Annotated in this window: 44 protein-coding genes and 6 pseudogenes (1 of these 50 running past the window's edge); 22 read left to right on the top strand and 28 right to left on the bottom strand. The window is 70.5% G+C overall.

The features are described 5' to 3' along the window. Positions 1-732, top strand: partial view of an MFS transporter gene (locus ABZ374_RS27035; protein ID WP_360315434.1) — the 3' portion only. The gene continues 540 nt to the left of window position 1, outside the view; the window shows 732 of its 1,272 coding nt (coding positions 541-1,272); its start codon lies beyond the left edge, outside the window; it ends in the stop codon at positions 730-732. A gap of 327 nt (positions 733-1,059) precedes the next feature. Here the strand turns inward: ABZ374_RS27035 and ABZ374_RS27030 are convergent, their stop codons facing one another. From ABZ374_RS27030 to paaI, 4 genes are read right to left on the bottom strand one after another with little or no spacing between them, the layout of a single operon-like run. After that, a complete protein-coding gene (locus tag ABZ374_RS27030) occupies positions 1,060-1,200 on the bottom strand; it encodes a hypothetical protein (RefSeq protein ID WP_360315432.1) in 141 nt (46 codons plus the stop codon). A gap of 55 nt (positions 1,201-1,255) precedes the next feature. Then, a complete protein-coding gene (locus ABZ374_RS27025) occupies positions 1,256-1,888 on the bottom strand; it encodes a TetR/AcrR family transcriptional regulator (RefSeq protein ID WP_360315430.1) in 633 nt (210 codons plus the stop codon). A gap of 25 nt (positions 1,889-1,913) precedes the next feature. Next, a complete protein-coding gene (gene paaK / locus ABZ374_RS27020; protein ID WP_360315428.1) occupies positions 1,914-3,251 on the bottom strand; it encodes a phenylacetate--CoA ligase PaaK in 1,338 nt (445 codons plus the stop codon). After that, the gene (gene paaI / locus ABZ374_RS27015; RefSeq protein WP_360315426.1) at positions 3,248-3,661 is read right to left on the bottom strand and encodes a hydroxyphenylacetyl-CoA thioesterase PaaI; all 414 of its coding nucleotides are present in this window, start codon (positions 3,659-3,661) and stop codon (positions 3,248-3,250) included. Before paaI ends, paaK begins: the two co-directional genes overlap by 4 nt. A 99-nt stretch (positions 3,662-3,760) precedes the next feature. Here paaI and ABZ374_RS27010 point away from each other — a divergent pair, with 99 nt between their 5' ends. Continuing rightward, entirely contained in the window at positions 3,761-4,000 is a 240-nt protein-coding gene (locus ABZ374_RS27010) for a helix-hairpin-helix domain-containing protein (RefSeq protein ID WP_360315424.1), read from the top strand. Positions 4,001-4,274: 274 nt separating this feature from the next. On the opposite strand, the gene ABZ374_RS27005 is transcribed toward ABZ374_RS27010, so the two are convergent. Beyond that, positions 4,275-4,979, bottom strand: a complete 705-nt coding sequence (locus ABZ374_RS27005; protein WP_360315422.1) for a TetR/AcrR family transcriptional regulator — start codon at positions 4,977-4,979, stop codon at positions 4,275-4,277. 96 nt (positions 4,980-5,075) lie between these two features. On the opposite strand from ABZ374_RS27005, the gene ABZ374_RS27000 reads away from it, so the two are divergent. Both ABZ374_RS27000 and ABZ374_RS26995 read left to right on the top strand, forming a co-directional pair. Continuing rightward, complete coding sequence (locus ABZ374_RS27000) at positions 5,076-6,821, top strand: CocE/NonD family hydrolase (RefSeq protein WP_360315420.1); 1,746 nt, start codon at positions 5,076-5,078, stop codon at positions 6,819-6,821. Further along, on the top strand, positions 6,818-8,179 hold the full coding sequence (locus ABZ374_RS26995) for an MFS transporter (protein WP_360315418.1): 1,362 nt from the start codon (positions 6,818-6,820) through the stop codon (positions 8,177-8,179). The genes ABZ374_RS27000 and ABZ374_RS26995 overlap by 4 nt, the downstream gene beginning before the upstream one ends. A 121-nt stretch (positions 8,180-8,300) precedes the next feature. On the opposite strand, the pseudogene ABZ374_RS26990 reads toward ABZ374_RS26995, so the two are convergent. Both ABZ374_RS26990 and ABZ374_RS26985 read right to left on the bottom strand, forming a co-directional pair. After that, positions 8,301-8,420 (bottom strand): annotated as a pseudogene (locus ABZ374_RS26990) (IS110 family transposase); the annotation flags it as partial. A 586-nt stretch (positions 8,421-9,006) separates the two neighbouring features. Beyond that, positions 9,007-10,617 carry a hypothetical protein gene (locus ABZ374_RS26985; protein ID WP_360315416.1) on the bottom strand — a complete coding sequence of 537 codons (1,611 nt, stop codon included), beginning with the start codon at positions 10,615-10,617 and terminating at the stop codon, positions 9,007-9,009. A gap of 340 nt (positions 10,618-10,957) precedes the next feature. Between ABZ374_RS26985 and ABZ374_RS26980 the strand changes: the two genes are divergently transcribed. The 4 genes from ABZ374_RS26980 to ABZ374_RS26965 all read left to right on the top strand — a co-directional run bounded on the left by ABZ374_RS26980 (position 10,958) and on the right by ABZ374_RS26965 (position 16,181). Next, positions 10,958-11,461 carry a hypothetical protein gene (locus ABZ374_RS26980; protein ID WP_360315414.1) on the top strand — a complete coding sequence of 168 codons (504 nt, stop codon included), beginning with the start codon at positions 10,958-10,960 and terminating at the stop codon, positions 11,459-11,461. A 792-nt stretch (positions 11,462-12,253) separates the two neighbouring features. After that, entirely contained in the window at positions 12,254-13,456 is a 1,203-nt protein-coding gene (locus tag ABZ374_RS26975) for an FAD/NAD(P)-binding oxidoreductase (RefSeq protein ID WP_360315456.1), read from the top strand. 107 nt (positions 13,457-13,563) lie between these two features. Then, positions 13,564-14,961, top strand: coding sequence for an MBL fold metallo-hydrolase (locus ABZ374_RS26970; RefSeq protein ID WP_360315412.1), 1,398 nt, complete (start codon positions 13,564-13,566; stop codon positions 14,959-14,961). A gap of 407 nt (positions 14,962-15,368) precedes the next feature. After that, complete coding sequence (locus ABZ374_RS26965; RefSeq protein ID WP_360315410.1) at positions 15,369-16,181, top strand: GntR family transcriptional regulator; 813 nt, start codon at positions 15,369-15,371, stop codon at positions 16,179-16,181. A gap of 473 nt (positions 16,182-16,654) precedes the next feature. Here the strand turns inward: ABZ374_RS26965 and ABZ374_RS26960 are convergent, their stop codons facing one another. The 8 genes and pseudogenes from ABZ374_RS26960 to ABZ374_RS26925 all read right to left on the bottom strand — a co-directional run bounded on the left by ABZ374_RS26960 (position 16,655) and on the right by ABZ374_RS26925 (position 23,669). Further along, positions 16,655-17,770, bottom strand: a complete 1,116-nt coding sequence (locus ABZ374_RS26960; RefSeq protein ID WP_360315408.1) for an SGNH/GDSL hydrolase family protein — start codon at positions 17,768-17,770, stop codon at positions 16,655-16,657. Positions 17,771-18,732: 962 nt separating this feature from the next. Then, positions 18,733-21,045: an FtsX-like permease family protein gene (locus tag ABZ374_RS26955; protein ID WP_360315406.1), complete on the bottom strand. Its 2,313-nt coding sequence runs from the start codon at positions 21,043-21,045 to the stop codon at positions 18,733-18,735. After that, positions 21,042-21,745 (bottom strand): annotated as a pseudogene (locus ABZ374_RS26950) (ABC transporter ATP-binding protein). The gene ABZ374_RS26955 and the pseudogene ABZ374_RS26950 overlap by 4 nt, the downstream one beginning before the upstream one ends. Beyond that, positions 21,742-21,891, bottom strand: coding sequence for a hypothetical protein (locus ABZ374_RS26945; protein WP_360315404.1), 150 nt, complete (start codon positions 21,889-21,891; stop codon positions 21,742-21,744). Before ABZ374_RS26945 ends, ABZ374_RS26950 begins: the two are co-directional and overlap by 4 nt. A 192-nt stretch (positions 21,892-22,083) precedes the next feature. Continuing rightward, a pseudogene (locus tag ABZ374_RS26940) lies at positions 22,084-22,143 on the bottom strand (hypothetical protein); the annotation flags it as partial. A gap of 268 nt (positions 22,144-22,411) precedes the next feature. Continuing rightward, positions 22,412-22,707: pseudogene (locus ABZ374_RS26935) on the bottom strand (leucine zipper domain-containing protein); the annotation flags it as partial. Between the two features lie 137 nt (positions 22,708-22,844). Next, a complete protein-coding gene (locus ABZ374_RS26930) occupies positions 22,845-23,411 on the bottom strand; it encodes a dihydrofolate reductase family protein (protein WP_360315402.1) in 567 nt (188 codons plus the stop codon). Between the two features lie 129 nt (positions 23,412-23,540). After that, positions 23,541-23,669 carry a hypothetical protein gene (locus ABZ374_RS26925; protein WP_360315400.1) on the bottom strand — a complete coding sequence of 43 codons (129 nt, stop codon included), beginning with the start codon at positions 23,667-23,669 and terminating at the stop codon, positions 23,541-23,543. 629 nt (positions 23,670-24,298) lie between these two features. Here ABZ374_RS26925 and ABZ374_RS26920 point away from each other — a divergent pair. Then, positions 24,299-28,588, top strand: coding sequence for a bifunctional nitrate reductase/sulfite reductase flavoprotein subunit alpha (locus ABZ374_RS26920; RefSeq protein ID WP_360315398.1), 4,290 nt, complete (start codon positions 24,299-24,301; stop codon positions 28,586-28,588). An 844-nt stretch (positions 28,589-29,432) separates the two neighbouring features. On the opposite strand, the gene ABZ374_RS26915 is transcribed toward ABZ374_RS26920, so the two are convergent. The 4 genes from ABZ374_RS26915 to ABZ374_RS26900 all read right to left on the bottom strand — a co-directional run bounded on the left by ABZ374_RS26915 (position 29,433) and on the right by ABZ374_RS26900 (position 32,311). Then, positions 29,433-29,858, bottom strand: coding sequence for an OsmC family protein (locus tag ABZ374_RS26915; protein ID WP_360315396.1), 426 nt, complete (start codon positions 29,856-29,858; stop codon positions 29,433-29,435). A gap of 259 nt (positions 29,859-30,117) precedes the next feature. After that, entirely contained in the window at positions 30,118-30,615 is a 498-nt protein-coding gene (locus tag ABZ374_RS26910; protein ID WP_360315394.1) for a hypothetical protein, read from the bottom strand. Positions 30,616-30,821: 206 nt separating this feature from the next. Beyond that, positions 30,822-31,754: a hypothetical protein gene (locus tag ABZ374_RS26905; protein WP_360315392.1), complete on the bottom strand. Its 933-nt coding sequence runs from the start codon at positions 31,752-31,754 to the stop codon at positions 30,822-30,824. A 113-nt stretch (positions 31,755-31,867) separates the two neighbouring features. After that, positions 31,868-32,311 carry a pyridoxamine 5'-phosphate oxidase family protein gene (locus tag ABZ374_RS26900; protein ID WP_360315390.1) on the bottom strand — a complete coding sequence of 148 codons (444 nt, stop codon included), beginning with the start codon at positions 32,309-32,311 and terminating at the stop codon, positions 31,868-31,870. A gap of 626 nt (positions 32,312-32,937) precedes the next feature. Here ABZ374_RS26900 and ABZ374_RS26895 point away from each other — a divergent pair. Next, entirely contained in the window at positions 32,938-33,279 is a 342-nt protein-coding gene (locus tag ABZ374_RS26895; protein ID WP_360315388.1) for a hypothetical protein, read from the top strand. A gap of 92 nt (positions 33,280-33,371) precedes the next feature. On the opposite strand, the gene ABZ374_RS26890 is transcribed toward ABZ374_RS26895, so the two are convergent. After that, positions 33,372-34,127 (bottom strand): nucleotidyltransferase domain-containing protein, encoded by a 756-nt coding sequence (locus ABZ374_RS26890; protein WP_360315454.1) that lies wholly within the window; start codon positions 34,125-34,127, stop codon positions 33,372-33,374. 565 nt (positions 34,128-34,692) lie between these two features. On the opposite strand from ABZ374_RS26890, the gene ABZ374_RS26885 reads away from it, so the two are divergent. The 3 genes from ABZ374_RS26885 (at position 34,693) to ABZ374_RS26875 (ending at position 37,326) form a co-directional block, all read left to right on the top strand. Beyond that, complete coding sequence (locus ABZ374_RS26885; RefSeq protein ID WP_360315386.1) at positions 34,693-35,049, top strand: metalloregulator ArsR/SmtB family transcription factor; 357 nt, start codon at positions 34,693-34,695, stop codon at positions 35,047-35,049. A 428-nt stretch (positions 35,050-35,477) separates the two neighbouring features. Next, entirely contained in the window at positions 35,478-35,834 is a 357-nt protein-coding gene (locus ABZ374_RS26880; RefSeq protein WP_360315384.1) for a metalloregulator ArsR/SmtB family transcription factor, read from the top strand. A gap of 112 nt (positions 35,835-35,946) precedes the next feature. Continuing rightward, positions 35,947-37,326, top strand: a complete 1,380-nt coding sequence (locus ABZ374_RS26875) for an MFS transporter (RefSeq protein WP_360315382.1) — start codon at positions 35,947-35,949, stop codon at positions 37,324-37,326. A 376-nt stretch (positions 37,327-37,702) separates the two neighbouring features. Here ABZ374_RS26875 and ABZ374_RS26870 read toward each other — a convergent pair whose 3' ends face one another. Then, entirely contained in the window at positions 37,703-38,245 is a 543-nt protein-coding gene (locus ABZ374_RS26870; protein ID WP_360315380.1) for a hypothetical protein, read from the bottom strand. A gap of 799 nt (positions 38,246-39,044) precedes the next feature. Between ABZ374_RS26870 and ABZ374_RS26865 the strand changes: the two are divergent. The 3 genes and pseudogenes from ABZ374_RS26865 to ABZ374_RS26855 form a co-directional block, all read left to right on the top strand. Continuing rightward, positions 39,045-39,219: pseudogene (locus ABZ374_RS26865) on the top strand (transposase); the annotation flags it as partial. 331 nt (positions 39,220-39,550) lie between these two features. Further along, positions 39,551-39,676 carry a hypothetical protein gene (locus tag ABZ374_RS26860; protein WP_360315378.1) on the top strand — a complete coding sequence of 42 codons (126 nt, stop codon included), beginning with the start codon at positions 39,551-39,553 and terminating at the stop codon, positions 39,674-39,676. Next, positions 39,673-40,836, top strand: coding sequence for a methyltransferase domain-containing protein (locus tag ABZ374_RS26855; protein ID WP_360315376.1), 1,164 nt, complete (start codon positions 39,673-39,675; stop codon positions 40,834-40,836). The genes ABZ374_RS26860 and ABZ374_RS26855 overlap by 4 nt, the downstream gene beginning before the upstream one ends. A 319-nt stretch (positions 40,837-41,155) precedes the next feature. Here ABZ374_RS26855 and ABZ374_RS26850 read toward each other — a convergent pair whose 3' ends face one another. Next, positions 41,156-41,806, bottom strand: coding sequence for a hypothetical protein (locus ABZ374_RS26850; protein WP_360315374.1), 651 nt, complete (start codon positions 41,804-41,806; stop codon positions 41,156-41,158). A gap of 627 nt (positions 41,807-42,433) precedes the next feature. Here ABZ374_RS26850 and ABZ374_RS26845 point away from each other — a divergent pair. The 4 genes and pseudogenes from ABZ374_RS26845 (at position 42,434) to ABZ374_RS26830 (ending at position 47,277) form a co-directional block, all read left to right on the top strand. Next, positions 42,434-45,484 (top strand): annotated as a pseudogene (locus ABZ374_RS26845) (Tn3 family transposase). 94 nt (positions 45,485-45,578) lie between these two features. Next, complete coding sequence (locus ABZ374_RS26840) at positions 45,579-46,343, top strand: hypothetical protein (protein WP_360315372.1); 765 nt, start codon at positions 45,579-45,581, stop codon at positions 46,341-46,343. Between the two features lie 163 nt (positions 46,344-46,506). Beyond that, a complete protein-coding gene (locus tag ABZ374_RS26835) occupies positions 46,507-47,010 on the top strand; it encodes a hypothetical protein (protein WP_360315370.1) in 504 nt (167 codons plus the stop codon). A 69-nt stretch (positions 47,011-47,079) separates the two neighbouring features. Continuing rightward, positions 47,080-47,277, top strand: a complete 198-nt coding sequence (locus ABZ374_RS26830) for a hypothetical protein (RefSeq protein ID WP_360315368.1) — start codon at positions 47,080-47,082, stop codon at positions 47,275-47,277. Here ABZ374_RS26830 and ABZ374_RS26825 read toward each other — a convergent pair. The 6 genes from ABZ374_RS26825 to ABZ374_RS26800 all read right to left on the bottom strand — a co-directional run bounded on the left by ABZ374_RS26825 (position 47,230) and on the right by ABZ374_RS26800 (position 53,659). Next, positions 47,230-47,736, bottom strand: a complete 507-nt coding sequence (locus ABZ374_RS26825) for an SUKH-4 family immunity protein (protein ID WP_360315366.1) — start codon at positions 47,734-47,736, stop codon at positions 47,230-47,232. The genes ABZ374_RS26830 and ABZ374_RS26825 overlap by 48 nt on opposite strands. A gap of 142 nt (positions 47,737-47,878) precedes the next feature. Then, positions 47,879-48,853: a tyrosine-type recombinase/integrase gene (locus tag ABZ374_RS26820; RefSeq protein ID WP_360315364.1), complete on the bottom strand. Its 975-nt coding sequence runs from the start codon at positions 48,851-48,853 to the stop codon at positions 47,879-47,881. A 782-nt stretch (positions 48,854-49,635) separates the two neighbouring features. Continuing rightward, positions 49,636-50,280, bottom strand: coding sequence for an RDD family protein (locus tag ABZ374_RS26815; protein WP_360315362.1), 645 nt, complete (start codon positions 50,278-50,280; stop codon positions 49,636-49,638). Positions 50,281-51,293: 1,013 nt separating this feature from the next. Beyond that, positions 51,294-52,082: an aminotransferase class IV family protein gene (locus tag ABZ374_RS26810; protein ID WP_360315360.1), complete on the bottom strand. Its 789-nt coding sequence runs from the start codon at positions 52,080-52,082 to the stop codon at positions 51,294-51,296. 119 nt (positions 52,083-52,201) lie between these two features. Next, entirely contained in the window at positions 52,202-52,744 is a 543-nt protein-coding gene (locus tag ABZ374_RS26805; RefSeq protein WP_360315358.1) for a heme-binding protein, read from the bottom strand. A 684-nt stretch (positions 52,745-53,428) separates the two neighbouring features. Beyond that, positions 53,429-53,659 carry a hypothetical protein gene (locus ABZ374_RS26800; protein WP_360315356.1) on the bottom strand — a complete coding sequence of 77 codons (231 nt, stop codon included), beginning with the start codon at positions 53,657-53,659 and terminating at the stop codon, positions 53,429-53,431. An 816-nt stretch (positions 53,660-54,475) separates the two neighbouring features. Here ABZ374_RS26800 and ABZ374_RS26795 point away from each other — a divergent pair. Continuing rightward, positions 54,476-54,964, top strand: coding sequence for an SHOCT domain-containing protein (locus tag ABZ374_RS26795; protein ID WP_360315354.1), 489 nt, complete (start codon positions 54,476-54,478; stop codon positions 54,962-54,964). A 460-nt stretch (positions 54,965-55,424) separates the two neighbouring features. Continuing rightward, positions 55,425-57,317 (top strand): serine/threonine-protein kinase, encoded by a 1,893-nt coding sequence (locus ABZ374_RS26790; protein WP_360315352.1) that lies wholly within the window; start codon positions 55,425-55,427, stop codon positions 57,315-57,317. The last annotated feature ends 354 nt before the right edge of the window (positions 57,318-57,671 follow it).

The raw sequence follows: 57,671 nt of genomic DNA, 5'->3' as shown, positions 1-57,671 counted from the left end.
GCCCTGCTCGTCGGCGCCGCCCTGACGGTGCTCGTCGCCGTTCCCCCCGACCGCGTCATCGGCCCGGAGACGGCCGAGAAGGACAGCGGGGAAAACGCCGCGGAGGTCTACGGCGCGGTCACCCGGATCCTGCGCGACCGCAGACTGGCACTGCTCATCCTCGGCGGCAGCCTGCTCAGCATCACCTTCACCTGGTGGGAAGCCGACGGCCTGGTACTCCTGAACGGACTCCACCCCCTGGGTACCACCGCCTACGCGGCCCTGTTCGCCATCGACGCCCTCGCCATCATCGTGTTCCAACTCCCCGTCACCCGCTGGACCCGCCGACACGACACCGGTCGCCTGCTCTTCCTCGGCGCCGCGCTCCAAGGCGCGGGCCTCGCGGGATTCGCCGCCGCCGGACTCGGCTACCCCGCCCTCGTCGTGGCCGTCCTCGTCACCTCCCTCGGCATGATGATCACCGGCCCCGTCACCTCGGCCTTCATCACTCGCCACGCCCCACCGGGACGCAGCGCCACCTACCAGGCCGCCCTGTCCACCACACAGGACATCGGCACCGCGATCGGTCCCACCTCCGGACTCGCCCTCGGCCGCATCGCCACACCCGCCCTGGTATGGATCTCGGCGCTCCCCCTGGGCCTCATCGCCGGCATCGCCACCGCACGGGCCGCCCGCCCGCCGTCACGACCGGACCCCGGTGCCGCGACGGTCGGCAGCGCACATCCGTTGTGAAAGGGACCATCAAGGACCCGGTGTACACCCTGGGCAAAGGGAGTCATCCGATGCCCGACATCGCGATCACGACATCCGGGTCGACTGCGGTGGAGGCCGTTTCGGGGAACGTCCGGGCCGGCTGACGGGCCGGGCGTCGACCGTATGTCGACGGCTGCGGTGGCCGAACTCGCGGGGAAGGGAGCCGAGTTGGCCGGGGCCGGGCGATCTGTGCCGGCTCGGTTCCTCGGCGTGGTCCGGGAGTTGCCTGCACCGATCCGCTGTGCGGGTCGCCCGGTCCGCGACGTCTCTCGGATTCCCGCCGGACCCGGCCACGTTCGACCGGGCTCAATCGTCCGAGTCGGGGTCCCACCCGCAGTCCACGAGCAGTTCCCGGACCCGCCGCACCGCCGGGTCGGTCGACTCCAAGTCGCCGGCAATACCGTATGCGTCGTGGTGGGCCTCCAGGAAGATGGTGAACGCGAACATCACATCCCCGGGCTCCGCACCGACATTCCCTCGTCGGTGGGATGCGGGTGCCGGGTCAGCCTTCGTCGGCGACCTTCGCGGGGGCGCGCAGGCCGTCGAAGAGGATGGTGGCCAGCGCGTCGGATACCGTCCCCACCGGGAGGGCACCGCTCGGGCGGTACCACTCGATGAGCGAATTGACCGTGCCGAACAGCAGCTTGCTGATCAGGCCCGGATCGATGTCGTCCCGCACCCCGCCCTCGGCGGCGGCCTCGGCCACCAGGTCGGCCACCCGGTGGTCGAAATCGCGTCGCCGAGCCAAGGCCCGTTGCTCCACCTCGCTGTTGCCGCGCACCCGGAGCAACAACGTCACGTAGGGCAGTTGTTCGGCGAGGACCTCGACGCTGCGCCGGACGGTTCGTTCCAGTCGCGTCGTGGCGCCGGTCGACTTCTCGCGCTCCTCGTCCAGCACGGCGAACAGGGCGTCCAAGGCCCGGTCGACGGCGAGTTCGAGGAGTTCCTCCTTGCCGGCGACGTGGTGGTAGATGGCGGATTTGGTGATGCCCAGACGCCGGGCCAACTCCTCCATGCCGGTGCCGTCGTAGCCGCGTTCGTTGAACGCCGTCACCGCGATCGCCAGGAGGGATTCGCGGTCGTAGCCTGGCCGGCCCCGGCGTCCGCCGGTGCCCGAGGGGAGAGTGGTGCTCATACAGGCATTGTGGCAAACACGCCGGTCACGGCTCGCGCAGGTCACGGACGCGGCGCAACTTGCCCATCGAGCGCTCCAGGGTGTCCACGTCCACCACGTCCACCTCCACGCTCACGCCGATGCCGTCCTTGACCGCCTTGGCGATGGCCGCCGCGGCCGGTGCCCGGGTCGCCGGATCGCTGCCCACCCGGGTCTCGGCGCGTATCAGCATGTGGTCCATGCGGCCTCGGCGGGCGAGTTCCACCTGGAAGTGCGGGGACACGTCGGGCGTGCGCAGCACGATCTCCTCGATCTGGCTGGGAAAGACGTTGACCCCGCGCAGGATGATCATGTCGTCGCAGCGCGCGGTGATCTTGTCGATCCGGCGAAACGCCGGGCGGGCGGTGCCGGGCAGCAGCCGGGTCAGATCGCGGGTGCGGTAGCGGACGACCGGCATGGCCTCCTTGGTGAGGGAGGTGAAGACCAACTCGCCATGTTCGCCCGCGCCGGCCGGCGCGTCGGTGAGCGGGTCGACGATCTCGGGATAGAAGTGGTCCTCCCACACGTGCAGACCGTCCTTGGTCTCCACGCACTCCTGCGCGACGCCGGGTCCGATCACCTCGGACAGCCCGTAGATGTCGACGGCGTGGATGCCCGCCCGCTCCTCGATCTCGCGGCGCATCTCCTCGGTCCACGGCTCCGCGCCGAAGATGCCGATCCGCAGGGACGAGCCGCGCGGGTCGACGCCCTGCCGCTCGAACTCGTCGAGCAGGGCCAGCATGTAGCTGGGGGTGACCATGATGATCTCGGGCTCGAAGTCCCGGATGAGCTGCACCTGACGCGCCGTCATGCCGCCGGAGGCGGGGATCACCGTACACCCGGCGCGCTCGGCGCCGTAGTGGGCGCCGAGTCCGCCGGTGAAGAGCCCGTACCCGAACGCGTTGTGCACCCGGTGTCCGGGCCGGCCGCCCGCGGCCCGGATCGAGCGGGCGACCACGTCGGCCCAGGTGTCCAGGTCGCCGTCGGTGTAGCCGACCACGATCGGCTTGCCGGTGGTGCCGCTCGACGCGTGGATCCGGCGGACGTCCGCGCGCGGGACGGCGAACATCCCGAAGGGGTAGGTGTCGCGTAGATCCGCCTTGGTGGTGAAGGGGAACAGCGCCAGGTCGTCGAGGGTGCGACAGTCCGCCGGTCGGACCCCGGCGGCGTCGAACTTGCGCCGGTACAGCTCGACGTTGTCGTACGCGTGCCGGAGGGTGGCCTGCAACCGTCCGAGTTGGAGGTCGCGCAGCTCGCTGCGGTCCATCCGCTCGCCTGCGTCGAGGAGTTCCCGCGGCGGGGCGTCGCCCAGTCGTGGCGGGGACGCGGTGGTGCGCTCGCTCATGCGGACTTCTCCATGCCTCGGATGCCGCGACTGCGACCGCGAAACTCCGCGACCACCTGTTCGTCGCGAGTGACGGTCACGTCGTAGATGCCGCTTCGGCCGAACCGGCCGACCTCGTGCGCCTTGGCCACCAGCGTGTCGCCCTCGTACGCGGGGGCGACGAAATCGACCGTGGCGCCGGCTCCCACGGTGGTCGGACCGTGGCTGTTGCAGGCGCACGCGAAGGCGGTGTCGGCCAGCAGGAAGATGTAACCGCCGTGGGCGAGGCCGTGGCCGTTCACCATCGAGGCGGTCACCACCATGCTCAGGTGGGCGGCGCCCTCGCCGGCCTCGTGCAGTTCGATCCCCAGGCCCTGGGACGCCCCGTCCGCGGCGAACATCCGCTGCGCGGGATCCTGGACAGATGTCATGTGTGCTTCGCCGTCCCTATAACTGACCGAACATTCGGTTACGTTAGTGGCGGCTCCAGTAATCCAGGACTTGCAACCTTGTGTCAAGGGGTGCGGCGCATGTCCGAACGGAACGCACGGGCAGATCGGGAACGCATCGGACTCGTCACGTACGGGCGGCTCGTGGACCGGGATCCGGTCGAGGTGCACGAGCGCATGTCGGCCGCCTACGGCGAACGGCGCGGCCCATGCCTGCTCGACACGATCGGGTCCGCCGCGGGCCGGGCCGAAGGACGGGCCGGCCGGCCGCGGTGGCACTACAGCCCTGAGCGCAAGCGGCTGTTGATCGAGTGGAAGTAATCACTCGATCAACGCGGTTCCCCGGTTCGACAGCGGCCTCGATCCCGACACGGTCGCGACGACCATCCGCACCGTCGCGATCAACGCGCCGCTCATCCCGCCGGACCCGAACCGACCCGACGGGCCACCGGCCGTACTCGTTCGTCGCCGCCCTGACCCCGGACCGAACCTCGTGGACCGCCGTCCTGGACGCGGTCGACCCGGAGCACACGCTTCGCCTGTTACGAGAGCACCCCGAACCGGCGCGACATCCAAGCCCGGAGCCACACACGACTCACGGGACGGAACGCTCTGTCAGAAGCCGTGTGACGATGTCGTCGAGGATGGCAAGCACGTCGCGCAGGGGGTACGTGTCGTCGGCGAGCGCATGGTGGAGTTCGATGCCGTCGACGGCCGCGTAGACGAACTCGCCGATGGTGCGCAGGCGTTCGGGATCCAGCAGCGGGCGTTCGTCGGACGCGGCGTCGGCGTTGATGGTGTCGGCGAACGCGCGGACCGTCCAGGCGTTCAGTTTGGCGAGCCGGGCGCGCAATGCGTCGTCCCGCAGGCCGAGTGCGGCGATGGCGAAGTACGCGCGGGTCGCGTCGCCGTCCTGGCACATGCGTCCGACGCCCTCGAGGTACACCTGCCAGCGCTCTTGCCCGGGTGGCAGCTCGCGGGCCTTGTCGGCGAAGTCGACCGCCTGGTCCTGGTAGAGGCGGTCCATCAGGGCTTCGATGAGCCCGTGCCGGGTGCCGAAGTGGTACGAGACGGTGGTCACGTCGACGTGGGCTTCGCGAGCGACGGCGACCAGGGTCAGCCCGGCCGTCCCGGCGCGGAGCAGGACGCGGTGTGCCGCATCGAGGATCGCGGCGGTCGTCCGTGGAGAGTCCGCAGGGCGACGGTCCAGCGGGGTGCCTTCCCCGGGGTTGCGGCGGACGACTTCGCGCGGCCGACCGCGTCCGCGGCGAGGCTGGGGTGCGCCGGGTGATGTGTCCATGCCACTCCGTTGAGATGCCGGCGAATTCTTCCCATGGTCGCGCGTTCTGCGGCGACTAGCGTCACCCGCCTGTCACGTCGCGAAGGGGAGACATCGATGAAGCATCTCATTGCGGACGCAAAGTGGGGAATGACCCGGGCGTGTCTGGTCGGCGCGAAGCATCTCGCCCTGCCGTTCAAGGAACTGCCCTCGGCATCGCCGGAACGTTTCCCCAAGGTGCGGACGGTGCGGGGCGCGATGGTGTCGATGCGCGACGGCGTGCGCCTGCTGACGGACGTCCACCTGCCGGCCGACCGCACCGCGCGCCCGTCCGGACCGCACCCGGCGATGCTGATCCGGATGCCGTACGGGATCCGCGAGGCGTACGCGTACATGCCCGCCGTCGGCCGTTTCTGGGCCCGGCGCGGCTACGCGGCGGTGGTGCAGGACGTCCGCGGCCGGTTCGGTTCGGAGGGCGAGTGGCGTCCGCTGGTGCACGAGGTGGACGACGGCTACGACACGATCGACTGGGTGGCCGACCAACCCTGGTGTGACGGCCGGGTGGCGATGACCGGCGAGTCCTACTACGCGTTCACCCAGTGGGCCGCCGCGGCGTCCGGCCATCCCGCGCTGGCCTGCATCTCGCCGGGCGACATGGGCCTGGACATGCACACGCTGCTGTTCGAAGGCGGCGCGCTGTGCCTCGGCAGCACCGCGATGTGGGCGTGCGACCAGGCAGGGCGCGGGTTCCTCAACTGGCATCGCCTCGATACCCGGCAACTGCCGGTACGGGACATGGCGGACGCGGCCGGACTGCCCGGCGGGCTCTACCGCGAGTTCGCCGACCGCCCCCAACGCACGGGTCCCGACGACCACTTCTGGAACGCGCACGACTTCCGGCACCTGCTCGACCGCGTCGAGGTGCCGACGATGGTGTGGAGCGGCTGGTACGACAACCTGCTGCCCGGCACGCTCCAGTGCTGGACGGAGCTCGAGGAGCGCCGCCCGGACCTGGCGCACCTGAGGCGCCTGGTGATCGGCCCGACCGACCACGAGACAAGCTGCGACTTCGACGGCAGGGTGGGCCGCATTCCGATCCCGGCCGGTCCCCGCTCCTGGGACCGGGTGCTGGCGTTCACCGACGAGGTCCTCGCCCGGACCGGCGGGTCGACGACGGTACCCGTCAAGCTCGACGGACCCCGGGTACGGGCGTACGTCACCGGAGCCGACCGCTGGCACACCGCCGACGCATGGCCGCCCCGCGACACCGCCGAACTCCGCCTCTACCTGCGGGGAAACCGCGAACTCACCACCGACGAACCCGAGTTCAGCGAGCACGCCGCACGGTTCGGTTACCATCCGGCCGACCCGGCGGCGCCGTGGGAAGGCAAGGACCTGTGGGGGATGACCAAGGCGCTGAGGGACCGCCGCGATCTCCACACGCGCCCCGACGTGTTGGTCTACCGCAGCGAACCGCTGACGGACGACATGGTCGTCGTCGGCCCGATCACGGCCACGATCCACGCCTCCACGACCGCCGATGACGCGGACGTCACCGTCGCGTTGGTCGACATCGCCCCGGACGGTTCCGCCCAACTCGTCCAGGAGGGCATCCGGCGCCTGACGCACCGCGATCCCGCCAATGCGCCGACGCCGGTGGAACCGGGTCGCGTGTATGCCGCGTATGTCGGCCTGGCGGCCACCGGTCATCGCTTCCGCGCGGGTCATCGGATCGGCGCCGAGATATCCGGCAGCGCCTTCGACCGCTGGGACCGCAACACCCGTGCGGGCACGACGACGATTCATCACGACGCGGCCGCCGCGTCCCACCTGGACCTGCGGGTTGCCGGAGGCACGTCATGACGCGCCCCGCATCCGCCGCGGCCCTGCCGAGACGCGTGCGGTGGGGGTACGGAGGCGGCGAGTGGGCCAACGCCGTTATGTGGACGGCGTTTTCCACCCTGTTCCTCTACTACATGACCGACGTCGTCGGCGCGTCCGCCGCGCTCGGCGGAACGGTGGTGGCGCTGGGCACGGTGTGGAACGCGGTCCTCCAGCCGTACATCGGCCGGCGCTCGGACCGCCTGCGCTCGCGCCACGGACGCAGACTCCCCTTCCTGACGGCCGCGGCGATTCCGTACGCGGTGACGTCCTGGCTGCTGTTCACCGACTTCGGCCTGACGGGCATCGCCCGTGCGGCCTACTACACCGCGGTCGCACTGGCCTGGTTCACCAGCCTGACCGTCTTCTACGTGCCCTACGGAGCACTCGGCGCCGAGCTGAGCACCGACCCGACCGAGCGCACCGCCCTGTCGAGCGTACGCACCGCCTTCTCACAACTCGGCGCACTCGTCGGCGCAGTCACCCCCCTCGCGCTCCACGGGGTACTCGGCGACGCCCTGGGTGGCAGCGACAGGGCCGGCTGGTCGGCCGCCGCCGCGGTATGCGCCCTGTTGGCCACCGGCGGACTGCTGGTGACCCGGGCGACGGCGCGCGGCCGCGAACCGGCGGCGGAACCCGCGACCGTCCGACCACGAGAGGGCCTGGCGATGGTCCGCGAGTCCCGTATCGTGCGACTGGCGCTGGGCATGCTCGCGTTCGGTTGGGCGCCCTTGAGTGTCACCGGTGCGGTCGCGGTGTATTACGGCGTCCATGTCATGGGCTACAGCGAGGACACCGCGTCCCTGGTGATGCTGACCTGGTTCGCGGCCGGACTCGCGTGGCTGCCGCTGGTGCGCCGAATGACCGACCGGATCGGCAAGCCCCGCACATACCTGCTGTTCACCGGCTGCTGGGCCGTGGTGCAGTGCCTGTTCGTTTTCCCGGGCCGGGGCGACGACGTCCTGTTCTGGACGCTCATCCTGCTCAGCTCGGCCGGCAGTATGGCAGTCGCCGTCACCGGCTGGGCCATCCTCCCCGACATCGCCGACACCGAATCGGCCCGCACCGGAGAACGCCGCGAAGGCACCCTCTACGGCCTGGCGGCCTTCGCCCAAACCGCACTCGCCGCGGTCGTCGTCTGGCTCGCCGCCCTCGCCCTGTCCTTCGCCGGGTACGACGGCGGCGACCACCCGGATGCCCGGGCACGCCACGCGATCACCGTGCTGATGTCGCTGGGAACCGCCGTGTGGATGCTCCCGGGCATGTGGTGCGGCCGGCAGATCCACCACATGGTCCGCGCGCCCCAACCACGGGTACAGCAGGGCACGGCACGTCGGTAGGCACCGCGTGGACCGGCATCACAACGGCAACACCGACCGACGCGCACACGGCACGGACCGGACCCACCGGATCGGCGGCAGCACGACGGGCCCTCACCTGTCCGGGGCCACGGTGCCCACAGCGGATGCTCACCAACGCCGAGGTGTGGACGAGGCGTTGCAGCATGCGGTGGTAGCGGGTCGGCCGACGCAGGTTGCCGCCGACCTTGCCCGAGTCGTGGGGCGCGGGAGCGGAGCCTGCCCGGGTCGCCCTCGTCGTCGGTCCGGGATCTGCCACCACCCGCGAAGGGGCACCTCGGAGCCGTCGTGTCGTGCGATGAACCGGTCGGATTCCGGGGCAACCACGACCGGCCGGCGGTGTGTTTCGGCTGCTCGGGAACAGGGGCGCTCGCGCGTCCGGGTACCGACGAGCCGTTGATCCCGCCGATGCGCCGGCCGCCCTAGTCCGCGCCCCGGTTCCGGACCCGGGGTGCCGGGCGCCGGGAAGGCGGCGTAATACCGCGCCGGTAAAGCCCGCCCGCCGAATTCCTCGCCCCGAAGAATGTCGACGCATTCCCCGCCGTCCCCGAGCGGTCGCGATACCGGGCGGTCGCGAAAGGGGCGCGACGGCCCCACGCCGTGGCTCCGGGCGGCCGATCACGATCCCGCGCCGCGCACGAAATCGCCCGGTGGCGGGGGCGCCGGCCGGAGCGGCCGAGTCGTCCCACACCACCGGGCGGGTAATGCGGCACCGCCTCGAAGCGTCGACACCCGCACATCCCGACGCGTCGACTCGGTGTCGACCATCTCAAGCCCGGTTGACGCGAGCCTGGTTGACTCCCGTTCGGCTAACTCAGGCTCAGCGTGAGCGTCCCCGAGTAGGTCCCCGGGCGTACGAACGCCGGGGTCGTCAACGTCAGGGCGGCGTCCGCCGAAACGCTGCCGCCCGTGGCTCGACCCTCGACCGGCGTCTGCGTGCACAACTGGGCCTGGGTCGTCCCGAGCGGCCCCGCAGTGCCGGGGGTGACCGTTCCGGGCGCGCCGTCGGCCGCCGCGCACGCGGGGGTCCAGGTCACGCTCCCGGCCGGGAGCCTGTCGGTGCCGTTCTCGGCCGTCATCTCCGACATCGTGCCGGTGAGCGACCACCCGAGGTCGGTCCCTCGGGCATCGACCACGGTGACCCGGTTGAGCGCCGCGTTCAGGCGCAGCGGTTTGCCGTCGATCGTCGCGCTGCCGAAGTCGATCCGGCCGCCGGCCTGGGACATCGTCAGGCCGCCGGGCTTGATTTGCCCACTGACCGACTGGGTCAGCCCAGCCGGGCCCTCGCCCACCGTGTACGGCGTCCGCATGCCGATCGCGGGGTTGCCGAACTCGTACGCCGCGACCGCGGCGGTGGCCGCGGCGGTCACCGTGAACGTCGCGGTGAACGAGCCGTTCGCGTCCGCGGTGGTGGTTATGGCGTCCTCGGTCGGCGCCCCGGGCCCGTCCTGGGGTTGGACGGTGATCTGGGCGTTCGGCGAGAACGCGGTGCCGGTGACGGTCACCCGGGTGCCGACCGGACCGGTGTTCGGGCTCAGCACCAGCCCCCGCCCGCCGACCGGTACGGACACGACGGTCAACGGCGCCTCCAGGGCCACCGATCCCGACGTGACCTTCAGGAGCGCCGTCGTACTGGGAACCGCGCCGGCGACGTGCACCCACCCCGACAGCACACCGTCGACGACCTTGACGTCGCTCGCGGCGATGGTCGAGTAGCCGTTGTCGCAGAATCCGCCGAACTCGGGGAAGCACATGGTCAACCCCACCGGACCGGCCGGCCAGTGTGCGCCGGACAGTGTGACCCGGGAGTTCGAGTCGACGGTGCTCGGCGTCGCGGTCAGCGTGGGCGCCTGACTGCCCTGCTCGACCGTGTACGACGCGAGCACGCCGTTACCGGAGATCGGCACGCACGTCGCCGTCGCGAGCAGGTTTCCGCCGACGATGGTCTGCACCACGATCGACTTCAGGGTGAGGTCCACCGTGGACCCGGCCGGCGCGCCGACGATCGTCGTGGGCACGGTGAACGGGGGCGGCACGATGGGCGTGTTCACCTCGATCGGCGTCTCGAACGAGGGTGGCGCCACCGAGAGATCCCCGGTCGTACCGCCGGACATGGCGAACGTGTAGACGGACTTGATCGTCGCGAGCGGAATCGGGATCGGGCTGGTCGCCGGACTCCCACCCGCCACGACGTGCATCGAGGTGGCACCGTCGCCATGCGTCGGGTCCAGGGTCACCTCGAACCGCTGCTGCCCCTCGGGGGCACCGACCGGCGTGGTACACCGCATGACCGGGGTCACGGTGCCCGCGCCCGCCGACGGCGCGAGGGCGACCAGGCCGCCGCCGAGGGCCAGGGCGCTCGCCGCCACCGAGGCGGCCCAGCGATGGCGGGTCAATCGTCGGGATAACCGTTTTGACACGTTGCTCCTTCGTGTGGACGGCCGGTGCGGACGGCCTGTTCGGAGCCCGTCGGAAACGAAAGGCGTAGCGAACTATTCGCACATTTGGATCATCGGTAGTCAAGAGCGAGACGCGATCCGATTCAGTCGACACGTGTCACCATGATCGAGAAATACCCGGGAAACCGAATATTCTTTGCCGAGGTGACTGGTGGTGAATTGCGATCATGAATTGTCCATCGCGGATTTCGCCGTCGGGGTATTGCGTTCCGATCCTGCTTGACGAAATCCGAGACTTCGGATTCACTCCAAATGCGCCGACAGGAACTTTCCGCAGTATCTGTCGAAAGGGGCACCTTCCATGTCACGATCCAAAGCCCTCGCGGCCTGCGCCGCCGTCTTCGCCGGTGCCATGGCCGCGACCGTCGCCCTCAGCGGCACGGCCACGGCCGGCGGTCCGTCCACCGCGAAGTACGACTGTCTGACCTCGATCGGGGTCAGCTACACCGGCAAGACCGCGACGTTCACCACCAACGCGTCGCACCAGCTCTCGGCCACCATCGCGCTCGCGCCGCTGATCACCATCAACAACGGCGATCTCACGATCACCGCCAACCTCGGGGGTCCGAGCGGCACGGTCACCTTCAGCGGTACCGCCGGCACGTCCGGTCCCTTCGGTCCGGTCAACCTGGGTCCGCTGAACAAGACGGCGGGCGCGATATCCGCCGGTCAGGCCATGACCGTGATCCAGTCGGCCAGTCCGCCCAGCGCCACGAACTGGTCGGTCAAGCTGCACCACAATCCCAACAACGTCGACATCTGGTGTGTCGGCAAGAGCGCGTTCAGCCCGGCTTTGACCTACTGATCCACCAGCCCCGCCCTCGGCGCGGCGGGGGATCGACAGCAGGGGGTTCGACGCCGCTTCGATCGTCACGTTGGGCCGGTTGAGCCCGGGTGCCGTCGAACCCCCGTGCGTACGAGCGCGCGACGTCCCGACTCCCGCCCGTCGGCGGCGCTCACGATCACCCGCCGTCGACTCTCACCCGTACACCGTTGTCGACGGTACGGTCACGGCTGCCGTACACCGGGCCGCTCGGTCCCCGGGCGGAGGCTGCCGTCAAACCCGCCCGCCCCGGCGGGATCCGCGAACAGACCACCCGCGAACGCCGGCGCCGGGTGCACGGCTGCTCGGCGAAGGCGCCGGCCTCCTCGAATGCGCCCGGCGACCGGACGTGTCCCGTGCGGGCGGGCAGGGCCGAGTGCACGGGGCGGCCGCCCCGCAGGCGCAGGTCCGGGACGAACGGGCCCTTCCCGGAGTCCGGTTCGTGGTGTGGGCGCGGTGACGTGCTCGAATGGCGCGCGTTCGAGGGGCGATTGCCGGTGGCCGGTTCGCCGGACGGGAGCCGAGCACCATGGCCGAGGCGCGGTGGCCGAGGCGTTGCCGCCGGCGCGAGTCTTGCGAAGCGCACGCACGTGGGGCCGCGTTGCCGGGCGTCCCGGCCGGGTTGCGTTCCGCCGGATCAGGCGCCGACCCGTCGGACCGACTCGGATGCTCCGACCCGACCGGATAGAAATGTACGCACATTTTCTTGCGCAAGACCGTAGGTCTTGTCCATATTAAATGTCTGCACATTTGATCCCTGTCCTGGAGGTCGTGATGGTGTCGGCGCAACGTCATCGGACAGTGATCATCGGGGGAGGGAGCGCCGGCATCACCGTGGCGGCACGGCTGCGCCGCTCCGGCGAGCGCGATGTCGCGATCATCGATCCGGCCACCCGGCACTACTACCAACCCTTATGGACCCTGGTGGGCGGCGGACTTGCGACGATCGGGGAGAGTGCCCGCCCGCAGGCGTCCGTGGTGCCTCGAGGAGTGCGGTCGATCCGTCGGAGCGCGGTCCACATCGATCCGGACGCGCGGGAAGTGACCCTGGACGACGGGGAAATCATCGGCTACCGGTGCCTCGTGGTGTGTCCCGGGATCCAACTCGACTGGTCGAGAATCCCCGGACTGGAGGCCACGCTCGGCGTCGAGGGCGTCTCCAGCAACTATCTGCCCGAAACGGCACCGGCGACATGGCGCTTCATCCGGGACACCCGGTCGGGAACCGCCGTGTTCGGCATGCCGTCGGGGCCCATCAAGTGCGGCGGCGCGCCCCAGAAAATCGCCTACCTGGCCGCCGACCATTGGCGCCGCGAAGGCGTCCTGGGCGACATCGACGTGCACCTGGTGCTCCCGACACCCACCATGTTCGCGGTCCCGGAGTTCTCGCGTGTCCTGGATCGGGTCGTTCGGCGATACGGCATCACCGTGCACTTCGACAGCGAGGTGAGCGAGGTCCGTTCCGAGTCCAAGGAAGTCGTGGTCACCCACAACGGCACCCGGGCATCCACCACGCTGCCCTACACCATGGCGCACCTGGTACCTCCCCAGAGCGCGCCCGACTGGATCAAGCAGGGTCCCCTGGCCGACCCCGAGAATCCCGCGGGCTACGTCCTCGTCGACCAGTGGACCATGCAACACCCGTGCTACCCCGACGTCTTCGCACTGGGCGACGTCGGCTCGTCACCGAATTCCAAGACCGGCGCCGCCGTGCGCAAACAGGCCCCGGTCGTCGTGCGAAACCTCATCGCGCGCCTGAACGGTCTCGCGTCACCGGCCCGCTACGACGGATACGCGTCCTGCCCGCTGACGACGGCGCGAGGCAAGATGCTCCTCGCCGAGTTCGACTACTCGATGAAGCCCGCCCCTTCGATCCCGTTGATCGACACGACCAGGGAACGCACCGACATGTGGTACCTCAAGCGCTACGGACTGCCGTTCCTGTACTGGAACCTGATGCTTCGCGGGCGTGCCTAGCCACATCACGACCGCCACTTCGAGGCCGCCGCCGAGCCGCGCCCGCGCCCGCGCCCGCCGCACCGCACCCGAAGAAGCCACCCATCCGACCCGGCCGGAGCTCCTCAATGGAACGCGTCGATACGCTCGTTTTCAAGCAGTACTACCTGGATTGCCTTTCCCACGCCTCGTATCTCGTCGGCGACAGCGGATCGGGACGCGCGGTCGTGGTCGATCCCCGACGCGACGTGGGCGAGTACATCGCCGACGCCGCACGACTGAACCTGAACATCGAGCGGGTCGTCGAAACCCACGTGCACGCCGACTTCCTGTCCGGACACCTCGAACTCGCCGCCCGGACCCAGGCGCGGATCTCCTACGGCTCCGCAGTCGTGGTCGACTTCGCCGTCGATCCGCTGCCCGACGGCGGGAAACTCCCGCTCGGTGATGTCGAACTCGAGATCCTGCACACTCCCGGGCACACCCCCGAGTCGATCTGCGTGGTCGTGCGAGCCCACGCGGACGACCGGGTGCCCTTCGGCGTGCTGACAGGGGACACAGTGTTCGTCGGCGACGTGGGACGTCCCGATCTGGCCGCCGGCGCGGGCTGGTCGGCGGAGAGATCGGCACGGGCCCTGTACCGTTCCACCCGACGCCTGCTGGCCCTCCCGGACGCCACCGGCGTCTACCCCGCGCACGGGAGCGGATCCTCCTGCGGCAGCAACCTGTCCGCCGCGCATCACAGCACCATCGGAGAGCAACGGCACACGAACCACGCACTGGCCGACATGGCCGAGGACGAATTCGTGAATCTGGTGTGCTCCGCGCGGACCCGCGTGCCCCGCTACTTCCCCTTCACGGCCGCGCGCAATCGACAGACGCGGTCGACCCTGGACGAGACCACCCACGTACCCGCCCTGCCCTTCGCCGAGTTTCTGCGCGCCCGATCGACCGGCGGTGTCGTGCTCGACACCCGCGATCCCGACGCGTTCGCCGCCGGACACCTCGCGGCCTCGATCAACATCCCCCTGAGCGGTCGATTCGCCGAACTCGCCGGCGAGATCCTGAGCGCCGACAGCCGCATCCTGCTCGTCTGCGACCCCGGCACCGAACGCGAGGCCCGCAACCGACTGGCCCGGATCGGCTTCGACCGCGTGTCGGGAGCGCTCGCCGCCGGGGCACCCGGCATCGAGCCCGGACACCGCCGGATCGCCGTACGTCATCGCGTCGACGCATTCGTCGCGCTCGACGCGGACACGCGCGTCGTCGACGTCCGCAATCCCGGCGAGGCGCGCACCGACGGCACAATCCCCGGGGCCCACCTGATCCCGCTCCCCGAACTCCTGTCACGAATAAACGAGTTGTCGCCCGACGAGTCCGTCGCCGTCTTCTGTGCGAGCGGCCGCAGGTCCTCCATCGCCGCGTCGATCCTGCGTGCGGCGGGCTTCACGAAGGTGTGCGATCTCCAAGGCGGCTTCGCCTCCTACCGCCGCGAGCACCCCACAGCACGACGGGACTTCCCGTAGGCCGCGCCACAATCGACGTTCCGGCCCCGAGGGGAGCGTCCTGATGCTCGCTCGCGTCCGGCGCCGGATCGGGCTCGCCATCGGTGCACTGGGCGGCGGAGGAGCCCTCGCCGTACGGACTTTCGGGGATCGCCCTTCAGCGGATGTTCGCCGCGCTACTCATCATCGCCCCGCGGCGTTCATGCATGTGGCCGCTCTTCGTGGACCGTTCGGCCCGTTTAGACCGTTTGGAGTTTTTGGATCCTTTGGACCGTTGCCGTGACACCCGTATGCGGGTCGCCGAGCAAGCACTCCGGAGACGTCCACGGGTGCCCCTGCGGAGTTGCCATCGGAAGGCGTGCTTCCGTACTTTCGTGACCTCACACAGGACACGAGCACGGGTCCGTCGCACGTCAGGGGAACCCTCGGTGACATCAACGCAGCCCGCGGGAGCGAATCCCGTCGATCGCGCGAGTGGAGTGCCGCTGTGGGTCCAACTGCGAGCCGACCTGCGCCGTCGCCTGGAGGCCGACCAATTCCGCGACCACTTCCCCGGCGAGCACGCCCTCGCGACCGAATACGGAGTCAGCCGCCACACGGTTCGCGAGGCCCTGCGCCAGTTGCGCGGCGAAGGCGTCGTCACGGCGCACCGGGGACGGGTATCCGCACTCGCGGACACCTCGATGGAACAACAGGTCGGCACGCCGTACAGTCTCTTCGCCTCGGTCGAGGAGATCGGCGCGGTGCAGCGCAGCGTGGTGCGCGTGCTGGATCGGCGCGCCGACGGGGTGGTCGCCGCCCGGCTCGGCCTCGAGGAGTCCACACCGCTGGTGCACTTGGAGCGCCTTCGCCTCGCCGACGAGCGGCCGCTCGCCGTCGATCGGGTATGGCTCCCCGCCGACATCAGCGCCCCCCTGCTGGGGGTCGACTTCACGCACACGGCGCTGTACGCCGAACTGGATCGGCATTGCCGCATCAGGATCACCGGGGGATGGGAACGCATCCGAGCCGTGGTGCCCAACCGTGCCGAGCGCACGATGCTGGAAAGCCCGCCGAACACGGCCCTGTACGCGATCGACCGACTGGGCGTGGCCGCATCGCGCCCGGTCGAGTGGCGTCAGACGTTGGTGCGTGCCGATCGGTTCACGGTGACCGCGGCCTTTTCCGCCGAGGACGGATACCGACTGGGGACGGCCGAGCAAACGGAAGGCCGGATGTCCCCGGCGCTGCCCACGGCGTGAACGCAGCTGCGACGGGGACGGGGACGGGGCCGTCGCCGAGCCGGTGTGGTTGCCTCGTTCCGAGGCGAAGTCGCGGCGACGAGGAGGGAATGCTCTCGCCCGTAGGCGCCATTTCGCGGGGGTTTCCCCGGGTTCGCCGATGCCCGCGGATCGCAGCGTTGTCTCGACGCGACCCAGGCGTGACCAACGGGCAGGGCATCGGTGTGCCTCGGCTGCGTGCCGAGGTCTCGACGGCGTGCAGCGGCGCTCTCCTCGGTGTGGTTCGGGAGTCGCGGGCGTCCGGTCCTCGCGGGATCAGCCGATGGTGCGCAGTACGGCGGTCCTGGGGTGCTCACTCGGGACCTGGATCGCCTTGTTCATCCCGGACTTGGCGGCATCCTCCATGTGCGCGCGGAAGGCATCCGCGCTCTCCCGGACCTGGATGGCGTGGAACGCGGCGGGGTCGTGAAGGTTCTCGTACTCGGTGGAGCCGATCAGGCCCCCGTGTGTCCGGTGTCGGCGGTTTCGTGCGTGGGATGTTCGGTGTCGCCGTGGTCGTCCGTGTTCTCCCGGAGCGCGTGTCGGAGGGCGGGTTCGAGGTGGAGGGCGGTGTGGGTGTGCGCTTTGGCGTTGGGGTGGACCAGGGTGGCGCGTTTGTCGATCTCGGCGCAGTCGAAGGGCAACGCGCCGGGGAACGCGCTCGGCCAGAAGTCGGCAGCGTCGCCGCAGAGTCCTTCGATCCATTTCGTGCCCGGGGGTCGGCAGGCGTCGTGGCCGATGCCGGCGGTGTAGAGGTCGATGTAGTGGTCGTGGTGGTGGGAGGCGACGCGGTGGATGGTTTCGTTGAGTGGCTCGAGCACGTCCTCGCGGAGCCAGTCGACGTCGGCGGGGGTGATCGGGCCGATGTGGGTGAGGTCGGCGCGGTCGCAGTCCGTGCCGTGTTCCGGCAGGAGGGCCGGGTAGCCGATGGTGATCACGCGGGCGTGCGGGGCGGCCTTGTGTACGGCGTCCAGCATGCGTGAGTACTCCCGGTCGAGTCTGGTGAGCATCGTGGCGAGGTTGTCCTGGCCCTGGGGTGGGTTCGTGTAGTGGTCGCGGCAGGACTTGCCGGACAACGCGCGTTGGAGGCAGCCGCCGAAGGGCAGGCCGTTGGCACCGATGCCGATGGTGACGACGTCGGTGCGCTCGTCGAGTCCGGCTCGTCGGATCTGTGGGTCGAGGGCGGGCCATCCGCCGGCGGGGGGATCCACGACGCTGACCGGTGTCTGTCCTGTCGAGGCGATCTCGTCGACGGTGGCGTTGTCGCAGCTGACGTCGGTCAGGCGGACAGGTCTGTCCGGCGGGTTCGCGGCGAGCGCCTTGGCGACGAGATCGGGGTAGGAGCCGGTGGTGCGATCGCATCCGTCCCGGGTGGGGTCACCGAGTGCGGGGCGTGGGCTCCCGATGAACAGGCCCGCGGTGTACGAATCGCCCAGGGCAGCCCATTCGTACCGGTGTTCGGCGATGCCCGAGGCGGTCGAGGGCACGAGTGCGGCTGCGGCCAGTGCGGACAGTCCCGCCGCCAGGATGCGCGCTCGCAGGTGGGATAGGCGGTATTCGGGTTGCCGCATGGGTGCTCCGTGGGAGTGTGCGATGCCCGGTGTCCGGACGTGGCCCCGGGCGAGGGATACCTCGACCGGGATCGTCCCCGCGGACCGGGGACAAAAGTCGGGAAGCGTCGAGGGATTCCCCGGTCGGCGCATTCGGTTCGTCCCTCGTATCGCGTGTGGGCTCCGCCTCGTGGTGCGGAGGAGGAGTCCACGGCCACGGCCACGGCCACGGGCACGGCGGAGCGACGCGCACGCCGGATCCCGAGATCGCCGAGGACACGGGTGGGTGGCGTGGCGTCGACGCGCGGTTCCCGCCCGGAGGCGTCCGGTGCGCAGTTGGTGGTTCCGACGTCCGACCGGCCCCGGCCCGGCTGCGTGAAAGGCCGCTCGCGGGATCGCGGAGGCCCTGTCCCCGATCGTTCCGACGTCGAGTCCGAAACCCTGGAGGTCGGGGACTGCTGCCATGCGCAGGGTGCCCGACAACCTCCGCGCAGGGTGCCCGACGCCCTCGAAGCGGTACGCGACGCGGCTTCCCGGTAGAGCGGCGGGGTGTTCCGTGTTCCTGTCGTCCTTCCGGGGCGGGTTGAGGGTGCGCACCACGGTGCTGTCCCGGGCGAGGGTCCGTTCTGAAGAACGGGCTGTTCAACGCGAAGGTGAGGGCGACGCCCGACGCGGCGGACGCGGGCCTCGACGGTGACGGGTCGCCGGGGCGCGGGAACCGGCGCCGCCGTGCCGTTTCTGTCGTACCGGCCGTCGGCCATCACCGGCAGCCACGAAGATCATCACCGGTCCGGCCGTCGCCCCGCACCCGCCCTCGCGAGACGCGGTCCCGGCCGCGCCGCCCCGCGACCGGTCGCGGGGCACGTGACGGCCGGCTGAAGTACCGCTGCGCCTGTCGTCCTCCGGCCGCAGGTCCTTGGCGATACACCGTGCCGTCGTATGCCTTCCTGTGGGGCGTCGGCACTGGACCCGCCTCCGGGCGGTCACTCCATGCGCAGCCCCTCGGGTCGCATCAGGCGCCACAGGGCGGGCAGGCTCAGCACCGTTACCGCCAGGACTGCGGCGCCGCCCGCGGCGGTCACCGAGGCGACGAATCCCGGGTCCAGGTGCGGGCGTTCGCCGAACACCGCGAGCAACAGCCACCCGAGCCCGACGCCCCCGGCCAGCGCGAGAGCCAGCCCCAGCACCATCGGCACCGCGGCCTGGGCCAACAGCGACAGCGCCATGACGCGGCGCGGGGTCCCGAGCGCGGCCATCGCGGCCAGCGGCCGCCGCCGTTCCCGCATCTGCTCCAGCGACGACACGAGCATGCCGGCGGCAACCAGGCCCAGCGTCAGCACTGCCCCGGCAAGGAGCCCGCGGCGGATGTTGGTGTACATGCGGTCCTGGGTGGTCGCGGTCAACGTGAGTATCGAGGCCCCCGGGTCGATCCGGGTCGCCGCGTTGCGCACCCGGTCGGCGGCGTCGTCGCGGTTCGGGTCCAGGCGCACGAAGGTGATCTGCCGTCCCGCCGCCGACCGGCCTGCGGCCCGCAGCGCCTCCGGTGTCAGGAACAGCCCGTATCGCGACTGGTTCATCGGGTCGGTCACGATGGCGACGTCGGTGGCCGACTTCGGCACGGTCCAGGCCATCGGGCCGTCGTGACCGGTCATGGTCAGCTCCACCACGCTGCCCGGCCCAATCCGCGCTCCCCCGTTCGGCGACGCCACGGTGAACACGTCACCCGGCGCGCACGCGCCCACGGCGGCAAGTTCGCGAAGTGCCGTGCAGGTGCCGACGACCAGTGGTATCAGGCTGCTCTCGGCCGACCCGCGTACCTGCGTGGACGTTTCGGTGAACGTGAATGCGGAGCGTACGCCGGCGGTCGTGGCGAGCGCGGTCGCACCGGCCGGATCACCCTTCGTGTTCACGAACAGGTCGGCGCGGTCCGGGTCTTGGCCGGTTTGCGTGGTGAAGCCACCGGCGAGGCCGGCGAGCAGCATCTGCACCGCAATGGCGCCGGCCACCGCGACGGTCACGCCGCCGACCAGCCGCATCGAGCCCGACGCGTCGGCGGCCAGTCGGCGCCGGGCCATCAGCCAGGGCAACGGGCCGCGCCTGCCCCGGGCCGCGACCGCGGCCACGCCCCCCGGCAGCAGCGCGGTGAGGCCGACGAGCACGAGTACGATCCCGGCGGCGGCCAGCCACGGCGCCCAGCCCCCGCCGCGCGTGCCGCCGCCGTTCATCAGGGTGAGCAGCAGCACAACGCCGGTGAGACCGGGCACGATCCGCCACCCGCGCCGCGGCGGGCGCGGGGCCCGGCGGACCACTCCCAGGGGCTCGATCACGATCCTACGCAGGCCCGCCCAGGTCGCCGACACCGATATCAGGGGTAGAGCCGCCACGACCAGTGCCGCGAGCACAGGGCTGGGCCGCACATCTGCGGGGAACACGCTCAGCCGCCACAGTTCCACCGAGCCGATCACCTGGCGGCCCAGTAAAAACAGGACCAGGCCTGCGGTCAGGCCGCCTGCCGCTGCCGCGAGGGCCTCCCCGGCCGCAATCCATCTGGTGGTGGACAGGTCGGCGCCGACCAGGCGCAGGGCCGCGAGCCGCCGCTCGCGCGCGTCCGCGCCGAATCGCGACGCGACCGCCACGAACACGGCCACCGGTGTCAGCAGCACCACCAGGGTGGTCACCGAGAGCAGCGTCAGCAACGGGCCGAGCCTCGCGGCTGCCTGTGGCGTGCCGAAGCCGTCGACGCGTGAGCCGTCTTCGACGGTCAGCGTGGCGCTGCCCGCGTAGTAGGAGAGGTCGGCCGGGCCGATCAGCCCGTCGTCGCCGATGGTCGCCACCACGCGGTACGGCAGGCGCTCGCGCAACAGCGCGCCGGCGGGCCGTTCCAGCAGCCGCGCCAGCGCGGGAGAGGCGGTCATCTCACCCGGTCCGGGCAGCGCCCGCAGCCCCGGCGGCACCGGTGGCCGCGCCCCTTCGGCCCGCACCAGCCGGCCGCGTACGTCCCGGTCGCGGTATTCGGTGTTGGCGTAGGCGATCACGAGAGTGTTCTCGCCCGGGATGGTGAGCCGGCTGCTCGCGATTTCCACGATCGCCGCGCCACGCCGCTCGCGAGCTTCCAGCATGCCGGGCAGTGCGGACGCCAGCAGGAGTAACGAGGTTCCGAGTCCGATGCCGACAACCATCAGCAGCGTCCGGGTCCACGACGCGCGGGTGACGGCGAAACGCGCGCCCATCACGGTCGCGCGAGCCCGCCCGAAGGCCGCGCCCGAGTGGGCGGTGGGGGAGATCCGGTGGCTCATGGACGCGCCGCCGGGGCACGGCGTAGGGCGGGTGTGCGCCCGTCGCACACGACCACCTCACGGTCGACGCACCCGGCCACCCGGGTCTCGTGGGTGACCAACACCGCCGCCGCACCGCCCTCCCGGGCAGCCGAGGTCAGCAGATGCATCACACGCTCCCCGGCGACCGAGTCGAGCGCGCCGGTCGGCTCGTCCGCGAACACCACACGTGGCCCGGGAGCCGGCGCGCGGGCCACCGCGACCCGCTGCGCCCGGCCGCCGGACACCTCCCGGGGTGCCTGCCGGCGAGTTCGGCGACCTCCAGCCGCTCCGGCCACTCGCGGCCGCGTGCGTTCGCCTCGCGGCGCGGCACGCCGTTCAGGCGCAGCGGCAGCGCGACGTTCTCCCCGCAGGTCGGTTCGGGCACGAGCTGCCCGAACCGGAACACGAATCCGAAGTCGGACCGGCGCAGGGCGCTGCGGCCCCGATCGGACATCGTGGATAACTCCTGCCCGGCGTACCTGACCGATCCGGCGTCGGGTGCGACGATCGCAGCCAGGCAGTGCAGCAGCGTCGACTTGCCCGATCCGGACGGGCCCATCACGGCGACGACCTCGCCGGCGCATATCTCGATCGAGGCGCCGTTGAGCGCGGGTGTGGCGCCGTACGTCTTGCGCAGGCCCGTTGCGGCCGGCAGGGCCCCGGGCCCGGTGTCGTTCACGCCGGGGCCTCTGCAGCGAGACGGTCGAGCGTGGTTCGGGTTGGTTCGAGCCAGCGGATGTCGGCCTCCAGGTGGGACGGTGAGTGGTTGCGGACGAGCCGGTGGGCGATGCCGCTCAGGTGCTCGCGCGTGGTCTGCTCGTGCATCGGCCGCAGGCGCCCGGCGCGCAGCCCGGCCGTGTCGCGACCGGGGAGCAGGGCGAGGACGACCTCGGTGTACGAGGTGTTGTGGAGGTACGGCTCCGGCTTCTCGGGCCGAAGGGGCCACTCCTCGACGCCGGTGACCGCGTAGCGTTTGCGCTCGGGGCCGGTGTCGGGCTTCGGCGCGTCGACCTCGACGAGGCCGTTTCGCCGCAGGCGGGACAGCGTCGCGTAGACCTGCGCGTACGGGATTGGATGGCTGCTTCCTAAACGCTTGTCGAATGTGCGCTTGAGGTTGTAGCCGTGGCGGGGCCTTGTTCGAGAAGTCTCGGAAAGGTGCGGCCGATGGACATGGCGTGACTATACATTCGATGTATACGTCGAGGGCGTACTCGTCGTCGGCCGGCGGCGGAGAGGCACGCAGGGTGTGCCTCCTCCATGCAGGTCAGGGTGCGGTGTTCCGACCTGTGGCCCAGGACCGGTTGAGAATGTCTGCTGTGTCTTGTGACCTGGGGTTTTGGTGTGCCAGGCCGAGGAGGTACACGATCCGGGCGGGTTGCCGGCGGCGCAGGAGATGGACCTTCACGATTCGGCGCTCGGTGCGGGTGGGGGTCCGGCGCAGGCTGTGGTGCGGCCGGGAGGAGCGGTCGACCATCCCGGCTTCGCCCGATTCACGGCAGCGGGCGGCTGATCGGGCGGCGGCGGTGGTCACCGATACCTGGAAGCGTTCCGCAGCCCGTTGAAGGGCCATCGATCGTCGACGACGCAACGGGCCGGATGTAGGCGTCCGGTTTCGGTCAGGAGTGCATGACGGTGGGGCACGAGGGCCTTTCGTCGGTCGGCGCAGATGTCGCAATCCACACCGAACCCGAAAGGCCCTCACTCGTTCAAGATCAACCCGCCATGCGATCCGTCACGAACCTCCGTGGGCAGTACACCTGGCGCGTGGGTGCTGCTGCTCAGCGCCTCGTCTCGTACCTGGTCAGGACCACGCCGCCGGGAAACGTCCGCGTCTCCACCAGGTTCAGGTTCACCCAGCTGTCCAGCGCGGTGAAGAACGGCGTGCCGCCGCCCACCAGGACCGGATGGGCGGCGATCGCGTACTCGTCGATCAGCCCGGCGCGCATGGCCGCCCCGGCGAGCGTTGCGCCGCCGATGTTCATCGGGCCGCCGTCCTCGGCCTTGAGCCGGGTGATCTCGGCGATCGCGTCGCCGGTGACCAGGCGGGTGTTCCAGTCGACCCTGTCGATCGTCGAGGAGAACACCACCTTCGGCGTGTCCCGCCAGTTCCGCGCGAACTCGATTTCCGCCGGGGTGGCGTCGGGCTGCTGGTCGCCGGTCGGCCAGTAGGAACTCATCGTCTCCCACAGCTTGCGCCCATACAGCGACAGGCCACTCTCCCGCTCGTGGTCGAGCCACCACTGGAACAGCTCGTCGCCCGGAGGTCCGCCCCAGCCGATGTCGTCGCCGGCCGCGGCGATGTAGCCGTCCAGGGTCAGGTTCATGCCGTAGATCAGTTTTCGCATGGCTCAGCCTTCCGTCCGTGGGTGTCCGGCGTATTGACCGGCGCGGCGCGGGAAACTCATCGGTGCGCGATCCGGGTTCGCCGGCCCTCGTGCTCGGGGCCCAGCGTGCGATGGCCTTGAGCGGGATCCTCAGGTCGCTGTGGGCGGTGTGTGCCGGTGCCGCGCCGCGAGGTACCTGCGGCGCCGGTCACGCCGTTCGCGGGCGATGACCCGTAGCTTGACGAAGTCGGCGAGCAGGGCGGCATCGCGCTCGGTCATGAACCGCGCGAGGAACCGCTCTTCGTCCTCCTCGGATTCCTTGCCCCGCCGCCTTCGGAGTCTTCCTCGGCCGGCTCGCCGGCTGGGTCCCGGACATGCTCACCACCCCTCGTACCCAGCGGCAGCGGCGTCAGGCTCACGGCCCCCACGGACACGGACGCCAAGGGGGACGAGGCACCCGGAACGCAGGACGGTGAACGGTCCCTGAGCATCCGGCGAAATCGGGCGCGCCCGCTTGCACGGCCGTCGCCACCGGTGTGTGTCACGGGTGCCCGATGGTGGTGATCACGCCGCTCGGTCGGCGCGGGCGCCTGCCCTGCTGCGCGGCCGGGCCGACTCCTACGAGACTGGCCTGGCCGAGACCGGCCCGGCCGACGATGTGGCGGTGGGCGTGGACGGTGGTCCGGGGGTGACCGGCGACCTGGCGCGAGAGGGTCGTCGGGCGTCCGCCTGTCCTGTCGTTCGTGTCGGTCGCCTCGGTGGGCTGCGGCCCTCACAGCCCGGGCCGGCATCGGGTGCGGTGGGTGTTACATGGTCGTGGCGTTGCCGGTCATGCCGGGGAAACAGGGCCTTTCTAGGTTGGCGGGGACGGGATCGACCCGCGCTGCTGGTCTGGAGGGGGCGTTCCTGTGGCGGAGCAGAAGGCTGTGGCGGGGCGGGTGCGGACGGTCTGTTCGTACTGCGGGGTCGGCTGCGGGATCGTGCTGGACATCGCCAAGGGTGCCGACGGGCGGCGGATGGTCGCCAAGTCCTCCGGTGACAAGGAGCATCCGGCCAACGGCGGACGGCTGTGCACCAAGGGTGCGACGCACGCGGACCTGTTGGCCGCGCCGGGGCGGTTGGCGACCGCGCGGGTCCGTCCCGAGCGGGGTGCCGAGCCGGTGGCCCTGGACGTGGATGCGGCGATCACGCAGGCTGCCGGGCGGCTGCGGGCGATTCTCGACGAGCACGGGCCGGACGCTCTGGCGCTGTACGTGTCGGGCCAGATGTCGTTGGAGGCGCAGTACCTGGCCAACAAGCTGGCCAAGGGTTTCCTGCGCACCAACCGGATCGAGTCGAACTCCCGGCTGTGCATGGCGAGCGCCGGCACCGGCTACAAGCTCTCCCTGGGCGCGGACGGGCCGCCCGGTTCGTACCAGGACTTCGAGAAGGCGGACGCGTTCTTCGTCATCGGCGCCAACATGGCCGACTGCCACCCGATCCTCTTCCTGCGGATGATGGACCGCGTCAAGTCCGCGGGCGCCAAGCTGATCGTGGTCGACCCGAGGCGCAACGCCACCGCGGACAGGGCCGACCTGTTTCTGCAGATCAAGCCCGGCACCGACCTGGCGTTGCTCAATGGCCTGCTGCACCTGCTGGTCGAAGGCGGCTGGACCGACCCGGCGTTCATCGCCGAGTACACCGAGGGTTGGGAGGAGATGCCCGGTTTCCTCGCGGATTACCCGCCCGCGAAGGTCGCCGAGGTCACCGGGATACCGGAGGACGACATCCGTCGGGCGGCTCGGTGGATCGGCGAGGCCGGGGAGTGGATGAGCTGCTGGACCATGGGCCTCAACCAGTCCACCCACGGCACCTGGAACACCAACGCCCTGGTCAACCTCCACCTCGCCACCGGCGCGATCTGCCGCCCCGGCAGCGGCCCCTTCTCCCTCACCGGCCAGCCCAACGCCATGGGCGGGCGCGAGATGGGCTACATGGGCCCGGGCCTGCCCGGGCAGCGAAGCGTCCTGGTCGAGGAGGACCGCCTCTTCATCGAGGACCTGTGGGGTGTGCCGGAGGGCACGCTGCGCACGGAGGTCGGCAAGGGCACGATCGAGATGTTCGAGCGCATGGCGGCCGGTGACATCAAGGCGTGCTGGGTCGTCTGCACCAACCCGGTGGCCTCGGTGGCCAATCGGCGTACCGTGATCGAGGCGCTGGAGAAGGCCGAACTGGTCATCACCCAGGACGTGTTCACCGAGACCGAGACCAACGCGTACGCCGACATCGTGCTGCCCGCCACGCTATGGGCGGAGTCCGACGGGGTGATGATCAACTCCGAGCGGAACCTCACCCTCGTCCAGGGGGCGGTCGACCCGCCGGGGCAGGCGCTGCCGGACTGGCAGCTCATTGCCCGGGTCGGGTGCGAGATGGGCTTCGCCGACGCGTTCACGTACGCCTCCGCCGAGGAGGTCTTCGACGAGCTGCGGCGGGCGTGGAACCCGAAGACCGGCTGGGACCTGCGCGGCGTCACCTACGAGCGGCTGCGCAGCACGCCGGTGCAGTGGCCCGCGCCGACGGTGGACGGTCCGGACCGCAACCCGATCCGCTACCTGAACGACGGTGTCAGCCAGACCCTGGTCGAGCGCCCGGACGGGAGCCGGCCCCGCCTGGCGTTCCCGACCGCGTCCGGGCGGGCCTCCTTTTTCGCCCGTCCGCACCTGCCTGCCTCCGAACTCCCGGACGACGAGTACCCGTTCGTGCTCAACACCGGACGTCTGCAGCACCAGTGGCACACCCTGACCAAGACCGGGAGGGTGGCCAAACTCAACAAGCTCAACCCCGGACCCTTCGTCGAACTGCACCCGCAGGACGCCACCGCGCTGGACATCGTGGCCGGCGACGGCGTGGAGGTGGCCTCGCGGCGCGGGCGGGCGGTGCTGCCGGCGGTGGTCACCGACCGGGTCCGGCCCGGCAACTGCTTCGCGCCGTTCCACTGGAACGACCTGTTCGGCGAGTACCTCAGCGTCAACGCGGTCACCAACGACGCCGTCGACCCGATCTCCTTCCAGCCCGAGTTCAAGGTCTGCGCGGTGACCCTCACCAGGACCAAGGCGCCGGTGCCCGTCCTCGGCCCGGTTTCCGCGACGGCAGGACCGGCGCCGGCTCCCGCGCCCGTCGCCGCTACCCCCGTCGCTGCCACCTCCGCCTCCGCCCCCGCCGCCGCCGAGCAAGGTGCCGTCACGACTCTGGTGCGTATGGAAACGAGTCCGGCCGTCTCGCCCGTCTCCGGCATCGCGGGCCTGTTCGGCCTGGCCGACCTGAGCGCCCCGGCCCTCGCCGATCACGAGCGCCGGTACCTGGCCGGTTTCCTCGCGGGGGTAGCCGCCGCACCGCCCGGCACGGCCGTGCCGACGCTCCCCGCCAGTGCCCCGTTCGAGGCGTCGAACCTCCTGTGGGTCGACGGCGTCCTGGCCGGTACGTTCTCCCGGACGCCGGTGCCGGTGCCGGGGTTGCCCGCGGCCCCGGGGCTGCCGGCGGCGCAGCCGACGGAGCCGACGTCGCCCGCTGCCGCGAGTGAGCCGACGCGGCGGGTCGTGGTGTTGTGGGCCTCCCAGACCGGCAATGCCGAGGACTTCGCCGGCACCATCGGCGGGCGCCTGGCCGACTCAGGCCGTCCGATGACCCTCCACAGCATGGCGGACCTCGGTCCTGCCGCGCTGTCGCCCGGCACGGACCTGCTGGTGATCACCAGCACGTTCGGCGAGGGAGAAGCGCCGGACAACGGGTCCGATTTCTGGCAGGCCCTCAGCGCTGCCGACGCCGCCCGCTTGGAGGACGTTCGGTACGCGGTGCTGGCTTTCGGCGACTCCGACTACGCCGACTTCTGCGGTCACGGCCGTCGTCTCGACCAGCGCCTCGACGAGCTCGGAGCCGTGCGTCTGCTGCCCCGTGCGGATTGCGAGCCGGACTACGAAGAGCCCGCCGCACGGTGGCTGGACCAGGTGATCGCCGCCCTCGCGACCCCCACCGAGCCGAGCGCGGCTCCTGCGGTCGCAGCTCCTGTTGTGCCAACGGAAGGCGCTGCGAGCACGGTGCGGCCGAGCAAGGCCGCCCCGTACGCCGCCCGGCTGTCCGGCAACCGGCTGCTCAGCCTGCCCGGCGCGGGCAAGGAGATCCGCCGCTTCACCTTCGACCTCGGTGACAGCGGCGTGGAGTACGAGGCAGGCGACGCCCTGGGGATATGGCCGGTCAACTGCCCCGACCTGGTGGCGGAGTGGCTGGCCGCCACCGGTCTGTCCCCGGACGCCGAGGTCCTCCTCCCGGGCTCGGAACCCATGCCGTTCGCCCAGGCGCTCCATCGCCACCTGGACATCACCCGCATCACCCCCGACCTGCTGCGTTTCACCACCGAGCGCACCGGCGACCGCGAACTCAAGCACCTGATCCGCCCGGACAACAAGGACGGCCTCGCGAAGTGGACCTGGGGCCGGCAGGCCGTCGACGTCCTCACCGAGTTCCCCGTCCGGATCGGTGCCCAGGAATGGACCGAACTGCTCAAGCGGCTGCAACCGCGCCTGTACTCGATCTCCTCCAGCCCCCTCGCCAACCCCCGCGAGGTCGGCCTGACCGTCTCCGTACTGCGCTACGACGGCCCATCCGGCCACCCGCGCAAGGGCGTTGCCTCCACCTTCCTCGCCGACGCCGAACCGGGCAGCGAGGTGCCGCTGTACGTCCGGCGCTCCACCCACTTCCGCCCGCCGGCCGACCCCGGCACCCCCGCGATCATGGTCGGCCCCGGCACCGGGATCGCCCCGTTCATGGGCTTCCTGGAACAGCGCCGGGCCCTCGGCCACCACGGCGGCAACTGGCTCTTCTTCGGCGAGCAGCGCAAGGCCACCGACTTCTACTACCGCCACGAACTGGAGGAGTTCCACCGCCACGGCACCCTGAGCCGCCTCGACCTGGCCTTCTCCCGCGACCAGCGCGCCAAGATCTACGTCCAGGACAAGATGCGCGAACACTCCGCCCAGCTGTGGTCCTGGCTCCAGGACGGCGCCCACTTCTACGTCTGCGGCGACGCCGGCCGGATGGCCAAGGACGTCGACCGCGCCCTGCGCGAGATCGCCATGGCCCAGGGCGGCCTGAACGAGGACGAGGCAGCCGCGTACGTCAAGCAGCTCGCCGCCGACAAGCGCTACGGCCGCGACGTGTACTGACCTCGCACGGCCGGGAGCGCACCGTCGGTGTCAAGCCCGGCGCACGGTGCCACCCCGGCGGATCCGGCCGGAGCGCGGGACTCGGGCGTAGACCGGGCGCAGGGTTGTGGTGTCGCGGGGCAGGTCGCTATTTGTTCTTCGAGAGCTCTCGGAGCCGAGGACTGGCACCGGGGCAAGCCGCTGGACCATCTCGCCCCGCGCCCGAGGCGCCCACGGTCTCCTGCAGCATCAGGTACATCCGATGTTCGGTGGCGCCCATCGCCACATGGGCGGCGCTGTCCAGCCGGTCGAAACCCGAACTCGACACGACCGGGGCGGTGTTGTCCCTGCTCGGGGGGATCTACGACCCGGGCGGCATGGGCGCGACGCGGTCGGGATCGGCCCGGCCCCGGGGTTTGAGGCGACGTTCCGCAACAACGCGGCGTCGGGAATGTCGTCATCCGATCCCCACCGCTCCCGACGGACGCCGCGACACCCGCGAGCAGGTCGGCAAGTGCCGGTCCCACCTGACGATGTTGGCGAACGCGGGCGCGGAGGCGGCGGCCCGGACTTGCGTCGCCCTGCGGTGTCCACCGACGCGGGCGGGACGGCCGGGGCGGACCCGTCGGGGACCGGGCGGCGGGACAGGCCCCGATGTCGGTGCGGGTCGCACGGCGCCGTGGGTGACGTGGAACGGCGGCCCGCCGCCAGGCGCGACGAACCGCCCTTGGTGACCCGCAGACGTGTGTGTCGTGTCGGGGCGAAGTCCCCAGGCTCCGTGCGGAGTCGGGTCATCGGGTGGGGCGGCGCCCGCGCGCCTGCGCGGGGCCGGTCGGAGCGGGTGTTCGTTCGGTTCGGATCCGGCTCAGGCGAGGCCGGCCGTGAGGGTGATCGCGACTCCGGTGAGGGCCTGGCTGACGGGGCAGTTGGCCTTGGCGTCTTCGGCGGCCTTGACGAAGGCGGCCTCGTCCAGTCCGGCCACCCGGCCGACGACGGTCAGGTGGATGCCGGTGATGCCGGTGCCCGGCTGGAAGGTGACGTCGGCCTTGGTCTCGAGTTTGGTGGGCGGGGTGCCGGCGCCGGTCAGACCGTGGGAGAGGGCCATGGAGAAGCAGCCGGAGTGGGCGGCGGCGATCAGTTCCTCGGGGCTGGTCTTCCCGTTCGGGGTCTCGGCGCGCGCCGGCCACGACAGGGGGTATTCGCCGATGCCGGAGGAGTCGAAGGTGACGAGGCCCTTCCCATCCGGGAGGTTGCCTTCCCACTCCGTGTGGGCGGTGCGTGTGGTTGCCACGGCGAATCCTTCACTTTCGGGTAACTCGACGATGTTCGGCCCGATTTGCGGGCCTGGTCATCCGACCACATCGCGAGCACGCTCCGCAAAGTCCCGGTTGCACCCATCGGGTGAACCATCCTGCGGCGAGCGAGCCGAGAACGGCCGGCGGGGCGGCGGATGACGGCGTCGCGGGTCCACGTGCGCCGGCGTCGCCTTCCGCAAGCGGCGCCGTGTCGGGCCGGTGGGGGGCGGCGTTCCTGTCAGGCTCCCCGATAGGTCAGGAGTACCAGGACGCCTCCGTTGGGCGTGACCGCCGGGGCACCTCCCGGGCGGGCATGGGCTTGCGTTCGCCATCAGCGAGCAGGATGCTCACCGGATCGCCGCCGAGAGCGCCCGGGAGCGTCACTTCGACCTCGATGCCGAAGGGCGGGTCGGTGGGCAGGATCGCGGTCATCACTTGCGTTTGGACGCGGTGGCCGTGGACGCGGGCGGCGGCGACCTCTTTCCCGTCCACGAGGAGCTCCAGTTCCCGCGTCCTGCCCATCCGCAGGCCCACGGTGACCGAGCAACCGGCGTGCTCGCAGTGAAAGTGATACTCGCGGCTCATGATCGCCTTCCCCGATCGCCGGGCGAAAAGGTCTCTCCACTCCATCGTGGCACCGGGCAGCAGCCGCGTCATCCGTGGATCCGCCCCGTGATCGTCCACGTGCTCGTGGCGTGTCAGGAGGCGGCGATGGGCGGCGTCGTCGACGGCGGTCGTGAGGTCGCGGGACATGCGGGGACTGTCGTCCGGGTGACGGCGGAGACGACCTTGCGGTTCGTGTCGGCGTCGACGGTGATCGTGGTTCGGACGCCGGTCACGTCTTGCTTTGCAAGGGTGGGGTGCGGAACATCCCACACGGGATCACACCGCGACGCCGCACAGGGCGTCGGGTGCCGGTTGCGACTCGGTCCGCGACGGCTGGTGCGGGCCGGATGGGATCAGGCGTACGACCGGTCGAGGTCGATCAGGCGGACGTCGTCGGCGGCGTCGGCTTCGTGGCGAAGGCGGTTGGTGAAGCCTGTGGCGCTGAACCACGCGAGGACGCATCCGGTTGTTTCCAGTCCGCGGCCGGTGAGGACGTCGCGGGCACGAGTCAGGCGTTGGAGGTAAGGCAGCCCGGTTGTGGTTCCCCATTCGACTTCGCCGAGCAGCGCGACCCTGGGACGGGTGGGCGCTGGTGCCGGCCGCGACGATTGCCGCGTCGATCTCGACGGAGGTGCGGGAGGACGGGTCGGTGACCGCTCACGCGCTGACGTGCCCCAGGGGTGCGCCGGCGAGGTCGGCGCCGGGACTGAGAAGGTGGTTGCGGCACACGGCCTCGAAGTGGGGTCGGCGCTGTTCGTGGTGCTGCGCGGCGCGTCCTGCGCGGGTAGGACGCGCGCCGCGTACGACGGGCTGCGCGCGGCTGTTCGGCGCCGACCCGCAGTGGCCACCCTCGTGACCCCGACGAGTCCGGACGCGGTGGGAGTTGTCCTGGATACCGGTGGCAGCAGGTCCGGCGCGGCTTGCGTGTCCCCAGCCGTCAGCGTGAGCCCGAGCGGCGGGAGAAGGTCGGTGGGTTCGCGGCCCGCAGCGCCGAGTTCGGGGTCGTTTGCTGCCGGTCGGCTCGCGGCCGGCGTGGACCGGACGGCGTCCAGGTCGCAGTCCCACCGCGCCGGCCAGTCCTCGCGTCCCGTCGGCGTCGCCTCGAACAGGCGCGCGACCATTTCCGTCGGCCACTCCCCATCGATGTTCGGCTCCGGAGCGCCGGTCTCGTCCTCGTACTGCCCTGCGGAGAACCGGAGTTCCGGCAGGTCGCCCCTGTCCTTGACGGAGTTGTGCCAATGCGTCCAGACGACGTGCTCGCCGTCGATTTCGACCGTCACGTACAACGCGCCACGGCATTCCTCGACGCACCCGGTTCGAGCGAGGCGAACCTCGTGGGGAGTTGCCGTCGTCCGCAACGGCGCGACCGGACCCGCCACCGGATGGCGTGGAGTCGCTCCTATCGGCCCTCGTGCGTCACTCTGAAGTCGAAGGTGTGCCACCATTCCGGCCGCATGTGGATCGTGATGTAGCCGGCAGCGGTCTTTTCCGTCGCGTCGATGTAGTCGGTGGCGCGGTCCGGGCCCATGTATCGGGCGGCCAGGTCGAAGCGCTCCTGCCTCGGGGTCGGTGCGATCCCGGTCACCGGGCCCTCCACCGACACGTACCGGTAGTCGTCGACTTCGGCCACCTGCGCGCACAGCGCGAACCGGCCGGCCTCCTCGATGAGCCGGACCTTGCGCAGGCCGGGGGCCGTGATCACCTTGACGAGTCCGCCCGGCCGGTACTCGTACCAGATCGGGACGGTCAGCGGAGCACGCCCCGCTTCGGCCGTGACGCTCAGGACTCCGACACGCGGCTCTGCGAGGAAGGCATCTCGTTCCTCGTGGGTCATCGGACGCATGACCGTCAGGCTAGCGTCATGTCGGGCTGCCGAGGGAGAGGCAGGCGGGTTCGCCTCGGGTGTGGTCCCGGCGACGCTGCCCTCGGTACTGCCCGCCCCTGCTCTCGGCCCGAGCCGACCGGCACCGCCGTACCGCCGACGCCCCCTCGGTCGCCCGAACGCGAGGCCGACTGAGGCGAAGCAAAGCCGAGGCCGCACCGGCGTGGCGCGGGAGAGCGGCAGCGGCAGGGGAGCACCGTCTCGAACTCGCGTGCGCCCGGCGGACGTCGGAAGACGAGGAGGATCGCGTCCGCGCCGAGCAGGCATGGCTTCGGCAGGCCGCCGATCAGGAGCGCCGTGCCCGTGAGCGGGCCGGGGAGCGGCCGCCGCGTGGTGGGACCGGCTGTCCCCGGAGCGCCGCGAGGAGTTGTTCGCCACGCCGGGACTTTGGAGCCGATCGTCAAGGGCGCCGATCATGCGGAGGAACGGATGCGGTCCGTCCTGGCCAATTGGATCCAGCCCGTCGTCCACGGGAGTGAGATCCTCCGGATCCCCTCGACCGAGCAACCGGGCCGCGCTACTGGACGATCGCCGTCCCCCGCACGGTCCTGACACAGCACGCTTACGTGGGCGCCCAAGGCAACGACATGAGCTTCCGCTTCCCCATCCGCCGTGACGGGGACGCGGACCTCGCTCGGCGGTGCGGGATTCACCGGGGTCTCGGCGATGCCGACCTTCAACGGTTGTTTGACCTGCAGGGCGGCTCCGGGTCGTGCCGACGGTTCGAGCGGGCGCTGAAGTGGGCCACGCGGAGACAGGACGATGCCGGGAGTGGGTTGCTGCATGCCGCGCCCGATGATGCGTGGACGGCGCTGCTCGACGTCGTCGCGAACGTGGTGGCGTATGCCGTGGGTGTAGCGGCGTACCTACGTAGCCGGCCATGCACCGCCGCGGAAGCGTTCCGGCGCGGCGACGTCGCTGTCGGGTAGGGGTGCCGCCGCACGTGGTGCACTTGGTTGCGTGGACGACCAAGGGGAAGCCTGATGGGCCGAGTTGCTTCACCTGTTGCGGAGGTGTCGATTCAGAGTTCGGCCAGGCGTACCTTCACCAGCAGGTCGTGGAGGGCATCGTGGCCCTGGGGTCGATCCGCGAGTGTGGATGCCTGGTGTGCGTCGTCCAGTGCTGCTTGCAGTCGTTCGATGTCCGCCCGGATCGTGTCCGGCGCCACCAGTTCGTGCACGGCCCCGTGCTCCGCCGCGCGTTTCGCGGCCGTCAGGTCGTCGAGGTATGCCGGCGCGATGGTCGGGTGCAGGTCGGCGAGTTGGCGCAGGTCGGCGATCACCAGACCCGTCCTCATCAGGTGGATCCCGGTCAACAGCACGCGGAACGTGTAGAGCAGCGGCTTGAGTTCGCCGTTGCGGTCGAACAGCCGTGACTGGGTGCGGGCGAACCCGGCGTAGTGGTGCGCGTGGTGTCGGGTCACAAGTCCCGGGGCGAGGGCGACCAACTCGGCGTGCGCCGGGGTGGTGTGGACGATCAGTGGGGAGAGCAACTGTTCCAGGACGTAGCCGTTGCGGCGCAGGAGCAGCCGGACGAACTTGCCCACGTCGTGGGTGACGAGGTCGTACTCGACGCCGTCGGCCTGCCACGTGCGTGCGCGCGTGTGTTCGCCCTCGTGCAGCCCGACCAACTCGGCCAGGGGCAACACGTGTATGCCGCGCAGGTCGACGTCCGAGTCCTCGGAGGGGAACCCGTACAGGTGCGCGCCGGACACGGTCGCGAACACGAGGGGGTCCGGCTGGTGGGCGACGGCCGCCTTGAGGCGGTCCGGTTCCATGTCCAATGCCACGACGGACCCTTCGAGACGGTGATGTGTGAACCGTCATCCTAGGGAACGCGGCGGGGCCGAGTTCGCCGAGATCCGAAGGAGGAAGGCGGTGGCCGTCGGGTCATCGCTCTGTGACGAGGGCCTGCCGAGCCATCGAGTCCCCTCTTTCATCTCGGTACGACGCATGGTTACCGATCACCCGAACCGCCCGCAGAGCGTCGCCATGCCACAGCCCTCCGGATGCAGGGCGACCCAGGACGAGGATCGGCGAATTCGCGGCTTCCATGGACGGGTTCGTCGCAGCCCGAGCGCGCGGCGCCACCACCGTGCTCTGCGAACGCTGCGGGCGTTCGCTTTCTCATCGCGGGGGTAACGCGCGTACGGAGAAGAGGAGTTTGCCTTGACTGCCGGACGTCGTACCTGTGCTCGTCACTGGGTTCCCCGAAGTCGCCCGGGTCGATGGGGCCGACGCGCCACAGGCCGCAGGTGCAGTACAGGTAGGACCCGGCCGGGTCGCGGTGATCGCGATCGACGTCGTGCCGGTGTCGATTCCGCAGCGCGGTGTATCCGTCGTGTGGGTCAGCCGCCTGGGCCGGCGCTGCCGATGGGGCCGACGTTGCAGGCGTTGGCCACCCCGTCGCGGCTGCTGATTCTCGCCCGCCTGCGCGAGGGGCCGCTGCCGGCGACCGAGTTGGCGGGCGAGGTCGGTATGGAACAGTCCGCCTGTTCCCACCAACTGCGCCTGCTGCGCAACCTCGACCTGGTGGTCGGCACCCGCAAGGGCCGCTCGGTGGTCTACTCCCTGTACGACAACCACGTCTGCGAACTGCTCGACCAGGCGCTCTACCACGTCGAACACCTCCGGCTCGGCCTGAGCGACGCCCCCGAGCCCGAGGAAGAGGAGCCGGTGGCCGCCGCCCCGAGCACCTGACCGCCCCCGGCACGACATGCGACGCTCCCCTTGCGGAAGGGAGGGAGGCGCGGGGGCACGTGGACCTTCTGGACGCTCGTCCCCGGATCGCGGCGACCCGCGCGCGCCCGGGGCCGGCCCACGGCCCGACCGACCGGGGCATCGGCGTACGCACCATTGCCTACGCAGTGCTCGCGTGCGGCCCGGCGCCTGATGGCCCGGCACAACCCGGTCATCGCCTCGGTGCTCCTTCCACGCCGGCGACCCGGAACCCGGCGCGAGACCTGCCGTGGCCCCTCGACGTCCCGGGCACGAGGGGTCCACCGTCGTCGGCCTCGAACGTCCACGACCGCTGCGCGAAGTCGCCCGGGACCGGGCGCGAACCGGACCTATCCCCACGGCCGGCCGCCGGCACCGGGAGCGGCGACGATTCGCCCTACGATGTGCACATGAGCGTGGACGAACGTCTCGCAGATGCAACCTCTGCGCAGAAGCCGGACGAAGGCGAGAGGCTGGACGTCGCCGCGTCCATCCTGGCCCTGCTCGCGGATCGCACCCGCCTGGCGCTTTTGTACCGACTCGGTCGGGGCGAGGCGGACGTCACCACCCTGATCGAGGCATGCGAGGCGCCCCGCCCCTCGGTCAGCCAACACCTCGCCAAGCTGCGCCTGGCCGGTTTGGTCACCACCCGCAGGGACGGTCGCCGCGTGGTGTACTCCCTGCGCCACGGCCACCTGCGACGTCTGGTGGACGAGGCCCTGAACGTCGCGGACCACGAGATCCGGACCCTTCCGCCCCACGACTGACCCGGCCGCCTCACTGAAAAGACCCGCTGCGCCGTCGTCAACATGTGCACACGTATGCACGTGATGACTATGATGGTTTCGTCCTTCGACACCGCCGACCGGGACGGGGCCGATGCTGGTCGTACTGCGCAACCGCACCTACCGCCACCTGTTCACCGCGCAGGTCGTCGCCCTGCTGGGCACCGGCTTGGCCACGGTCGCGTTGAGTCTGCTCGCGTACGACATCGCCGGGGACGACGCGTCGGCGGTGCTGGGCACCGCGTTGGCGATCAAGATGGTCGCCTATGTCGCCATCGCGCCGGTGGTCGGCGCGGTCGCCGACCGGATCCCGCGCCGCGTGTTGTTGGTGGTGACGGATCTCGTCCGTGCCGGCGTCGCGCTCGCGCTGCCGTTCGTCACCCAGGTCTGGCAGATCCACCTCCTGATCTTCCTGCTCCAAGCAGCGTCGGCGGCCTTCACCCCGGTGTTCCAGGCCACCATCCCCGAGGTGCTGCCCGCCGAACGCGATTACACGAACGCCCTGTCGATGTCCCGGCTCGCCTACGACCTGGAAAGCCTGTTCAGCCCGGCCCTGGCCGCCGGGTTGTTGGCCCTGCTCTCCTACAACTGGCTCTTCGTCGGGACCACCGTCGGATTCGTCTCGTCGGCCGCGTTGGTGGTGTCGGCCGTGCTGCCCAAGCCCGTTCCCGTCGAGCGCACCGGCGGCATCCACGCCAGGGCCGCGTTCGGCATCCGCCTGTTCCGGGCCACCCCTCGGCTGCGAGCCCTGCTCGCCCTGGACCTGGCGGTCGCGGCCGCCGGAGCGATCGTGTTCGTCGACACGGTGGTGATGACACGCGGGCACTTCCACCGCTCCGCCGGAGCCGTGTCCGTGGCTCTGGGGGCCTACGGTGCCGGGTCCATGGTTGCGGCCCTGCTTCTGCCCCGCCTCCTTCGTCGCTTCACCGACCGTGCGGTGATGCTGTCGGCGGCGCTCGCCCTGCCGGTGGTCCTGGTCGCGGTCGGGGTGATCACCGCCTGCGCACCCGACACCCGGTCGTGGATCCTGATCCTCCTGGCCTGGGCGGCCGTCGGCGCGGCGTGTTCGGCGGTCCTCACACCGGGCGGACGGGTGATACGGCGCTCCGCCGGCGACGCGGACCTGCCCGCCGCGTTCGCCGCCCAGTTCTCCCTCTCGCACGGCTGCTGGCTGCTCACGTATCCCCTCGCCGGTTGGCTCGCGGCCGGCAAGGGGCTGTCGACCACCTCGGTCGTCCTGGGAGTCATCGCCCTGTCCGCCACCACCGCCGCTGCGGCGAGTTGGCCCTCCCGGGACCCGGAACGGCTCGGCCACGTCCACCCCGATCTGCCTGCTGGGCACCCGCACCTGTCCGACGCCGTCCGGTCCGACGCCGGCTGGCGACACAGGCACCACTACGTCATCGATCGGCACCACCACCGTTGGCCCACCGGCGCCTCGGTTGCGGGCCGGAGGGTGGGCTCCGCCCGCTGAACGGCCCGGAGCCGATGGTTTCAGCGCGCCTCCAGTAGCTCGCGCAATGTCCGGTTCCGGTCGAGGTCGTCCGTGTCCACGGGGTCACCGTGACACCCGTGGCGGACGGGAGCGGCCCGCTTTCTCGAACCGTACGAACTCGTCACCCCCGCACCAGGCACCGCAAACCTCGATGGCGCGCCTCGCCGCCACCACCGCCCGAACCGCCCGACGGCGACGACCACTTGGGGCGCGCGTTGCGGGACGTCGGGGTTCAGGCGGTGACGGACGCAGCAGTTCCCCGGCGCTCGGCATGCCCTGGGGCGACGCCCGTGCCGCGCGGTGGGCCGTGTTGCGCGGTGCGGTCGTGCGGCGGGCCCGGGCGGGCCCGGGCGGGTCAGAAGGTGAAGTCGGGCGAGGTCCACCCCTGGTCGCCGGTACAAGCAATGTCGAGTGAGTAGCCGTCGATGGTGGCGGACATCCTGAGTGACCAGTTCGTGGCGGTGGGCGTGCCGGTGGTGGTCTTCAACCGTACGGAGGTGCCCGGCGGGATCCTGGTGACCGTACGCAGCGGTCCGAACGTCTGGGGGACGCCTGGTGGGTTGAACGTGCCGGTGAAGTCCCACACGGTTCCATTCCCGGCCCCGGTCTGCACGGTGCGCACGGTCGTGGTGAAGATGTTCGGGGGGAACGACGCGGGGGAGGTGGGGACGGCGACCTTCATTCGCTGCGGGTATGGGGCGCCGGCGGGGTCCGACGTGACCAGTGTTGCACTGGTGCCCCACCAGCCGGACGTGCCGGAGGGGAGATCGAGACAGTTCATGGAGATGCTGCGGGCTTCCGGCGGCAGCGCCTGGGCGGTTCCGGACAGGGCCACAACGGCGGCGAACGCCCCCGCGACACCGGCCGTCGCCCCGGCGGTGAACGTGCGACGAGACATGAATCGATCCTTTCGAATATTCGTTGCCGAAAACGGATCCGCGCACGCTCACCCTCACCGCGCGCGGATTCCAGAAGTCGTGCCGTAATACACGCGATGCCCGAAAGGGGCACGCGCAGCGGTACGTACGAACGGTCGAAACACCGACACCAGGCCCCTGCTTCGGCCCGCGCGAATCGGTCGACCCCCACCGAATCGCCGTGCCAGTGACCGGAGTTCACGGAGACTCCATTCACCCACCGGACGTCGACAGCGACGAGTAAAACCGCGACGATAAACGAAGTCAATACAAAAGGGGGCAGCAGATCCATCGGCCGCGGACCAGGCCCGCGAACACCCGCTATTCCACCGACCAGCGCGCAACGAAGTTGATCGTGGTGACACGTGACAATACGTTCGCCATTGTCGAACCGCCATACGGAATAGCCGTCGACCAGGACAATCGGGGCGCGATGTGTCGGTCGCGTCCGACGCATAGCCCGCATGTTGATCGGACTCGATGACGTCGACTGGGCTTCGATGGAGCAGGCGTACGGCTCCGCTGCGGAGGTTCCCGTGCTCCTACGGGCCCTGCGATCGGCCGACGCAGAAGACCGCGAGAGGGCGTTCGCCAGGTTCCACAGCGTGGTCCACCGGTAGAACGGCGTCTACGAACCGACCGCCGCGAGCAGGCTGTTCCTGTTCGAGTCGGCCTGCGACGCCGCCAGACCCGACCGGGCCGCCGTCGCCGAAAGGCAGCGCCGCTGCGCCGACACCCTCGTGGCCCGCACCGTCGGCCCCACGTTACGGGAGCGGTCCGATCATTGTGGGCCTGCCGGTCGACGTGCTCGGCCGGATGTGCTCGGACCGACCGCGTCATGCGCCGGCCGACACCTTCGCGCGTCTACGACCCGAAGGGAGGCCGACTGCCCGAACACGGCGGCAAGTTCGTCTTCGGGCAGCCCGAGACCTGGGGCGAGCCGCAGGCCACGACACACGCCCGCTCCTGCGCCGAACTTTCGCTGCTCGCCCGATGATCCTGTGGCGCGCGGCCGATGTGCACGCGCCTTCGGGGGTGCGGGCACGGGGCGACGGCTCGGCTCGGTGGGGGAGTTCGGGCAGATCAGCGATCCAGAGGGCCCCACTGCGTGGGCCGAATGCGGATCGACGTTGTGGTGGCGCCGTCGTGGATGTGGACGTGGGCGGGTCCGGGCGCGGGGCGAGGACATGCGTTGCTTCGGCGACGTCGGGTGTTCGTCGGTTCCCCTCGGATGTTTCTGCGTCATCATGAGACTCCGGAGCGTGACGATTCCGAGGAGGTGTGCGGTGGGCGAGCACAACAAGCCGGACCAGCCGTTGGACAAGGGTGACCCGCCTCCAGGGAACGGGGATGGTCGTGTTCCCAAGCCCGAGGATCCGAAGGGCAAGCACAAGAAGGACCGGCGGGAGTGAGCGCCGGCCCCGACGACATCGGTGTCCATCGCCGCCGTGCGCTCGCGGCGATGGACATCGGCAAGGCGTGGCCGGAGGATTCCCTGTGGCTGCGGGAAGCCGTCCGGGCCCTGCCTCGCGACGAGTTCGCACCCGAGGCCCTGTGGACCTGGGACGGCCACGCCTGGCAACGCGTGCTCCGCGCGGGCGACTCGCGGGTCTGGGCCCGGCTCGTCCACGCCGGCTCCGACGACGCGACGATCACCGAGATCACCGGCGGTGTCCCGTCCTCGTCCCTGTCCTGCACCTCGATCGTCGTCGACATGCTCGACTCCCTCGACCTCCAACCCGGCCACCGGGTTCTGGAGTTGGGCACCGGCACCGGCTGGAACGCAGCCCTGATCGCCTACCGCGTCGGCCCCACCGGTCACGTCACCAGCGTCGAGACAGACCCGACCCTGGCCACCACCGCAGCCGCGACCCTGACCCGCGCCGCAGCGCGCGTCGACGTCCGGGCCGGCGACGGCACCCTCGGCTGGGTTCCGGCAGCCCCCTACGACCGGCTGATCGCCACCTACGCGGTCGACCGCGTCCCCCGCGCCTGGATCGAACAGACCCGCCCCGGTGGCGACATCGTCTTCCCGTGGACCCGCCTGGGCTACTTCGCCCTCACCACCGGCAAAGACGGCCGCTCGGCCACCGGAAGGCTCCACGGCCTCGCTCAATTCATGAACGCCCGAGGCACCGCCACCACCCCCACTCACCGCGAGGTTCGCGCCGACCGTGATCCCGACCACGAACGCCCCTTCACCCGCGACCTGCGGCCCTTGCACGACGACGCCCACCTGATGTGGGCACTACGCCTGCGGCTGCCCGACGTGCTGTTCGACACCTCCGCCGACACGCACGGCGTCCACGCACGCCTTCACGACGGCGCCGGGTCCTGGGCGACGATCTCCACGCCGCCGACCGGGCGCGCAATCACCTTCCAGGGCGGACCGCGTCGCCTCGTCGACGAAGTCGAGACTGCCTGGGACGCGTGGACCGAGGCCGGCGCGATCGGCCTGTACGACCATGGCATGACCGTCACGGCCGACGATGAGCAGTTCGTCTGGGCGGGCGACCCCGACTCCGGCCCCCGATGGGCCCTTCCCGCTCCCGCGCCGATCACGATCGGGTGAGCCCGACACCCCTCGCGGCGCGGCCCGACGCCGTCGGGAACGCGCTCGGGGCCGGCAACGGCGTGACCCCGGCCGCCGGTCCGGGTGGTCACGGAGGCGACGGGGTGGTCGGCCACGCTCCGGGTTCCCGCAGAGGGTGGCGCAGGCGGTTGCGCAAGTCATGCGCGGCGAACCCAACCCGTCGACCCGTCCCCGTCACAAGGAGGCGGCTTGGTGCCCCGGCCCGGCAGCGGTCGTGACCGGAAGCGTGGCAAGGGCGCCGCGTCATCGGCAAGCGGGGTTTCCTTTGCGTGGGGGCGTTGTGCGCTGTCCTGGAGAGTCAGGTGTTCGGGGCTTTGGAGAGGACGAGGCGGATCCAGAAGCAGGTCCAGTCTTCTTCGACCGACCGTGGGGAGGGGGTGTGGATCTCTGCTTCGGGCATGTACCGTCCGCGAGCCCCTTCGTGCCATCCGCAGGTCACCTTGTACGTGCCGGGTTCGGCCGAGAGCACGGTCGGCGGCCACGGGCCGATGTCGGTCTCGTGGGCGGCTGCCGCCGCCCAGACGACCACGATGTGGTCGCCGCGGATGTGGAGGTCGCCCGCGGCCGGCTCCTGCGTCGCGGCTGCGGTGGCTGCGCGCCGGCGGGGCGCCTGGGTCCTGCCCAGGGGGATCCATGAGCGTACGAGGAGGAAACCGTCGTCGGCGGTTGCGATCTCGGCTGTTCCCTCGCCCTCCAAGTCCCATATGAGACCGGTGTGTTCATGGTGGTCGCCGAAACGGATGACGGCGGCGTCCGCGTCGTCGGCCGCGGACAGGGCTCGGGCGTAGTCGCAGGTGGGGTCGAGTTCGTAGTCGGGTCGGTGGACCGCGCCGCTCCAGTACGGGAAGGCGTCGGCGTCGCAGATCAGGAGCGGCCCGCCGAGGGTGCTTGCGGTGGACGGCGACCACGAGTAAGTGCGTTGTGGGGTGGATGCGTCTTTGCTTGTCATGCGGTCGTTGCCGATCGATGAAGGGGCGGTGGGGCCGGCCGGGGGCATGGTGTCTTGGTGATGCCGGAGAGTACTGGGCGGGACTGTCAGTGGCTGGGCGTGTTGCCGCCATCGGTTGTGTGGATCCTCCCGGTGAGGTCCGAGCCTGCGTGGGTGGGGCCATGGTGTGCGCGGCAATATGGCGCAACGAATCGTCGTGGCCTTCGCGCATGATCGTCCACCGGCGCGCCGCCGAGCACCTACGTACCCGCCGCGGCCCGCACCCGCGGCGGCGACCTGCGCGGCGCGATCTGCCACAGGGACCACAGCCTTCGAACGCGAGACGCTTCATCAAGGCGCCAAACACCGGCCCCACCGGCCCGACTCGATACCGTCCGCTGGGCCAACCGCTTCAACACCCGACGCCGCCACTCCCGCAGCGGCCAACTCGGCCCACCACCTACGGAGCCGAGCTTTGGACGATCTCACCTACACGCGCAAACGCCGCATGAGACGTGTCCGGGGATCGAGGAACATCGGAACGAAAACCGGCGGTAAGGGCTTCGTGTGCCTGAGAGCGCGTTGACCTGGGCTTCTTCGAGGGCGGAGCCTTCGGCAGTCGTGTTGGTCGACTGTGTGGAGGTCCGGGTGCCGGTCGAGTTTCTGACGGATGAGCAGGCTGCCGCGTATGCGGCGTTTCGCGGGGTGCCGTCGCGTACGGAGTTGGAGCGGTTCTTCTTCCTGGACGACGCGGACCGGGAGTTGATCGAGGGCAAGCGGCGGGCTCACAACCGGCTGGGCTTTGCGGCTCAGTTGACGACGGCGCGGTATCTCGGGGTCTTCCTGGACGACCCGGCGGACATACCGGCGGAGGTCGTGGACTACCTGGCCGAGCAGCTCGGTATCGGTGACACGTCGGTGTTGAAGGCGTACGGCGAGCGGGAGAACACCCGGCTGGAGCACGTACGCGAGCTGCGCAAGGTCTTGGAGTACAAGGAGTTCGCGCAGGCGGAGGTTGACCTGCGGGCGTGGGTGGATGCCCGGGCGTGGACGACGGGCGAGGGGCCGAAGGCGCTGTTCGACGCGTCGGTGGGGTGGTTGCGGGAGCGGCGGGTGTTGCTGCCCGGGGTGACGACGCTGGCGCGGCTGGTGGCTTCGGTGCGGGAGGCGGCGAACCAGCGGCTGTGGGAGACCTTGCACGGGCTGCTGACGACGGGTCAGCGCGGGGCGCTGGACGCGCTGTTGACCGTGCCGCCGGGTGCGCGGGTCTCCGAGCTGGACCGGCTGCGGCGCGGTCCGGTGCGGATCTCGGGCCCGCAAATGAAGGAGGCACTGGAGCGGGTCGCGGAGGTCGCCGCGTTGGGCATGGGCGAGGTCGACGTGTCGGCGATACCGCCGCGGCGGCTGGCGGAGCTGTCCCGGTACGGGGTGGACGGCAAGGCGTCGCTGCTCAAACGGCATGGTGACGAGCGGCGGCTGGCGACGCTGTTGGCGACCGCGGCCTACCTGACGGAGCGGGCGGTGGACGACGCGCTGGACCTGCTGGACGTGCTGGTCGCCACGAAGCTGCTGGCCCGGGTGGAGCGGGAGAGCACCAAGCAGAAGCTGAAGACGCTGCCGCGGGTGGAGCGGGCGTCGGCGAAGCTGGCGACCGCGTTCCAGGTCGTCTTCGACACCACCGCCGAGCAGGTCGACACCGAGACCGGCGAGATCACCCCGCCCGAGATCGACACGCTGGCGGGGATGTGGGAGCGGATCGAGGCGGTGGTCCCGCGCCACGAACTGGCCGCGGCGATCGCCGCGCTGTTCGAGTTGACGCCGCCGCTGGACTCCGACACGGACGCCGCCTGGCGGCAACTGCTGGTCACCCGCTTCGGCACCGTGCGGCCGTTCCTGAAACTGCTGGTGAAGGTCGTCGACTTCGGCGCAACCCCGGAGGGCCTGCCGGTCCTGGCGGCGCTGAAGACGCTGCCGGACCTGATGGGCCGCAAGAAGGTCGGCCCCGCCGAGATCGACACAACGCTGTTGGCCGGGTCGTGGTGGCGCCTGGTGCTGAGCGCGCCGGGTCTGGAGCCGGGGACGGTGGACTGGAAGGCGTACGTGTTCTGCGTGCTGGAGCAGTTCCACCGAATGCTGCGCCGGCGGGAGGTGTTCGCGAAGAGTTCCTCCAAGTGGGGCGACCTGCGGGCCAAGCTGCTGGCCGGCGACGCGTGGGAGCTCACCAAGCCCACCGTCCTGGCATCTCTGAACCTGCCCACCGACCCGGACGCTCATCTGGCGGCGCGTGCCGCGCTGCTGGACGGCACCTACCGCGAGGTCGCCTCCCGGCTGCCGGACAACGCGCAGATCACCTTCGACGACGCGGGGAGGCTGCACTTCGCCGCGCTGGAACCGGAGCCCGAACCCGCCTCGCTGCTGGACCTGCGGGCGGCGGTGAACGCGATGCTGCCGCGTGTCGACCTGCCCGAGGTGCTGCTGGAGGTGTTCTCCTGGACCGGTGCGGACGCCGCGTTCACCTCGGTCACCGGTGGCGAGGCTGAAGGACCTGCACGTGACGATCGCCGCGCTGCTGGTCGCGCACGGCTGCAACGTCGGCTACACCCCCGTCATCGGCGGCGTCGACGCGTTGAAGTACAGCACGCTGTCCCACGTCGACCAGACGTACCTGCGGCTGGCGACCTACCGGGCGGCGAACGCCACGCTCATCGAGCACCAGGCGTCGATCTCGCTCGCGCAGACGTGGGGCGGCGGGCTGGTCGCCTCGGTCGACGGGATGCGGTTCGTAGTGCCGGTGCCGAGCGTGTACGCGCGGCCCAACCCGAAGTACTTCGGGCGCCGCGGCGGCGCGACCTGGTGCAACCTGCTCAACGACCAGGCCGCCGGGCTGGGCGGGAAGTGGTGGCCGGCACCCCGCGCGACTCGCTGTACGTACTGGACGTGCTGTACGACCGCGACGGCGGGAAGCGCCCGGAGATGATCGTCACCGATACCGCGTCGTACAGCGACATCGTCTTCGGTTTGCTGACCTTGGCGGGGTTCGCGTACGCGCCGCAACTGGCCGACCTGCCCGACCAGAAGATGTGGCGCATCGACAAGACCGCCGACTACGGCGCGTTCGAGGACGCCGCGCGCGGCCGGGTCGACCTCGCGCGGATCGAACGGCACTGGGAGGACATCCTGCGGATCATCGGATCCATCCACACCGGCGCCGTGCGCGCGTACGACGTCATCCGCATGCTGTCGCGCGACGGCCGACCGACCCCGCTGGGGGATGCCATCGCGCACTACGGGCGGATCGCGAAGACCCTGCACATCCTGCGGCTGGCCGACGAGCCCGGCTACCGCCGCCAGATCAAGGTCCAGGCCAACCTGCAGGAGGGCCGCCACGCGCTCGCCCGCAAGATCTTCCACGGCAGGAACGGACAGCTCTACCAGCGCTACCAGGACGGCATGGAAGACCAGATCGGCGCCCTCGGCCTCGTCCTGAACGCCCTGGTCCTGTTCAACACCCGCTACATGGACGCCGCCGTCACGCAGCTGCGCGCGGACGGCTTCGACGTCCGCGACGAAGACGTGGCCCGGCTCTCCCCGTTCGTCCGCCACCACGTCAACATGCTCGGCCGCTACTCCTTCAAGCTCCCGGAACTGCCCGGCGGCCTGCGGCCGCTACGCGACCCGGCCGCGCCGGCCGAGGAGTGACCCCGAGGCCGACCGCCTAGCTGCCAACGGGGCCGTCGGAGGGGCCCGGTAGCCTCCGCTCGAACTTTGATCGGCAAGGGGTGGGGAGGACGTCATGGGAGCGAAGACCGGACTGCTGGCGTACGCCGCGGGAAGTGTGGCCGACGCGCTGCGGGACCGGCCCGCCGGAACGGGCGGCGGTGAATCGGCCGAGGCGCTGGTTCGCCGGCTGCACCCGGGCTGGCAGGTCGAGCCCGAAGCTGATGACCGTGCCAACCTCGGCGATTCGGTGTACCCGCCCGAGGACGTCGCCTACGCCGCGTGCTTCCCGGGCGTGGACATCTGCACCCAGGCCGTGATGGTCGACTACCCGTCGCGGCTCCCGAAGCGATACCTGAACGCGGCCGACGGGCGCACGGTCGTCCTCCACGCGATGCACAGCGTGGTCGACTGGCTGGCCTTCGCCATCTGGCGCGACGGCGTCCTCGTCCGCTCCCTCAGCGTGTCACCGGAACACGGCGTGATGGAGGACATCGGCGAACGCCTCCCCTTCGAAGCCCCGTACTGGGCCGGCGAACATCCCGTCGAGTCCGCGTGGGAAGACGACGAAGACGAGGACCCCTATCCGCTGCCGTTCCACCCGCTCGAACTCGGCGAGGACGCGCTGCGCGCACTGTTCGGCTTCATCGTCGAAGGCCGCCGCATGCCCGACGACATCGACGCTGACGACGTCCCGGTTCACAGGTTCCGCCTGACCGACCCGGACGGGCCGACCCCGGAACAGCGCAAGGCCGTGCGCGAGGCCCTCGTCGCCCGGATGAAGCCACCGCGCATCTTCCACATGCAAGGCGGACGCCTCGTCGAGACGGACATGCCGTGAACCCCCGCCGCGCAACCGATCCCACCGAGTCCCACCCGCGGTGCCGGGACTTGGCCATCAGCACCAGGAGATTCCCCCTGGGGGCACCCAACATCTTGCCTGACACAGCTTGCCCGCGCGGCTCCGTACAGTCCTGTGGCGGGGCGTACTCCTGGGAGAAGCAATGAACGGATGGGCCGCGGAGATGGCGCAGCTCGCTGCCGAGTTCACGCGTGATTTCGAGGCGACGCAAGGGTTCGAGCCCGGCGACAACTACGTCAGCTTGGCCGACGACCGAGCGCGCCGGGCTGCCGTGCAGGCTGGCGGCTTCTTGCCCGCGCCGTTGTCGGACTTCTACGGCGTCGTGGGCGAGGTCAGCCTCCCCGATGTCCACTACGGGTTCTTCGTCGCCTCCGTCGAGTCCCTGGTCCAGGGTGCCGGCGAGGTGCACCCCACCAAGGTCGTCGGGGCCATCGAAGGCGACATCGTCGTCTTCGGTACGAACGGCGGCGGCGACCTGATCGCGATGGCGACCGACGGACGGGTCTACATCATGGGCGGCGGTTCGCTCCTGGGCCGCGTCTACGACGTGGAAGAAGACGGCATCAAGGCTGCTTTCCGTGACCTCGCGGAGTTCCTGGCGTTTCTGAAGGGTCACATGCGCGATGCCCGTGCCGACCTCCAATGATGCGAGTTCCCCCGGCTCTCCGATCTGCCCGGCAACGAACCCGTCGGTGGGATTTGCTGGCTTTCACGTATGCCGATCACTGCACAACTCCCCGGCTCGGTACGGCTGCCGAGCGGTGATGCCGTGGTCAACGGCAACCTGCGGGTGCACGTCCTCCACGGGACGTCTACCGTCGCCGCGATCCTTCTGCGTCTGCGCACGACGCGCAACGCACTACGGCTACTCGGGGGCGAGCACGCCGAACTCAACTTCCTCGAACACCCGTGACCACCAGGAATCCTCGTCCACGAAGACTGCGGGATCCACTCGCTGAGCCTGGTCGATCACGGCTTGCGCCCAGTCCTCGTACCCGTCGTCCATGTCGCCCTTGCCCGAGTACACGAACGCAGCCCAGATCCGCAGCATCGCCGCCAAGCGCTCCACCGACGTGTTGACCAGTCCGTACTGCTGATCCGTGGCGCCGTCTTCGTACCCTCTGGCCATCCACACCTCGCCGCCGTCGGTCAGCAGCCAGTACGAATTCACACCATCCTCGAAGTCACCAAGGAACACTGCCCGGCCGGGAGGCAGCTCACGGACAGCCAGGTCCCGGCCCCGATGGCGCACGAACATCCTATTGCAATCGGCTGGCAGCCCCTTCTCGGCAAGGAAGCGAGCTGTTCCGCCGTCCACGCCACCTGCAGCGAGACGGTCCTCGTCGTACGGCAGCCAGATCACTTCAGCCATGCCGGCGCAGCCCCCTTCATGTTCCGCTCTACGAGTCGGGCTGATCCTCTCAAAGCCGCCTAACGACCCATTGGGCAGTGTCTGGCGACAAGCCGGGAGGCAAATTCCCAAGAGCGGCTTGATTTTCCGCTCAGCGACGCCGTCAGCGCCGGGTATCGCCGGGAGCCAGGTGCGCGGTCAGCGCGGCGATGTCCTCGCCGGTGGGGTGAAAGTACATACGCAGGCTGTCGGCCTTGCGGTGCCGTGACTTGGCCATTAGCAGCAACAGGTTCACGCCCGGGGTGCGTCCGAGGTGGGTGAGGGCGCTGTGCCGGAACTCGTGCAGGTCCCACCCGGTGCCCGGCCCGGCCAGGGCCGTGTGGTGGTCCAGCAGCGCGCGGGCCTGGCCGTAGGACAGCCGGGCCATCCCGGTGTCCGGGCACACGTCGCGCTCTCCTACGACCTTGCCCGGCGCAGGCCTGCGGCGGGTGGTGAACACCGGCCCGCGGGTGCGGCCCTTGAGCAGGCGCGGCAGCAACCGCGCCGTGCCGGCGTCCCAGTACACCCACTCGCGCACCGCATCCTCGCGGGCGGCCGAACCGCGACGGCGCGTCGCCGCACCCTTCGCCCTGACCGGCGCGCGGCGCCGCACGAAGTCCAGTTCCTCCACGTTCAGGCCCAGAAGCTCCTCGCTCCTGGCCGCTGTCTCGTAGAGCATCCGGTAGAGCGTCTTCTCGCGTACGTCCACCTCGCGCCGCGCGATCAGCCGGTCGACCGACGTCTTGGAGCGCACCGGTGTGGTCGAGTCCGGCGGCGTAAGGCGCTTGGCCCACGCGGGCACCTCCGGCGCGGCGTACCCGCGCTCGCGGCACCACGAAAGCCAGGACAGCACGGCCGCGCGCCGCGCGTTCCAGGTGTTGACCGCCGCGCCGCCCCACTCACGTTCGAGGGCCTGGCCGACCTCATCGTCGGCGACGGCCGCGAGCGGCCGGGTCTCGCCGACGTGTTCGGCGATCTTGCCGACCGCGGTGGCGTACGCGCGGGCGGTGTTCGGGTTCGGCTGCGCGTCGAGGAACGCATCGCCCGACGCCCGCACCGAGAGCCCGCCGGCAACCGGCAGTTGGACGACCTCTGCCACCCCGAACCCCCTTCGCGAACGTTGCCGCAGATAACGGGGTCGCTTCGCGTCGGCCCCGGGGATCATCGCCGCAGCTCGCGCTCGCGGTTGGCACAGATAATAGGGGATTATCCGTGCCTCAATCTCCGAACTCACCAGCCACGCACGGCCCGCCAGCCGCCCACCAGGCCCTGTGAAGGCTTACCGCCGGTTTTCGTTCCGATGTTCCTCGACCCCCTGTCCTTACTCGGGGGGAAGGCCCAACCGCCGCTGGCGCGGCGATTGGTATCCCATGGACGAGCCTTCCGAAAGTGTGAAGGCTCCGGCCGCATTCGTTGGCTGCCTGTCGAGACGAGTCTTCGACGCAGGACGGACGAGACGAAGCGCTGGATGCCATGGCTCGGATCGCCGAATCGGTCGACCTGGCCCACAGCTTGGAGATCTTGCGGTTGGTCGCATGGCCGCATCGCAAGCATCGGGACTACAACCTTCGTTGGGTTCCGGAAGCCATGGCCGACTCGATCAATCTCGTTCCGGCTCGACCGCAAGAAAGCCGACGCGAGAGCACCCCAGGTCGGCACCTCCAGACACCCGCGTGTCCACGTCTCCGTCGTGTTGGCGACCACGTGGGGCGCCGCTGCGTCGCCCGCGACTGGGGCGTTGCCGCGGGCTGCACGGTGTGGGCCTCCCGGCTCGTGGCCCGGTGTGGTGCCGGCCCTGCGACGCGGGTCTCAACCCCGGTGGGTCGCGGCCCGGTGCGCGGTCGGCGCGCGCTGTTCGCGGCGCGCCGACGCAGCCGTCGTTCAGTTCTTGATCACGACGGTCGAGCAGATCTTGTCGGCGAACGTCTGCTTCTTCTCGTCCCACGCCGGCCACAGCCAGCCGAGGTAGCACGGAAGTGTGTCGAGCATGTGTGCGAAGTAGCGCCCGAAGGACAGCCAGAAGCCGGTCGGCTGTCCGTCCCGGATGCGGACCACCCGAATGTCCACGACGCTTTTGCCGATCGTCTGTCCGGTCTTGCCCTGGCGGTAGCACTGCCAGAGGGCGAACAGCAGGACCAGTGCGGCGCCGGCCACGATGAGGGATATCGGTGCCGAACCGCCCTCGTACTCGGTGGTGATCGTGCCGTCGAAGTCTTCGTACTCCGTGGTCTTGTTTCCCACCCACAGAACGCCGCCGTACATGGGCGCCATGACCAGGGTGAAGATCACGCCGTCGATCAGGTATCCGCCGGCACGCCGGCCCCAGCTCGCGCAGTAGTCTCCGAGGTCCTGCGGGACGCCGTAGCCGAAGTTGTAGCTGCTGTAGTCGTAACCCCGGCCCGCCAGGTGAGTCTGGGACATGGGTGGGCCGGCCTGGTCGTAGCCGGCGGCCGGATTGCCGGGTGCCGGCGCTTGGCTGGGCGCCGTCTCGGAGGCAGGCGGGTCGTAGGGGGATGCCGGAGACAAGTGGGACTCCCTGGAAGGGTTGCGTGCCGCGCACGCGAATGAGACGGATCCAGGCGAATCGACGCGCGGTGCCCGGGATCGGGCGGCGACGTCTTCCCCACCCGCCCGGGATCCCGTTGACGGCGGCAACTTACCCCGAGCGGTTGGCGATTGACAGAGGTTATTCGAGCGGGAGCGCGCTCCGGCCGGGAGACGGAACTCCCGAGGGGAACAACCGGTTCGAAGCACCACGGAAGCAACGGAGCACCGACACCACCGAGGTCACGCCGACCACGAGCCCGGCACGAACCACGATTTCGACGTCGAACCACGCTGCCGCGCCGCCCTGATCGGAGTGCGGGGGCGGAGTGGTCCTCGGCGTACGGTGCGTACCGGGATACCGGCACCCTGATGCCGCACCGTCGCGCGGCCGGACGGGTCGATCTTGTGCCCTGGAACAAGGAGCACAACCGCGACGGTCGCCGCCGCCTTTCGCCGGCGTGCGGAGGACGCCATCCCGGCGTCTGCCGCGGCCGTCGCGCCAACAAGGACGGACGGTGGAGCACACGAGGACACGGCGCGGGCAGCGGAAGGACAGGCGGGGCAAGTGGGACGGATGGAAGGGATGCCAGGGTGGTCGACGCCATGCGTCGACGAGTCCGGAAGGATCGGATCGGGTTCTGCGTTCTGAACGTCCGTACCCGTCGCACGTTTTCGGCAACCAGCCAGGTAGAGCGTCCGCCCGCGCTGCCGCTCGGGCGATTGCACGGGCCGTATGTGTCACACGGGTTGCCGCTGCGGCGCTTCCAAAGGATGATCCCGGAGCAGACGGCGATGTCCGTTCCGGGGACGAAGCCTTCGACCGTGTCGTTGCACCCCCGGCACCCGCGGCGTGTCGCAGCACGACTCCCGTGCGGATCGACGCTGTTCATGTCGTTGCCGAAGCGTTCACCAGGCCGTGTCCGGTGGATAGTCGGTGCGGTGCCTGTGCGTTGGCGGGCCGTTGGTCCGTTGACGCGCGGGTCTGTGGATGGTCAGATCCGGTCCCACACGATCGACGCGTAGAGTTGGCCGAGCGTTGCCGTCAGTGCGGTGTCGACCGGGATCGGTACGTCGTCGATCAGTCGGACCGGGGCGATGCCGCGCGAGTTCGTCACGAACGCCGCCCGGAAGGAGCCGACGTCGGACAGGTGGACCGGGCCGCGTCGGGAGGGCGACGGCCCGGTGGCGAGGGCCCGTTCCAGCAGTTGCATGGTGATGCCCTCGAGGACCGGCGCGTCGGGCCACAGCAGCGAAGTGCCGTCGTGGAACACGATATTGGTGATCGCGCCCTCCGCGACGACCCGGTCCGGCCCGGTCAGGAGCGCCTCGTCGAAGCCCTCGCGGGTGGCCTGCCGGCGAAAGTGCGCCTGCCCGAAGTCCCCCACCCGCTTGATGTGCGGCACGGCACGCAGATACGGGACGGACCGCAACGCCTGTGGCGTGGGCGGCATGTCGCCCGGTGGCCGCACGGTCACCAGGACCGCGGTCGCCCCCGCCTCGTCCGCGGCGAGCACGTGGACCCGCACCGAGGCGTCGGAAACGTCGTCGGCCAGCGCGTGCCGGATGTGACGCCGAATCAGGTCGCCGTCCAGGGCGCTGCCGAACAACTCCCGGTTGGCCGCGTCGAGCCGACGCAGATGATCGGCGAGGCCACGCACCCGACCGCCGCGCACTTGCATCGCGGTGAAGTGCCCGTATCCGCCCACGGCGACGGCGTGCAGCCGTTCCACCGTGGTGGGTCGGCCGTCGATCTCGACCCGTGACACCGTCGAAGCGCTCATGGCCCCGACAATAGCCGCCCCGCCCGCTGGACTTCCGGCCGCCGGCCGGGCCGGATCGCGCTTCGCGGCCGGGCCCGGGACGTTGTTCGACGCCCCGGCGAGCCCGGTCGCAAACGCCGTCAGTGGCTGATCGCGTCGATGCCGGCCTGGGCGAACTGCTCGTCGAGCAGACCGCTGGGCGCGCCCGCGACGCCGATGCCGGCGATGGGGGTGTTGCGGTACACGATCGGCAGCCCGCCGGCCAGGAACAGGGTGCCGGGGATGTCGGCCAGTGTCGGGTTCTGCTCCAGCCGTCCGACCAGGACCGAGGTGGGCGCGTTGAACGACGCGGCGGTGTAGGCCTTCCGCCGCGCCGACTCGTAGGTGTGTGGTCCGGAGCCGTCGCCGCGCAGCTGCACGATGGCATTGCCGTCACGGTCGACGACCGCGACGCTCACGTGCTCCCCGGCGGCCTCCGCCGCGGCCAGGGCGGCGAGCGCGGCCGTGGTCGCGGCTTCCTCGGTCAGGTGATCGGTGGTGACGACGTAGTCGTCGTTCACACCACACGCCGACCCCTGGCAGCCCGTGGCGGTCGCGGGCGCGGCACCGGCCACACCGAACGCCAGGACGGCCGCGCCGACACCGGCGACCAGACGCGTACGCAGCGACAGGGAACTTCTCACGATCACTCCCGGAATCGGCCGCCCGGGAATCCGGGACGTTGTGCCGCCGACCATTCGAACAGGCGATTCGCCCCATGGTGCGCAACCCCGCCGCACGCTGCTCCGAACGGACCACAGCGTCGACACGCGCGGGAGACGCGCCCCATGCGGCCTGCCGCCAGTGGTGCTTTGTCGGGTGGTGGTGGTCGGTCTTCGTGGTCGTTGGTGTCGGGACAGTGCTCGGCGGCGGGTGGGGCGGGTCCGGTCCGACAGCGAGGGCAGGTTCGTCAACCAGTGGCCGGTCGGCGCCTCGGCGTCGGTCGACCAATCGGTAAGCAGAGTGAACCGCCGAGCGCCCGCTACCGCAATGCGCAACGCCCCCGTCGCCCACACCCGCACCGCCGTCGTCGCGCTCCCGCGCCGACGAACACGCCTTCAGGACGTCGAGGCCCACAAGCCGGGCAGCACTTCGCCCCGCCGGGTGACACCCGGCAGGGCGAAGTAAAGAACCCGCGTTCGCCAACTTCATTCCGTATGCGGGGCCGAGCCTCCGGCGGAGGAGGACAACGAGCCTCCTCCGAAAGCCGCCTCCCGCGAGTGCGGGTGCGGTCCGGGGCCGGCTCTACCCAAACCGTGACCACCCACGTACGAGTACCGACATCACCACGTTCAACTCGTCGTGGGTGCGGTTCGCCATGCGGTTCCCTACACGAAGTACGGGTCCGGCGGCACAGCGAACATCGGCGGGTTGTGCGCCGCCGCCGTGCCGCCCGACACGACATACGGGTCCGGCGGCACGGCGAACATCGGCGGGTTGTGCGTCGTCGTGCGGGCCGTCGAGTTGTTGTTGCTTCCGGCCGCGTGTGCTGCCGGGACTCCGAGCACGGTGAGGGCCAGGACGCCTGACAGGGCGGCGGTGATCGCGCGTATTCGCATGACTCTCCCAGAGATAGGTCCGCGAGCGTCCAGACTTGCCGGGTCGCTCGGGGCGCGGTTGCGTGAGGGGCAGGCGAAATGCTCTCCGGCGCTGGTGCACACGGTCCCTCGCCGCTCGTCACCAAAGTTCCGGCACACGCCTTGCATCGTTCTTGCGTGGCCCGTGCGTTGCGCGCCCCCCGCCCCGCGCAGCCTCGGGCGGACCCGGCGGTGCGAAGTGGTTGCGGATTCCGCCGGGCGCCCATTCGTCGGTGACGGCGGAAGTCCGGGCCGGCGGGAGGTTCCCGGCCTCCGGCGGGCCGGCCGAGGTGCTAGTCGGTCGCAAGTCCACCGCAAGGGGGCGGAGGAGAGTTGGCGTCGGGGGTTCGTCCACCGGAACGGGGCCGGCCGAAGCCCGGAACGACGCAGGCGACGTCCGGCTCTTCCGCGGACAGGGCATGACCGTCGCGGCCACCGAGGCCGTCTCACTGCGGGAATTCCTCGTGGAAGGAGGACGGCGTCTGCCGCAGTGCCTCTTCGCCAGGGCGGCGCGGTTGATCGACCCACCGTGGGACAGCGCGGTCGGCGCAGACCTGCGCTATCTCAAGGGGGAGGGACCGCGCAGCGCGAGGGTCCGTCTCGTGAACGGCTACGTGGCCAGGTCCATCACGCCGCGGAGAGGTACGCGAAGCCGGCGTACGCATTCCCCGGCGTCGCCAATTCGATGGCGCCGTCGAAGAATCTCTTCTCTCCAGGTGTCGTCCCCCGTGTTCTGTGGACGGGACGCCGGCGTCCTTCGCCGGCTCGCAAGTTACGCTTTCAAGGGGGTCCGGGATCATGAAATCCTTTCTACGCGCCGGTATCGGTGGCCTTTTTCTCCTCATCTCGTTGGCAGTCGCCGGGTACAGTTTGTATCAACTGACACGCATCGGTAGTTGTTCGTCGGGTGGTGGGGTTTACGTGTCGAAGCGTGAATGCCCTGCGGAAAGCACTCGATGGGCGTTCGCGCTGCCGATATCTTCAATCACGGGAATGCTGAGCGCCTTTCTGCTCGCGTCCGGCCTCCGGGGCGGCGCTTTCGATCCGTTCGCGCCGGACGACGGGATCGCCGGACGTCGCCCCGCCCGCCCCTACACCGTGCCGGCCGGGCGCACTGCGGGCATGTTCCGCCTCCTGCGGCCCCACCGGGCCTCTGCGGGCGAGCCTCCGGCACCGACCGGCGATCCACTCGTGCGACTCGAACGGCTGCAGGCGCTGCTGATCTCGGGTGCCCTGACGCCTGCGGAATTCGAGCGGGGCAAGGCAAGGATCCTGGGCAGGCGTTGACGGGCTCCGCCTCCCACGGCGGACCGTGGCGCCGGTACCGGCCATCGCCGGTTCGGCCCTGTCACCGTACGCCGAAAGACGGACGTCGCAATGTTGACTGCGCCCGGAATATGCCCTGCCCGATCATTTCCGGATCGTGACCGGAACGCAGCATAAGTGCCAGGGCGGGAATGCAACCACAAGCGCCGATCAGGGCATGCCCACCGAGCCGAACCGTCCGGAATTCCGGACGTTCCGGAGCGGATGCAAGTGAGCCGCAAGACCGAGAGCGAAGCATGTGCACGGAGAGCAGCTCACGTACATCCGACAGAAGGAGGACGAAAGAAATGCTGAATCCGGCGGTCGTCGGTGCCCACCGCGGCGGCGTGCTCCAGGGGGCGCCCGTTCACGGCCCGCGCGTGTGCGGCTCCCACGTGTCCGAGGGGCTCCTTGGCGGCCTCGCCGCGGCCGGACGTGTCGCATGAGCGGGCCGCAGGTCTTCCCCGCGGCCGACGGACCCGGCGCGGACCCGTGGATGATTCCCGGGTACACGCCGTCGAGGGAGCTGGGTTCGGGCGCGAGTGGCCGGGTGATGCTCGCCCGACATGACGGGACCGGGTCGCCGGTGGCGATCAAGTTCCTCTCGGAACGGCTGCGTGGCGACGGCACGTTCCTCGCCGGGTTCCGCGCCGAGGCCAAGCTGCTGGGCACCCTTCGGTCCCCCCATGTGGTCGAGTTCTACGAGTACGTGGAGACGTCCTTCGGTGCGGCGATCGTCATGGAGCTGGTGGACGGTATTCCGCTCCGCGCGCTGCTCAAGCAGGAGGGCGCCACCGAGCCCGAGGCGGCACTCGCCGTGCTCAAGGGATCGCTGCTCGGCCTTGCCGCCGCCCATGCGGTGGGGGTGGTGCACCGCGACTACAAGCCCGACAACGTCCTGATCGCCGCCGACGGGACGTCCAAGCTGGTCGACTTCGGCATCGCGGTGCCCAGTGGGGAAGCCGGGGAATCGGCCGGTACCCCCATGTACATGGCGCCCGAGCAGTGGACCGGCCGGCCGGCGAGTCCCGCGACGGATGTGTACGCGGCGACCGCCACGTTCTTCGAGTGCCTCACCGGCGCCAAGCCGTACGCCGGCGACACCGTCAAGGAACTGGCGATGCAGCACATGGGGGCGCCCGTCCCGGACGCACTCGCCCCCGAGCGGGTGCGCCCGTTGATCCGCAGCGGTCTCGCCAAGACGCCCGGGAAACGTCCGGCAACCGCTGCGGACTTCGTAGCCGAACTCGAAGCCGTGGCGACAGCCGCCTACGGCGAGGACTGGGAGGAACGGGGGCAGCGCAAACTCGCCGCACTGGCGGCCCTGCTACCCCTGCTGTTCCCCTGGGCGAACCCCGGCGGCGCCTCGGGCATCACCGCGCTGGCCACCACCGACCTCGGCCCCGGCTCAAGCGTCACCCCCGGCCCCGGGCGCGGCCTGGAACGGGGCAAACGCAGTCGTCCGCCGCTGAGCCGCAAAGGAAAGGCTTTGGCCGGGGCGGCCGCCGGCACGCTGCTGCTCGGTGGGTTCGCAATGACCGCGGTGGCCGTGGGCAGCGATCACCCGGTGAACCAACCGGTGGCGATGTCCGGCCCCTCGACGTCCGGTTCCCCGTCCGGTTCCCCATCCGGCAGTGCTTCCGCGAGCACAGCCGCGAGCGACGAGCCGTCGGCGACCGGAGCACCCGGTGTGTCCGCTTCGGCTCAGGAGGCGACTGACGAGCCGTCAGCCCAGGGCGAGGCGCCGCCGGGCACGGACGGCCCCGCGGGCCCGAACGACCTCCCCGGTGGTTCGTCGAGTGGCGGGGGAAGCGGCGACTCGTCCGGTTCCGGCTCCACCGGGGGAGGCACCTCGGGCGGGCCGTCGGGCGGATCGGGCGGACCGTCGGGCGGATCGTCCGGCGGGGGCACCAGCACCTCGGGGGGAACGAGCGGCGGCAGTACCTCGGGCGGGGGAACCACCGTGCCGCCCACGACCCCGGCGCCGGGACTCCATGTCGTCTCCGTGAAGATCGACGCGAGCGGTCCGCTGGGCTCCGGGTGCGTCCTGGTGGCTTCCGTGACCGTACTGACCGACGGGGCCGCCGACGGAACGCTCAACCTGACCTGGTTCACCGGTTCCTCCGCCAGGGCGGTCGGCACGGTGGTCGCCACCGACGCGGTCGCCCTTCCCAAGGGGCGCACACAGGTCCCCGGCAGGTACACCCACAGGTTCATCACCCCGGAACGCTCGCCCTACCTCGGTGTCAAGGTCTCGACCAGCCCCGCCGCCGATTCCGGCAACGGTGCCTTCGTGACCGTCTCGGCGCCCTCCGGCTGCAACCCGCCCCGCTGAGAGTCCGGGGATCCACGCCGTACGAAGGAGAGGGTGCCGGATGACGACACCTCAGGAAACGCCTCAGGACAGCCCCGAGGAAAGCACCGTGCGACTTCCCCACACGAACGAGGTCGGCACCGTACGACTGACGCCCGCTGCCCTCGCTGCCCCACCCCACGCTCCGGTATCGGTCTCACCGGGGGCAACGGTGCGCCTTCCGCACGTGGACGAGGTCGGCACTGTACGACTGACGCCCGCTGCCCTGGCCGCCACGTCCCACGCTCCGGTATCGGTCTCACCGGGGGCAACGGTGCGCCTTCCGCACGTGGACGAGGTCGGCACTGTACGACTGACGCCCGCTGCCCTGGCCGC

The organism is Embleya sp. NPDC005971 (genome assembly GCF_040629175.1).
Classification (GTDB): domain Bacteria; phylum Actinomycetota; class Actinomycetes; order Streptomycetales; family Streptomycetaceae; genus Embleya.
Note: the sequence above shows the minus strand (reverse complement) of the source record. Positions and strands in the feature narration are given on the sequence as shown.

What these genes read in the sequence shown, in the direction of transcription:
- ABZ374_RS27030 (WP_360315432.1), bottom strand. Translation starts at nt 1,200, where the DNA reads ATGTTCGCGTTCACCATCTTCCTGGAGGCCCACCACGACGCATACGGT.
- ABZ374_RS27025 (WP_360315430.1), bottom strand. Translation starts at nt 1,888, where the DNA reads ATGAGCACCACTCTCCCCTCGGGCACCGGCGGACGCCGGGGCCGGCCA.
- paaK (WP_360315428.1), bottom strand. Translation starts at nt 3,251, where the DNA reads ATGAGCGAGCGCACCACCGCGTCCCCGCCACGACTGGGCGACGCCCCG.
- paaI (WP_360315426.1), bottom strand. Translation starts at nt 3,661, where the DNA reads ATGACATCTGTCCAGGATCCCGCGCAGCGGATGTTCGCCGCGGACGGG.
- ABZ374_RS27010 (WP_360315424.1), top strand. Translation starts at nt 3,761, where the DNA reads ATGTCCGAACGGAACGCACGGGCAGATCGGGAACGCATCGGACTCGTC.
- ABZ374_RS27005 (WP_360315422.1), bottom strand. Translation starts at nt 4,979, where the DNA reads ATGGACACATCACCCGGCGCACCCCAGCCTCGCCGCGGACGCGGTCGG.
- ABZ374_RS27000 (WP_360315420.1), top strand. Translation starts at nt 5,076, where the DNA reads ATGAAGCATCTCATTGCGGACGCAAAGTGGGGAATGACCCGGGCGTGT.
- ABZ374_RS26995 (WP_360315418.1), top strand. Translation starts at nt 6,818, where the DNA reads ATGACGCGCCCCGCATCCGCCGCGGCCCTGCCGAGACGCGTGCGGTGG.
- ABZ374_RS26980 (WP_360315414.1), top strand. Translation starts at nt 10,958, where the DNA reads ATGTCACGATCCAAAGCCCTCGCGGCCTGCGCCGCCGTCTTCGCCGGT.
- ABZ374_RS26975 (WP_360315456.1), top strand. Translation starts at nt 12,254, where the DNA reads ATGGTGTCGGCGCAACGTCATCGGACAGTGATCATCGGGGGAGGGAGC.
- ABZ374_RS26970 (WP_360315412.1), top strand. Translation starts at nt 13,564, where the DNA reads ATGGAACGCGTCGATACGCTCGTTTTCAAGCAGTACTACCTGGATTGC.
- ABZ374_RS26960 (WP_360315408.1), bottom strand. Translation starts at nt 17,770, where the DNA reads ATGCGGCAACCCGAATACCGCCTATCCCACCTGCGAGCGCGCATCCTG.
- ABZ374_RS26955 (WP_360315406.1), bottom strand. Translation starts at nt 21,045, where the DNA reads ATGAGCCACCGGATCTCCCCCACCGCCCACTCGGGCGCGGCCTTCGGG.
- ABZ374_RS26945 (WP_360315404.1), bottom strand. Translation starts at nt 21,891, where the DNA reads ATGCACGAGCAGACCACGCGCGAGCACCTGAGCGGCATCGCCCACCGG.
- ABZ374_RS26930 (WP_360315402.1), bottom strand. Translation starts at nt 23,411, where the DNA reads ATGCGAAAACTGATCTACGGCATGAACCTGACCCTGGACGGCTACATC.
- ABZ374_RS26925 (WP_360315400.1), bottom strand. Translation starts at nt 23,669, where the DNA reads ATGACCGAGCGCGATGCCGCCCTGCTCGCCGACTTCGTCAAGCTACGG.
- ABZ374_RS26910 (WP_360315394.1), bottom strand. Translation starts at nt 30,615, where the DNA reads ATGTCCCGCGACCTCACGACCGCCGTCGACGACGCCGCCCATCGCCGC.
- ABZ374_RS26900 (WP_360315390.1), bottom strand. Translation starts at nt 32,311, where the DNA reads ATGCGTCCGATGACCCACGAGGAACGAGATGCCTTCCTCGCAGAGCCG.
- ABZ374_RS26895 (WP_360315388.1), top strand. Translation starts at nt 32,938, where the DNA reads ATGAGCTTCCGCTTCCCCATCCGCCGTGACGGGGACGCGGACCTCGCT.
- ABZ374_RS26890 (WP_360315454.1), bottom strand. Translation starts at nt 34,127, where the DNA reads ATGGAACCGGACCGCCTCAAGGCGGCCGTCGCCCACCAGCCGGACCCC.
- ABZ374_RS26880 (WP_360315384.1), top strand. Translation starts at nt 35,478, where the DNA reads ATGAGCGTGGACGAACGTCTCGCAGATGCAACCTCTGCGCAGAAGCCG.
- ABZ374_RS26875 (WP_360315382.1), top strand. Translation starts at nt 35,947, where the DNA reads ATGCTGGTCGTACTGCGCAACCGCACCTACCGCCACCTGTTCACCGCG.
- ABZ374_RS26870 (WP_360315380.1), bottom strand. Translation starts at nt 38,245, where the DNA reads ATGTCTCGTCGCACGTTCACCGCCGGGGCGACGGCCGGTGTCGCGGGG.
- ABZ374_RS26850 (WP_360315374.1), bottom strand. Translation starts at nt 41,806, where the DNA reads ATGACAAGCAAAGACGCATCCACCCCACAACGCACTTACTCGTGGTCG.
- ABZ374_RS26840 (WP_360315372.1), top strand. Translation starts at nt 45,579, where the DNA reads ATGGGAGCGAAGACCGGACTGCTGGCGTACGCCGCGGGAAGTGTGGCC.
- ABZ374_RS26835 (WP_360315370.1), top strand. Translation starts at nt 46,507, where the DNA reads ATGAACGGATGGGCCGCGGAGATGGCGCAGCTCGCTGCCGAGTTCACG.
- ABZ374_RS26830 (WP_360315368.1), top strand. Translation starts at nt 47,080, where the DNA reads ATGCCGATCACTGCACAACTCCCCGGCTCGGTACGGCTGCCGAGCGGT.
- ABZ374_RS26825 (WP_360315366.1), bottom strand. Translation starts at nt 47,736, where the DNA reads ATGGCTGAAGTGATCTGGCTGCCGTACGACGAGGACCGTCTCGCTGCA.
- ABZ374_RS26810 (WP_360315360.1), bottom strand. Translation starts at nt 52,082, where the DNA reads ATGAGCGCTTCGACGGTGTCACGGGTCGAGATCGACGGCCGACCCACC.
- ABZ374_RS26800 (WP_360315356.1), bottom strand. Translation starts at nt 53,659, where the DNA reads ATGCGAATACGCGCGATCACCGCCGCCCTGTCAGGCGTCCTGGCCCTC.
- ABZ374_RS26795 (WP_360315354.1), top strand. Translation starts at nt 54,476, where the DNA reads ATGAAATCCTTTCTACGCGCCGGTATCGGTGGCCTTTTTCTCCTCATC.
- ABZ374_RS26790 (WP_360315352.1), top strand. Translation starts at nt 55,425, where the DNA reads ATGAGCGGGCCGCAGGTCTTCCCCGCGGCCGACGGACCCGGCGCGGAC.